The sequence below is a fragment of the Nonomuraea dietziae genome (assembly GCF_014195505.1).
GTDB classification, from domain to species: domain Bacteria; phylum Actinomycetota; class Actinomycetes; order Streptosporangiales; family Streptosporangiaceae; genus Nonomuraea; species Nonomuraea roseola.
Map to the genome: position 1 here is coordinate 7,755,035 of NZ_JACIBV010000001.1, position 55,760 is coordinate 7,810,794.

Sequence of the window (55,760 nt, forward strand, 5' to 3'; positions counted from 1 at the left end):
GGCCTCCGACCTCTACGCCCTCGGCTGCGTCGCCTACGAGTTGCTGTGCGGGCAGCCGCCCTTCTCGGGCGGGGCCGCCGACCTGATGCGCAAGCACATCTTCGAGCCGCCCGTGCCGCCCGCCCAGATCAGGCCCGACGTGCCTGCGGGGCTGGACAGGCTCATCGTCGCCATGCTCGCCAAGGAGCCCGCAGGCCGTCCCGCCAACGCAGAGCAGGTACGGCAGGCCTTCGCGGCCTTCGCCTTCCCCGCCGCGACGGCCCCGAATCCCACGGCCGTCATGCCGGCGCCCGACGCCGCGGCGACGGCGGACCCGCGCAGGGGCGCCACGATGCCGGTGACGGGCGCGTGGGCGGCCGAGCCTCCCGCCCCCTCCGGGCCGAGCCGGCAGAACAGGCGGCTGATCCTGCAGGCGGTGGCCGGTGTGGCGGTGATCGCGGCGGTGGCTCTCGGCGTGACGCTGCTCAACGGCCGCTCGGGCACGCCGTCCCCGACGCCCACGAACGCGCCCGTCTCCACGCCCGCCACGCAGCCCGCGCCTGAGCCGACCCCCTCACCGACCCCGGTGGAGTCGCTGCGGGAGACGGGCTCGCCCGAGCCGGAGGACGACGAAGGCGGCGACGACGGCGAGACCAAGGCCTACACGCCCTCCGGCGGCTGGCAGAAGTGGCTCGGTGAGTTCGACAGGGCTGTCCTGCTGCAGGAGGCCGAGGGCGGCATCGACCCGAAGACCGCCGCCAAGGCGCACGAGCAGATCCGCGAGGCGGCCAGGGCGGCGGTGGCGGGTGACGAGAGCGCGGCTCAGGACAAGGTCCTGGGCCTGACCCGTGACCTGTTCAAGGATCTGCGCAAGGGCAAGCTCAGGAACGGTCCGCTGACGGACTTCCTCAAGGGCGCGGGCCTGCGCTAGCGGCCCCTGGCCCTGCACACCGCCAGCGTGACGGCGTAGGCGAGGGGCGGAAGCACGAGGACGGCGACGCGCAGGCCGTACAGGACGACGGGGTGGGCGGTCCACGTGGCCGCCCAGACCACGGTGAACAACGTGATCACCGTGATCCCGAGGGCGGTGCGGGCGGGGGCGGCGCCCGGTCCCCTCCGAACAGGAACGCCGACAGGTGGGTGCCGACCAGGGGGATCGACAGCAGCGGGCTGCCGGCCTGGCGCAGGCCCGTCCCGCCGAGCTGGTCGGCGGGTAACGAGACGCCGGGGAACGACTCGAACAGCACCAGGGCGAAGAGCGTCACGCCGATCATCCAGGTCAGCTCGCGCGGCCTGCGAGCCGGCGGCCGAGGCCCAGCCGGTCGTCCAGATAGCTCGCCGTGCCTGTCGCCGCGCGCGCGGAGCCCGCCAGGAGCCTTTCGAGCCGGGTGGGGGTGGCCATGACGCGATTGTGCGCCGCATATGGCGAGGTTCAAGAAATTGGTTTACACCAATTGGTATAAACCACTTGAATTTCAGTGGATTAGACCGGTGAATACTGCCTGACCTGGTGAAACGTGGACTTAACCAAGGGGTGCAGTTTCAAGTCGGTCTTTATCGGTAGAGTCCGGGACGGAGGCGTTCACAAAGGAGTTGTGGTGGCCAAGTACGTTTACGACTTCACCGAGGGCAACAAGGATCTCAAGGATCTTCTCGGGGGTAAGGGCGCCAATCTGGCCGAGATGACCAATCTCGGACTGCCCGTCCCCCCTGGATTCACGATCACCTCTCAGGCGTGCCGCCACTACCTGGCGGAGGGCGCGGTGCCTGACGGGCTCGAGGCGGAGGTCGCCGAGCACCTGGCGGCGCTGGAGTCCGCGATGGGCAAGAAGCTCGGTCAGGCCGACGACCCGCTGCTGGTCAGCGTTCGCTCAGGCGCCAAGTTCTCGATGCCGGGCATGATGGAGACGGTGCTGAACATCGGGCTCAACGACGAGTCCGTGCACGGCCTGGCCAAGCAGGCCGGCGGCAACGAGCGCTTCGCCTGGGACTCCTACCGCAGGCTCATCCAGATGTTCGGCAAGACCGTCCTCGGCATCGACGGCGACCTGTTCGAGCACGCCCTCGAGTCGCTCAAGGGCTCCCGCCAGGACACCGACCTGTCGGCGGAGGAGCTGCAGGCGCTGGTCGAGACCTTCAAGGGCATCGTCCGCTCGGAGACGGGCAAGGACTTCCCCTCCGACCCGCGCGACCAGATGCGCCTGGCCGTCATGGCCGTCTTCGACTCGTGGAACGCTCCCCGCGCCATCCTCTACCGCCGCCAGGAGCGCATCCCCGCCGACCTGGGCACCGCGGTGAACATCGTGGCCATGGTCTTCGGCAACCTCGGCGAGGACTCGGGCACGGGCGTGGCCTTCACCCGTGACCCCGGCTCGGGCCGTCAGGGCCTCTACGGCGACTACCTGCAGAACGCCCAGGGCGAGGACGTCGTCGCCGGCATCCGCAACACCATCCCGCTGCAGGAGCTCGAGCGCATCGACAAGCGATCCTACGACGAGCTGCTGCAGATCATGGAGAAGCTCGAGAACCACTACCGCGACCTGTGCGACATCGAGTTCACCATCGAGCGCGGCAAGCTCTGGATGCTGCAGACCAGGGTCGGCAAGCGCACCGCCGCCGCCGCGTTCTGCATCGCCACCCAGCTGGTCGACCAGGGCCTCATCAGCATCGACGAGGCGGTCACCAGGATCACGGGCGACCAGCTCGCCCAGCTGATGTTCCCCCGCTTCTCCTCGGAGGGCGAGCGCAGGCTTCTCACCAAGGGCATGAACGCCTCCCCGGGCGCCGCGGTGGGCAAGGCCGTCTTCACCTCCGAGCGCGCCATCGAGCTGGCAGGGCAGGGCGAGGACGTCATCCTGGTCAGGCGCGAGACCAACCCCGACGACCTGTCCGGCATGATCGCCGCCAGGGGTGTGCTGACCTCGCGCGGCGGCAAGACCTCGCACGCGGCCGTGGTCGCGCGCGGCATGGGCAAGACGTGCGTCTGCGGGGCCGAGGAACTGGAGGTCTCCACCTCCTCGCGCAGCTTCACCGCGCCGGGCGGGGTCACCGTCAACGAGGGCGACGTCATCTCCATCGACGGCTCCACGGGCGAGGTCTTCCTCGGCGAGGTGCCGGTCATGGACTCGGCGGTGGTCGAGTACTTCGAGGGCGCCGCCCCGCAGGACGACCTGGTCCGCGCGGTGGACCGGATCATGAAGCACGCCGACGAGGTGCGCACGCTCGGCGTGCGGGCCAACGCCGACAACGCCGAGGACTCCGCGCGCGCCAGGCGCTTCGGGGCGGCGGGCATCGGGCTGTGCCGCACCGAGCACATGTTCCTCGGCGATCGCCGTCAGCTGGTCGAGGATCTGGTGCTCGCCTCCTCCGAGGAGGAGCGGCAGTCCGCCCTCGACGCGCTCGAACCCCTCCAGAAGAGCGACTTCATCGAGATCTTCCAGGCCATGGACGGCCTGCCGGTGACGATCAGGCTCATCGACCCGCCGCTGCACGAGTTCCTTCCCGACCTGGTGGAGCTGTCGGTGAAGGTGGCCAAGGGCGACGCCTCGGACAAGGAGCGCGCCCTGCTGGTCGCCGTCAAGCGGCTGCACGAGCAGAACCCGATGCTCGGCCTCAGGGGAGTAAGGCTCGGCCTGGTCATCCCCGGCCTGTTCGCCATGCAGGTCAGGGCCATCGCCGAGGCCGCCCGCGAGGTTCGGGGCGCCAGGCCCGAGATCATGATCCCGCTGGTCGCCGCCGTACAGGAGCTGGAGGCGGTACGCGAGGAGGCGGCCGGCATCCTGGCCGAGGTCGGTGTCGACGCGCTCGTCGGCACCATGATCGAGACGCCCAGGGCCGCGCTCACGGCGGGACAGATCGCCGAGGCCGCGCAGTTCTTCTCCTTCGGCACCAACGACCTGACGCAGATGGCGTGGGGCTTCTCCCGCGACGACGTCGAGGCCGCCTTCTTCTCCCGCTACCTGGAGCTGGGCATCTTCGGCGTCTCCCCGTTCGAGACCCTCGACAGGGACGGCGTCGGCCGCCTGGTCAGGATCGCGGCGGAGGAGGGCAGGAAGGCCAGGCCCGACCTCAAGCTCGGCATCTGCGGCGAGCACGGCGGCGATCCCGACTCGGTCCACTTCTGCCACGAGGCCGGGCTCGACTACGTGTCGTGCTCGCCCTTCAGGGTTCCCGTCGCCCGCCTGGAGGCGGCCCGCGCCGCCCTGCAGGAGAGCGCCTCCGACACCCGCTGACCGTCGCGCCCGGACCCCCGGCCTGCCGGGGGTCCGGCGCTTGTCAGGCCGGCACGAAGTCGGGCTTCACGCCCAGGCCCGCCAGCCACGAGCGCATGCCCTGCACACCCGACGGGTCGGCGACGACCTGGGCGGCGTAGTCGGCCACCAGCACCTCCTCGCCGTCCTCGAACAGCAGCCTGGCGGGCCCCGACCACGACAGCGCCCAGCGCGCCTGGTCGTGCTGGATGAGGGTCGCCTCCAGCGCCCTGCCGAGCACCGACGCGAGCAGCTTCTCCGAGGGCTCCCAGCCGAGGCCGCGCAGCTCGCCCTCCAGCGCGGCCCGCTGACCGCGCGCCAGCGCCTCGAAGGCGGCGTCGAGGTACGGCCGCGCGGCCCCCATCACCCGCTGCCCCGCCACGGCCAGGTCGCGCAGCGCCTCCTCGTTCACCGCCGTGTACATCCCGCGCGCCACCAGGTCCTCCCAGGACACCGGCCGCATGGCCAGCGCCTCCTGGGTCCAGAAAGACTGCTCGAGGGCGTGTGCGGCCACCGAGGCGTCGCGCAGCAGCACGGTGGCGGGGCGAGGGTCGGGGACGTGCGGGGGCTCGGGCAGCAGCGCGATCGCGGCCAGGCGCTCGCCCAGGCTCGGGTGCGAGTCGTACGGCGAGCTCTCCTCAGGCTGCTCGGCGAGCCTGGCCAGCTCGGCCTGTCGCACGGGGTCGCCGACCAGGGCGCGGAACCCGCCGAAGACCGAGGCGGGCCTGTTGCCCGCGATGCCGGTCATCGACAGGTAGTCCTCGGTGAACAGCTGCCAGGCCCGCGCCGTGTCGCGGACCTTGGTGAGCGCGTTCGACATCGCCGCCCGCCCGGCGATCGCGACGGCGAAGGAGTCGGCCTCCAGCTCCTGCCGTCGCGACACCGCCTGGGAGACGCGCAGGTAGAGCTTGGTGTAGGCCAGGAACAGCCGCCGGATGAAGGGGTGGTCGCCGAGCCCCTGCACGGTCGCGATCAGCGCGACCCTGCCCCGGTAGACCGGCGCGCCGAGGCGGGTGTGCGCGCCGGAGTAGTGGCCGAGCTCGTGCCCGAGCACCGCCCGCGCCTCGTCCAGCGTGAGGGTCTGGAGCAGCGGCAGCCCGATGTACATGCGCCGCTTCGACGACGACAGGCCGAGGAAGCGGGTGTCCTCAGCGACGGCGGCGTTGACCTCCGCGACCAGCCTGATCTCGTCGGGCGGAGCGGTCTTGACCCGCTGCGCCAGCTCCTCGACCGTCCGCCACAGCTCGGGCTCCTGCTCCCTGCCGACCGCCAGCCCGGGCTCCTCGCCCTGGCGCCTGCGGCTGACCATCCACAGCGCCCGCACCAGCGCGCCCGCCGCGAGCGTGAGCACGATCGCGACCTGGAGGCCCCTGGCGTGGAAGTCGACGAACAGCAGGACGTCGAAGAAGACGGCGGCGGCCAGGATCAGGCCGACGAGCACGTAGAAGCCGGCAAGGAGGGTGAAGGCCAGCACGGCACGGAACGCGGTGGTCACGCCGATGACCTTATAGGGCGAGATGCCGCCTTCTGACCGGCAGGTTGACCGCGGCCCACACCACCAGGGCGACCACGAGCACGCTCGCGGGCACCAGCCACAGCGGGCCCGCGGGCCACGGCCTGCCGAGGAATCCGACGCTCAGCATGACCAGCGGCACGCCCGCGAGCACCAGCCCCGCGGCGCAGGCGGCGAGCGCGATGACCAGCGACTCCCAACGCAGCATCCGCCTGACCTGACCGGGCGTCGCGCCCAGCCGCCGCAGCGCCAGCAGCTCCTCGACCCTGCCCGTGGTCGTGGCCACCAGCCGGTTGGCGACCGACACCAGCACATAGCCGATCAGCACGGCGAGCACCGCGATGTTCACCAGCCCCTGCGTGGCGTCCGCGTCCGCGATCGAGGCGGCCGCCCGCCGCGACACCTCCGCTCCAGGCCAGGTCTTGGCCAAGGAGGAGAGGTCGGCCGCGGCGGGCCGCACCAGGATTTCCGCGTCGAGGCCCGTGGTCGTGTGTCCCGCGGCCAGGTCGCGCGAGAGCACCAGCGCGCCGAAGCCGAGGGCCCGCGAGTACGTCGCGACCACGCGCGCCCGCACCGGCGTGCCGTCTCCCATGAGCAGGTCTAGGCGCTCGCCGACCTCGCCCAGGTCGGCGTCGAGCGCGACGGTGTCGCCCTTGAGCTCGCCCATGCTGCCCTCGACCACGCCGAGGTCGACGACGCCCCCGGCCTCGGGTCCCAGGATCATGGCGGTCCTGGCGTGCAGGCCGGGATCGTCCCCCACGGCCAGCGAGCGGGTCAGCACCGTGGTCGTCGAGGCGGGGGCGGCGGCCATGACGCCCGGAAGGGCGCGCACGTCGTCGAGCAGGCCGTGCGGGACGCCCCCCAGCCTCGGCGCGGAGACCGAGGCGACGTCGGCCAGGCCCGCGTTCACCTCGTCCGCCTTGGCCTGGCTGATCGTGGTCTGGGTCAGCACGACGCTGAGCCCGAGCGTGACCATCATGCCGAGAGCGGCGACGGCGCCCGCCGTCCTGAGCGCGTAGCCGTGGGTGTTGGTGACCGCCAGCCACAGGGGCGCCGACAGCCCGGACGGCAGCCGCCGCGCCAGCGCCCCCATGGCCGCCTGCACCAGCATGGGCCCCGCCAGGGCGAGCCCGACGATCGCGAGCAGGGCGGCGGTGGCGGGGCCGAGCCCGGCGATCTCGCCGCGGACCAGCAGCGGCGTGGCCGACAGCCCCAGCGCGACCAGCATGAGCAGCAGGCCGCCCCCCGTCCGCACCCTGGACGGCACGCGGGGCTCGGCTTTGGACTCGGCGACGGCCGAGACGGGCGGCATCCGCGACGCCTTCAGCGAGGCGGTCCACGCCGCGAGCCTGACCACGCCGAACAGCAGGACGGCGGCGGCCACGGCGGGCAGCGGGCCGTACGTCAGGGGCAGGTCGGGCGGCAGTGCCCCCGTGCCCTCCAGCAGCTCGCCCAGGCGGGCGGCCAGGTAGTAGCCGAGCGCGGCGCCGGGCGGCAGCGCGGCCAGCGCCGCGACGCAGCCCTGGACCGCGACCAGCCGCCTGACCTGGCGGGGAGTGGCGCCCGCCGCGCGCAGCAGCGCGAGGTCGCGGCGCTGCCTGTTGACCGAGAGCGACAGTCCTCCGCCGATCACGAACCCGACCGTGATCAGGCTGATGCCGCCGATCGAGGCGGGTAGCGCGATGAGCATGCCGCGCGCGGCGGCGGTGCCGGGCCGTTCGGCGTCGCCCCTCGCGCCACCGGTGGAGATCACGTAGCGGTCGCCGAGCAGCCGCTCCGCCTCGGCCGCCACGGTCTGCGCGGTGATGCCCCGCCCGGCGCGGAGCGCCACGAGATCGACCCTGCCGCTCCTTCCCGACAGCTCGGCGGCGGTGGAGTCGGCGAAGTACAGGCCGGGCGCGTCGATCACGGCCGTCACCCGGTAGCGGCCAGGACGGCCGCCCGCGACCACCCGTACCTCCTGCCCGACGCGCGCGCCCGCCATGGCCAGCTCGCCGTCCCGCCTCGGCGGGGCGCCCTCGACCGCCTTGCCGCCCGAAAACGCCAGCGACGACCATCCGTGTCCCGCCGCCGCCGGATCGGCGGGGCCGGTACTCCCGCTCGTGCCGGGGGTGACAGCACCGGACGTGCTCGGCTGCCCTGGAACGACGGCGGCGGGGAAGCTCAGGTCGCCCACGGCGGACTCGACGCCGGGCAGCCGCGACAGCCTGTCCACGATCGAGGAGGGGAGCGTGGCGCGTTCGGGGAGCGCCACCGGCAGGTCCTCCTTCCTCGGGACCAGCTGCCGGGCGGAGACCACCACGTCGGCCCCGGTGAGCCGCGTCGAGTTCACCTGCGACCGCAGGCCCGACTCGACGATCACGCCGGTCCCCGTCACCAGCGCCATCCCGCCGAAGACCGCGAAGAAGGCCACGACGAGGCCGCCGAGGCCCGACATGGCCAGCGCCGTCCTGATCACGTCAGCACTCCGTTCAGGCGCGTCAGCCGTACCGCCAGCTCCTCGGGGGCGGGCGCGGACAGCAGGTCCACCACCCTGCCGTCGGCCATCACCAGCGTCTCGTGGGCCCGCGCCGCGGCGGCGGGATCGTGGGTCACCATGATCACCGTCTGGCCCAGCTCGTCGACCAGTTCGCGCAGCAGCCCCAGCACCTCCGCCGCGCTGCGCAGGTCGAGCGCCCCCGTGGGCTCGTCGGCGAAGACGACGTCGGGCCTGGCGGCCAGCGCGCGGACGAGCGCGGCGCGCTGCTGCTGCCCGCCGGACAGCTCGGCGGGCCTGCGGCGCAGCCGCCCCCCGAGCCCCACCCTCTCGACCAGCTCCGACAGCCACGCCCTGTCAGGGCGCACGCCCGCCAGCCGCAGCGGCAGGGTGAGGTTCTCCTCGACGGTGATGGAGGGCAGCAGGTTGTAGGACTGGAAGACGAAGCCGACATGCTTCCTGCGCACCTCCGTGCGCCTGGTCTCGTTCAGCCCGCTGACGGTCACGCCGCCGATCCTGACCGTGCCGGACGTCGGGGTGTCCAGCGCGGCGGCGCACTGCAGCAGCGTGCTCTTGCCCGAGCCCGAAGGGCCCATCACGGCCACGAACCTGCCACGGGGAAAGCCGAGCGAGACGTCGTCGAGCGCGGTGACGCTCCCGTACGACCTGGTGACCCGCTCAAGGGTGACGACGTCGCTCACGAGTGCCGCCTCTTCATCCGAAATCTCATGACCATGACGCTAGAAAAAGGATCAAGAAAGCAGAATCCGGCCACCTGCCGAGACGGTGCTACAGCCAGCTGCAGTGAGCCTTCGGTGCGGATGGGTACACTCACAGCACTTATGGGCCAATACAGCGACCATGACCAGGAACGATGGGTTCCCGAGCCGCTCGGCAACCCCGACAGGGGCGCGTTCGAGCGCGACAGGGCCAGGGTGCTCCACAGCTCCGCCCTGCGCAGGCTGGCGGCCAAGACCCAGGTGGTGGGGCCCGCGGAGACCCTCGGGGTCGGCCAGCACATCCCGCGCACCAGGCTCACCCACTCCCTGGAGTGCGCCCAGGTCGGCAGAGAGATGGGCGCCACGCTCGGCGTCGACCCCGACCTGGTCGAGACCGCCTGCCTGGCCCACGACCTCGGCCACCCGCCCTTCGGCCACAACGGCGAGAGCGCGCTCGACGAGCTGGCCGCCTCGTGCGGCGGCTTCGAGGGCAACGCGCAGAGCCTGCGGCTGCTCACCAGACTCGAGGCCAAGGTGCTGACGAGCGAGGGCGGCAGCGCGGGTCTCAACCTCACCAGGGCCTCGCTCGACGCCTCGGTGAAGTATCCGTGGCCGCGCGCGGGAGCGGGCAAGTTCGGCGTCTACGACGACGACCTGCCCGTCTTCGAGTGGATCAGGGACGGCGCGCCCAGCAAGCGGGTGAGCTTCGAGGCGCAGATCATGGACTGGGCCGACGACGTCGCCTACTCCGTCCACGACCTGGAGGACGCGCTCCACTCGGGCCACGTCACCCCCAACGCGCTGCACTCGCCGACCGAGCGCGAGGCCGTCTGCGAGCTGACCCGCACCTGGTACGTTCCCGACGCCACCTGCGCCGAGCTCGAGCAGGCCTTCGACCGGCTGCTGGACTTCCCGCTCTGGCCCCGCCGCTTCGAGGCCACGCTCGCCGACCTGGCCGGGCTCAAGGCCCTGACCAGCGGCCTCATCGGCCGCTTCTGCCGGTCGGCCGAGGCCGCGACCAAGGAGGCCTTCGGCTACCGCCATCACGCCGACCTCGTCGTGCCGCGGGCGACGCGGCTGGAGTGCGCGCTGCTCAAGGGTGTCACCGCGCACTACGTCATGACCACCGACGACCACCACGCCAACCAGGCCAGGCAGCGCGAGCTGATCTCGGAGCTGGCCTCGCTCATCACGCTCGGCGCGCCCTACACGCTCGAACCCGCCTTCAGGCCCGCCTTCACCGGCGCGGAGAACGACGCCGCCAGGGTGCGCGTGGTGATCGACCAGATCGCCTCGCTCACCGACACCTCTGCCGTCGCCTGGCACCGCCGCCTGTCCCGCTGACCGTCCGGGTCCTTGACGGGTGGTTCCGAGAGTCGGCCCGCTAGCGCGACCGCGAGGGACGATACTCCGAACATGGCAACCTTTGTGATCGTCGGCGCGGGGCTCGCAGGAGCCAAGGCCGCGCAGACGCTGCGGGAAGAGGGCTTCGACGGCGAGGTCGTGCTCATCGGCGCCGAGGAGGAGCGGCCCTACGAGCGGCCCCCGCTCTCCAAGGGCTACCTGCAGGGCAGGAGCGAGCGGGAGAAGATCTTCGTCCATCCGCCCTACTGGTACGCCGACCAGGAGATCGACCTGCGGCTCGGGGTCACCGTCACCGGCATCGCGCTGGACGCGCACGAGGTCGCGCTCGACGACGGCTCACGCATGTCGTACGACAAGCTCCTCATCACCACCGGCGCGAGCCCCCGCACCCTGCCGGGCCAGGCGTACACGCTGCGGACCGTGGCCGACAGCGAGGCGCTCAAGGCGGGCTTCGCCGCGGGCGGCAGAGTGGTGATCATCGGGGCGGGCTGGATCGGGCTGGAGAGCGCCGCGGCGGCGCGGGAGGCGGGCTGCGAGGTCACCGTCGTCGAACCCGCGCCCACCCCGCTGCACAGGGTGCTCGGCCCCGAGCTCGGCGAGGTCTTCGCGCACGTCCACCGCCGCCACGGCGTGGACCTGCGGCTCGGTGTCTCCGCCGAGGAGGTCGAAGCGGACGGCGTACGGCTCGGCACGGGCGAGCGGCTGCCCGCCGACCTGGTCGTCGCGGGCGTCGGCGCCGCCCCCAACGTGAACCTGGCCCGCGAGGCGGGGCTCGAGGTGGGCGACGGCATCCTCACCGACGCCGCGCTGCGCACCTCCCACCCCGACGTCTACGCCGCGGGAGACGTAGCGGAGTCCTACCACCCCCTCTACGGCAGGCGGCTGCGCGTCGAGCACTGGGCCAACGCGCTCAACGGCGGCCCCGCGGCGGCCAGGTCGATGCTCGGGCAGGAGGTGGTCTACGACCGCGTGCCGTACTTCTACACCGACCAGTTCGACCTCGGCATGGAGTTCAGCGGCGACACCAGGGGTTACGACCAGGTCGTCATCAGGGGCGAGGAGCTGGAGTTCATCGCCTACTGGCTGCGCGAGGGCAGGGTGATCGCCGGGATGAACGTCAACGTCTGGGACGTCGTCGACGACATCCAGCGGCTCATCCGCTCAGGCGGGCCGCTGCCCCCGCAGGACTGAGCGCCCTGCTACAGCGTGCCCGTGTCGTTGAGCGGCGGCGGGGTCGGCGTCTGCGTGGGAGTGCTCGGCTTCTTCTTGCGCTCCTTCTCCTTCTCCTCCTCCTGAGGAGGAGAGGAGGCGGACCTGGAGGAGCACAGCGTGGTGCACGCGGGCGTCTCGCCGAGCTTGCGGCGCAGCTTGAACGTCTCCTCCTTGGGGGAGAGCGTGGGGTTGCCCTTCAGCCACGCGTCGAGGTAGTCCCACGGCTCGACCATGCCCCGCCGCACCCACCAGTAGGCGGGGCCGGTCTTCCACGAGATAGCGAAGTAGAGGTTCGGGGCGGTGTCGCGGGCGTTGCCCGTGTTGCCCACCTTGCCGAGCTCCTGCCCCGCCTTCACCTTCGCGCCCGGCGCGAGGCCCTCGGTGACCGAGTCGAGGTGGCCGCCGAGGTAGCGGACGCCGTCCTCGCCGATGATCGAGACGAACCGGCCCTCGCGGTCGGAGCCCACGTCGGTGGAGGGCTTCCAGCGGTTGTTGATGTTCACCTCGTCGATCACCCCGTCGACAGGGGCGACGAACGAGCAGCCCCTGGCGGCCCAGATGGTCGTCTTCGGGATGATGAGCAGCTTGCGCTGGTAGTTCGTCTTGCAGCCCTTCACGGGGAAGGCGTAGTCATACTTGGACACCTTCGGCGGCGGCACCTTGACGGGATCGGCGGCGGCCGGCCGCTGGACGCCCGACTGGTGCTCGGTGCCCGGCGTGCTCGTGGCGCCCGTCGGGGTGCCGCTCGGAGCGGCGCTGGGGTCGCCACTGGGGCCGGCGCTGGGGTCGGCCGCCATGGCGGGGGCCCTCATGCTGACGCCCGCCACACCGGTGGCCTGCCCGCATCCTCCGGCCAACAGGACGGCGCCCACCACGACTGCACTAAGACGCCCCGATCGCATGATCTCCACCTGTGTCAGCGTATCCAACGACAACCTTTACCTTTGTAACCGACCGGGACGGTGGTCACGACCGCTTTGCCGTTATCCGTCGGTGCTTCTCGTCGCCACGGGCGCCGTCGCCGCGCCCGCCGCGCGCGCACGGGGAGCGTCCCCTGAACGGCGGGCCCGCGTGCCGGGCGGAGGCGCGTGGCCGGGCCTGCCGTACGGGCGGGAGGGGACGGCCTCCCGCGGCAGGCGGCGGGCGGAAACTGTCGGGGCGCGCCGTTAGACTCGCGGCGTGGCAGGCAGGATCCGTGACGTCGACATCGCTCTCGTGCGTGAGCGCTCCCCGATCGCCGATGTCATCGGCGAGCACATCCAGCTGCGCAACGCCGGCGGCGGCAACCTCAAGGGCCTGTGCCCCTTCCACGACGAGAAGAGCCCGTCGTTCAACGTCACGCCCGAGCGCGGGATGTACTTCTGCTTCGGCTGCGGCGAGGGCGGCGACGTCATCACCTTCGTCGAGAAGATCGAGCACCTGTCCTTCCACGAGTCCGTCGAGCGGCTGGCCCAGCGTGCGGGCATCCAGCTGCAGTACGAGCAGGGCGGCTACGTCCCCAAGCGCGACCAGGGCGAGCGGGCCAGGCTGCTCGAGGCGCACAGGGTGGCGGCCGAGTTCTACGTCGAGCGGCTGTTCGCCCCCGAGGCGGCCCCCGGCCGCAGGTTCCTGTCCGAGCGCGGCTTCGAGCGGGCCGACGCCGAGCTGTTCGGCGTGGGCTACGCGCCCAACGAGTGGGAGGCGCTGACCCGCCACCTGCTCGGCAAGGGCTTCACCGCGCAGGAGATCGTCAAGGGCGGCCTGGCCAAGGAGGGCAGGCGCGGCCCCATGGACCGCTTCCGCGGGCGGCTGATGTGGCCGATCCGCGACGCGACGGGCGATGTCATCGGGTTCGGCGCGCGCAAGCTCCTCGACACCGACGAGGGCCCGAAATACCTCAACACCCCCGAATCCCCGCTCTACAAGAAGTCGCAGGTCCTCTACGGCATCGACCTGGCCAAGCGCGAGATCTCCAAGCGCTCCCAGGCCGTGATCGTCGAGGGCTACACCGACGTCATGGCCTGCCACCTGGCGGGCGTGCCGACGGCGGTGGCGACCTGCGGCACCTCCTTCGGCGAGGAGCACATCAAGATGCTCCGCCGCTTCCTGCTCGACCAGTCCTCGACGACCGGCGAGGTGATCTTCACCTTCGACGGCGACGCGGCGGGCCAGAAGGCGGCGCTGCGGGCCTTCGCCGACGAGCAGAAGTTCGTCACGCAGACCTACGTCGCCGTCCAGGCCGACGGGCTCGACCCGTGCGACCTGCGCGTCAAGCAGGGTGACGCGGCGGTGCGCGACCTGGTGGCCAGCCGCGAGCCGCTGTTCCAGTTCGCCATCCGCAGCACGATCTCCCGTTACGACCTGCGCACCAACGAGGGCAAGATCGCCGCGCTGGACGCGGCGGCGCCGATCGTGGCCGGCATCAAGGACTCAGGCCTGCGCAAGCGCTACGCGATCGACCTCGACCGCTGGCTCGGCTTCATGGACGAGCGGTTCGTCATCCAGCGCATCGCCGAGGTGGGGGGCGCACAGGCGGGCCGTCCTCGGCGCGCGCCCAAGGCGGCGCCGATCGACCCCCACGTCAGGGTGGAGGGCGAGCTGCTCAAGCTGGCCGTGCAGCGTCCCGCCCTGCTGGGCCCCCGCTTCGACGCGCTGGAGAGCCGGGCCTTCACCACCCCCGACCACGTCACCGTCCACACCGTCATCGCGGCGGCGGGCGGCACCTCCGCCGGTGGCCACGGCGGCAGGCAGTGGGTCGACAGGCTCATCGAGCACGCCCCCGACGAGGTGGCGCGCGGGCTGATCACCAGGTTCGCCGTGGAGCCGATCCAGGCCGACGCCGAGATCGAGCAGCGCTACGGCGCCGCCATGCTGGCCGCCATCGAGGCGGTCTCGGTCGACAGGGCGATCAGTCAGGTCAAGACGCGCATGCAGCGGCTCAACCCGGTGGAGGAGCAGGCCGAGTACAACAAGCTCTTCGGCGAGCTGGTGGCGCTCGAGCAGCAGCGCAGGGTCCTGCGCGACCGCGCGGCGGGAAGTTAGGCGCACCCGAGCGGCAGCGCACCCGAGCGGCAGCGCACGGGTCCTGCGCGAGCGCGCGGCGGGAAGTCAGGCGCAGCGGAAAGGCGCGTTCGGCGTCGTCGCTGACAAACTCGATCGCGTAATTGACTTTTCTTTCCTGATCAAACTCCGGCCAAACACATAAAAGATCTCGGTTTGGTAATGATGCAGGTCTTACCTCAAGTGACAAAAATGGGTCTGCCATTTTATGGAAGCAATACTGCAGACTGTGTCCCGTGGGTGCATCGGTGCTGCCAAGTGGCCCGCCATCCGTTGACCAGGTGGCGGACCTCGTCGCGAAAGGAAGAGAGCGCGGAAGCGTAACCGTCGATGACGTAGCCGCCGCGCTTGACCGCTCCGAGCTGCCGTCCGACGCGCTGGAGCGCGTTGTGCGGATGCTCGCCGAGAACGGGGTGGAGGTTCTCGAGCCGCAGGGCGACGAGGAGCCCGCCCGCCCCGATGAGGAGGACGTAGGCAAACGTGCGCCGACCAGCGATCTGGTCCGCATCTATCTACGCGAGATCGGCCGGGTCCCGCTGCTCACGGCAGAGGAGGAGGTCGAACTCGCCAAGTCCATCGAGGCAGGGCTGTTCGCCGAGGACAAGCTGGCCGCAGGGGTGTCCAGGCTCGCCTTCCCCGAGTTCAGGGAGCTGGTCTGGCAGGGCACCAGGGCCAAGCAGCGCCTGATCGAGGCCAACCTCCGACTGGTGGTCTCGATAGCGAAACGGTATGTCGGGCGCGGCATGCTGTTCCTCGACCTGATCCAGGAGGGCAATCTCGGTCTCATCCGCGCTGTTGAGAAATTCGACTACACCAAGGGTTACAAGTTCTCCACCTATGCCACGTGGTGGATTCGCCAGGCGATCACTCGTGCCATTGCCGACCAGGCGCGCACGATTCGCATTCCCGTGCACATGGTCGAAACGATCAACAAACTGGTCCGGGTGCAGCGCCAGCTCCACCAGGACCTGGGCCGTGAGCCCGCGCCCGAGGAGATCGCGCTCGAGATGGACCTCCCGGTCGACCGCGTGGTGGAGATCCAGCGGATCGCCCAGGAGCCGGTGTCCCTGCAGTCGCCCATCGGCGAGGAGGACTCCGACCTCGGTGACTTCATCGAGGACGCGGACGCGGTGGTGCCCATGGAGGCGGCCGCGTTCATCATGCTGCAGGACCAGCTCGACGACATCCTCGCCACGCTGTCGGAACGGGAGCAGCGCATCATCCAGCTGCGCTTCGGCCTGGCCGACGGGCACCCGCGCACGCTGGAGGAGGTCGGCAGGGAGTTCGGGGTGACGAGGGAGCGGATCAGGCAGATCGAGTCGAAGACGCTCGCCAAGCTGCGTCACCCGACCCGCGCGCAGATGCTGCGCGACTACCTGGACTGACCGGGGACAGGCCCCCTGATGTCGTCAGGGGGCCTGTCCACCCGCCCTCTCAGCGCCGGCCGCCGGATCCTCGAGACCGGCGGGACGGCGCTCCCCCGGATGGGCACTTGTGGCTCAGAGGACGGACGATCCTCGGCACTACGATGTCGAAATGACCCACGCGCTCTTGCCTTCCCCCGAACCCGGCAGCGCTCTCGACGTCGTCCGTGTGTGGGACGCGCGGGCCGATCGCTACCTGGAGCTCTTCCGCCACGAGTTGGACGGCAAGCCGTTCGACCAGGAGGTTCTCGCCGAGTTCGCCGGGCGGGTCGGCGACGGGGGCAGAGTCTGCGACGCCGGCTGCGGACCCTGCGGTCACGTGACGGCGATGCTCGCGGAGCGCGGTCTCGACGTCCTGGGGATCGACCTGTCTCCTCGCTGTGTCGAGCTGGCCGGACGTGAGCAGCCCGGGTGCCGGTTCGAGGTGATGGACCAGCGGGACATCAGGCCGCGCACGCCTGGCGACCTGCTCGACGGGCTGGTCTCGTACTACTCGCTCCACGACCAGCCGAAGAGGGGACTGGCCGGCACCCTCGCATCGTGGGCAGCGGTGATCCGTCCGGGAGGTCAGCTCCTGGTCGTGGCGAAGGAGGGCACCAGCGACGGGGTCATCGACGATCCGCTGGGCAGCGACCTCCGGGTCTACTGGGCGGAATTCACCGAACACGACCTTCGCCAGGCCGTCGAAGCGGCCGGGTTCCATGTCGACGACCTCACCACCCGTGGGGCCTACGACGACGAGATCCCCACGCGGCGGATCTACCTGTCGGCCACGCGCCGCTAGGAGCAGCCCTCGAAGCCAGGAGCGGCCCTGGAAGGAGCGGCACTCGAAGCCAGGAGCGGCCCTCGAAGCTAGGAGCAGCCCTCGAACTGGGGCACGGTCACCTTGCCGAGCGTCAGGCCCGACCTGCCGAACCACTTGCCGAGCAGCCTGGCCGCCGTGCCGTCCTGGTACATGTCGGTGATCGCTCTGTTGACCCGCTCGCACCCCTCCACGTCGCCGCGCCGCATTCCCACCCCCGTGCGCTGCTCATTGAACTGGGTGTTCACCAGGCGCACGCCGCCACGCTCACGCGCGGCCAACCCGGCGAGGATCACGTCGTTGGTGGTGATCGCGTCGATCCGGCCCGACTTCAGCATGGACATGCACTCGTCGTAAGTCGCCACCGGCACCACCGACGCGTCGATCCGCCGCTCGTCGACCACGCGCTGGGCGGCGTTCGACCCCTGCACCTCGCAGATGCGCCGCCCCTTGAGATCGCGCACGTTCGCGATGCCCGAGGTGCCCTCCCGCACCAGGATGTCCTGGTACGACAGGTGGTAGGGGCCAGCGAAGGCCACTCTGGTCTTGCGCTCCTGGGTGATGGAGAAGGTGGCGAGCACGAGGTCGGCCTGCCCCGACAGCAGCAGCTTCTCCCTGTCGGCCGCCAGCGCCGGGACGAACCTGGCCGTGGCGCCGAGCTTGCCCGCCACGTAGGTGGCCACGTCCACATCGAACCCCTCGAACCTGCCGTCCCCCGTGCGAAGCCCGAGGGCGGGCAGGTCCGGCCTGACGCCGATGACCAGCGTCTCCTTGCCGACGATCGAGGAGGCCTCGCCCGCGCCGCACCCACCTGTCGCCAGGAGAGCGGTCAGGCAGGCCACCAGCCCCATCACGAACGGCGCGGCGAACCGGTTGCTCCGCATGCCTGTCACGGGCACTCCTTCCTGGTCGAGCGAGCCCGTCGCCTTAAGACGTCGCGAGAACGCCGGACCGTCTCCTGGAGGTCCTGGCCAGGCGCCTTCCGCGTCCCGGACGCGACACGCCTGTTCGTGAGGGCGCGCCCCGTCATCGGTACTCCTTCAGCCTGGGCCACACACCGGCCAGCACGCCGCCCGTGATGACGACGAGCCCCGCGGGGATCAGCGTCCACAGGCCGCTGAGCCCGCCCTCGCCGGCCGCGATCGCCCTCGCGAACGCGGCCTGGTGCTGCTCGGCCAGCCTCACGAGGGTCGCGTCGTAGGCGTCGAAGGCCGAACGCACGGGACCGGTCAGAGCGGACGTCGCCGACGCGCCGGACTCGGCGCGCAGCGAACGGTCGGCCTCCTGGAAGCGCCGCCAGGCGGCCGCGACGTCCCTTCCCTCCAGCATGCCGAGGAAGCGGTCGTTCTTGAGAGAGGCGACGGCGCGCTGGTAGTCGGACAGGTTCTTGGCGGGCAGATAGACCAGTGACTGCGATTTGTCGAAGAAGGTGTGCTGGTAGGTGTCGGCGCGCACGGGGTCGAGCAGGTAGCGGCTCTGGTCGGCGTGCAGGCTGTTGCTGATCGCCCGCGCCCTGGCCAGGGTGAGCACCGAGTCGAAGCCGTCGCGCTTGGCGGTGGCGAGGGCCGCCGCCTCGCGCTCCATGATGACCGCTCCCGCGATGCCGCACGCCGCGGTGGCGACGCTCGCGCCCAGGAGCGCCAGGCCGAAGACCCTGCGGAAGCTGCGGGCCAGGTAGATCTGCAACCAGATCAGGCAGCCGAGCGCCAGCGCGCCGCAGAGCAGGGCGACCAGCCGTACGGCGATGACCGTGGAGTGGCCCTCCTCGTAGGCGTGCCTGACGATGGTCCCGCTCTCCAGCGTGAGGTTGTAGGCCTGGGGGAGCAGTTCGCGGGTCATGAGATCCGTCGCCTGGCGATAGGACGCCAGCGCCCTGTCGTCCGGCGCGATCGTCGCCGGCGTGGTGGATACGGGGACCACCCCACCTGAAGGGGAGGCGGGGCCAGGGGAGCCGGCGGCGGGCAGGGTGCTGAGCAGCAGGGCTTCGGAGGCCAGGCGTTCGTAGCGGCCAAGCCCCTCCAGGACGGAGGAGATCGTGCGGCGCTCGGCGGCGTCGGAGCCCGCCAGGGTGTGGGCTTGCAGGAGCGCGCTCCCCACCTCGGCGCGTCGCTTCTCGTAGCGGGCCAGCGCGTCCTGCCGCCGGTCGCCGAGCAGCAGGGCGGTGGCGACCTGGGCGTCCATGTCGCTCAGGCCGAGATACAGCCCCGCCGTCGCCACCACCTGTGGTCCCGCGTCGTGTCCGATGACCCGCAGTCCCTCGCGGGCGGCCGCGGTGCCGTACGCGAGGGTGGCGAAGAGCAGGCCGAGGGCGGCGACGGTGACCGAGGAGATCACCTTGATCCGTCCCGGCACCGTACGGCGGGCGAGGAACATCATGGCGCGCTCTCGCGCAGCGTGATGACCGTCCACGCGCCGAGGTGGATGCGGTCGCCCCCACGGACCTGCACGGGGATGTTCACCTGGAGGGGCTTGCCGTTGAGCATGGTCCCGTTGGCCGAGCCCGGGTCGACGAGCGACCACGTGCCGTCCCGCTGCGCCATGAGGACGGCGTGCAGGTGCGAGATCCCCGGGTCGGCGGGCGGTCCGCCCAGGTCGATCTCGGCGTAGGAGTTGCGGGACCTGCTGCTCCTGCCGATGCGCACCTGCCGTCCGACCAGCGGGAAGGAGCGCTCGGGGCAGTAGGGAGGGAAGACCACGGCGCCGGCGTCCGGCCCGTCCTGGGCGATGACCTCGTCGTAGTAGGCGCGATCGGCCTCGACCACGGCTTCCCACAGGGCCGGGGCGACGGGGTCGAGCGGAGGGGCCTCGAAGTCGTGCCCGTCGACCTCGCAGAACCGTCCGGACCGGGGGGTCTGGCAGATCGGGCAGACGTCGGCGGCGGCGTCGGAGCCCGCGGCGGAGCCGGAGGAACCCGCCCCGCCCGAGCCCGACGTTCCGGAGGAGCCGGCCGCGCCGGAGGGGGCGGGCATCCCCGAGGAGCCCGGGGAGCCCGGGGAGCCCGGGGAGCCCGGGGAGTCGGTCGATCCTTCGGGCCCGGGGGAGGGGCCGGAGGTGGCGAGGGGCTGGGGCATGGGGGTGCCGCAGACGTCGCAGTACTCGTCGTCACCCGAGGAGTGCCCCTGAGGGCAGGTCAGCGTCATCTCAGCCCTCCTGCCGCAGCTGGCTCGTCCGGGTCGACCCGGTGTCCAGCTCGATCTCGTCGGCCCTCTCCACGTTCCTGCGCAGCCGCGCCGTGCCCGTGCCCGGGTCGATCTCCACCACCTTCTCCAGCAGCCTGGCGGTGTCCTCGCGCCCCGAGGAGTCCGCCAGCTGCTTGGCCTTGGCCAGGCGGGCGGTCGCCGTCGCGGTGTCTCCCGCCGCCCTCGCGCTCAGCCCCTCCTGGATCAGCTCGTGCAGCTCGGCCTGGCCGGTGTAGTGCGCGACCTTCCTGTTGATGCGCGTCGAGAGGGCGAGGTCCTCGGTCCAGTGCGCCAGGACGTTGCCGCTGGCGTGGACGTCACCGGTGTCCGGCCGTACGAGCTTGACCCACGCCGCTCTGATCTCCTGACCCGGCGCGGCGGTGGGCACCTCGACGCACAGGTGGTACTCCCGCTCCTCCGCGCCCCACGACCCTGTCGGGTAGTCGCCCGTCAGCGGGTTGAACGGGGTGCGCTTGCCGCTCAGGTCGAGCAGCGTGGGGGAGACCTGCCGGATGTACTTCAGCGTGGCGTCCTTCGGGATCCAGACCCGCAGCGCCAGCTCGGCGACGGTCTTGCCCATCGACGCCTCGGTGATCCTGGTGAAGAACTCCGCCAGGTCCTTCTGGTCACGCACGAAGTCGAAGGCGCCTAGCAGCGCGTTGGAGACCTTGCGCAGTTCGTCGGGCACCCAGTCGTCGCCGACGCCGAGGCTGTCACAGACGAACCTGCCCTCGCACTTCTTCAGCGCCCTGGCGAACGCCTCCTCGCCCTCGTTGTTCTGGCCGTCGGTCATGAGCAGCGCGTGCCTGATCGCGCCCGGCCTGCTCTCCAGCAGGTCGCAGGCCAGCAGCAGCCACTGTCCTATCGAGGTGCCGCCGTTGGCGTCGAGGGAGTCGATGGCCTTCTTGGCGTTGTCCCTGGTGCTCTGGCCGGCTTTGGCCAGCTTCCGTCCCCTCGGGTAGACCATGCGCGCCGAGGTGTCGCCCGCGATCACCGCGAACTCCACGCCCTCGCGCAGGGCGTCCACGGCGGCCTTCGCCGCCTGCCTGGCCTCCCTGATCTTGCCGCCGGTCATCGACCCCGAGGTGTCAATGATGATCACTTCGGCGGCCTCCGTGGGCGGCGCCTGCGCCACCGTGCCCGTGACCGTCAGGATGGCGTGCACCTCCCTGCCCCCGAGTGGCAGGTACTTGTGCTGGTCCACCTGCAGGGTGAAATCACTCATCACGCTCTCCTGACCGGTATCAGTACGACAGTGACGTTGTCGCGCCCGCCCGAGGCGAGCGCGTGGTCGACCAGCGCCCGCGTCCCCTCCAGAGGGACGGCGGCGCGGAAGGTGACGGGTTCGTCGAGGTAGCCCCAGAGCCCGTCGGTGCACACCATGAGCAGCCCGGGGGAGTCGGGCACGAAGCCCAGCGCCCTGCAGCCGGTGTCTCTGGCGTCGGCGCCCAGCCAGGCGGTCAGCACGCCGGCCGAGGCGACGTCGTCGTCGGTCAGCAGGACGGCCGGCCCGTCGTCGGGCAGCCAGTAGGCGCGGCTGTCGCCGACCCAGCCGACGGTGACCAGGTCGGGCCCCGCGACCGCCGACACGTAGGTGCAGGCGGGGGCGTCGTCGAGGGAGGTGGCGAGGGAGGCGACGGCCAGGGCGGCGCGCGCGCAGGCGGCCCTGGTGGCGCTCTCCTGGGTGGAGCCCGCCTTGAGCTCCTCGGCCAGGATCGTCACGCCGGTCTGCGCGGCCAGCGTCGAGGCGGACTCGGGGCGAGGCGACTGCGTCACGCCGTCGCAGACCACCGCCAGCTGGAGCCCTTCGGCCTCGCCCAGCGCCATCGCGTCCTGGTTGTGGCTGTGTCGCAGACCCCTGTCGCTGGCCCCCGCCATGCCCGAGTCGAGCACCAGCTCCACGTGGTCGGAGGCGGCGGGCGCGCGACGGCCGCACTGGGCGCAGTAGCCCTCCTCGAAGTCGCCGCCGCAGGCCGTGCAGGCGGGTAAGGCCTCCTCGAGGCGGATGCCGCACTGCTCGCAGAAGGCGTGGCCCTGCAGGGCCGAGGCCCCGCACGCCGGGCACTTCACAGCCACGTCCTCGGCCGGACCGCGTTGGCGCGATCGACGAGCGCGTGCCGTTCCGCTCGGGTGGGCGCGGCTCTGGCCAGCTCCCTGTAGACCGACTCCAGCCTGGTCCGCACGCCGTGGCCGGTGAGCGGCGCCCCGAGCAGGACCGTGGAGGGGGAGGGCGGTGAGGGCGGCGCGGCGATCCAGGCCAGCGCGGCCTCCAGCAGCTCGGCGGCCAGCTCGCCGCGGCGCCTGCCGTCCAGCTGCTTGAGCCGGTCGAGGCGCTCGCCGGCGGCCACCAGCTCCGCCTGCCCGACCTGGGCGGCGGGACGTCTGGCGGTCACCGCGACCAGCGCCGCCTGCGCGGCCACGTACTGGCTCGCGGAGGCGGGCACCTGGCCGAGCGCGGCCGCGGCCCCCTGGTGGTCGCCCGCGCTCAGCCGGGCCCTGGCCAGCCCGAACGCGGCGCTGACGTAGCTGTGGTCGGTCCGCCACACCGTCTCGTACCAGCGGGCGGCGCCCGCGTGGTCGCCCGCGGCCTCGTGCGCGAACCCCAGCGCCACCTTCACCGCGGGTTCGCCGGGCAGCAGGCCGAAACACCTGTCGAACAGCTTCGTGTCGGGCTTGCCCGTGGCCAGCGCGCGCACGCCCTGGTACCAGGTCACCCGCCACTCGCCCGGCAGTTCGCGTTCGGCCTCCTCGAGCGCGCTGTCGCCGAGATCGTGCTCGGCCGCGACCCTCGCCCTGGTCAGCAGCGTCTCGGCGGTGACGGGCAGCGCCGCCGCGCCGGCCAGCAGGTCGTGCGGATCGAGCGCGATCAGTCCTGAGAGCGCGCCCGCCGCGGGATCGGCGGGATCCATGAGCGGGACGGGCAGCGCCGCCACCGCCGCCGCCGGGTTCAGCGGCTCGAAGACCTCCGTGACCCCTTCCCCGACCCGCTCGGGGCCGAAGACGCCCGACTGCCCCGGGTAGGGCATGCCGTCCTCGGCCGCGCGGACCTCCCTCAGCACGCCCGTGAGCTGCTCGGCCATCTCCGCCGCGTCGGCGAAGCGCCGGTCGGGATCGGGATGGGTGGCGCGCAGGAGGAAGCGGTGGAAGGACTCGTTGCCCCACGCCTCGGGTCCGGGCAACGGCGTCTCCACGCCGCCGCGCGCGGGACTGAAGGGATGGCTCAGCACGGCCAGCGTCCGCGCCACGGTGTAGAGGTCGGAGGCGATCGAGGGTCCCCGTGAGGAGATCTCGGGAGCGTGGTAGCCGGCCGTGACGTAGGAGCTGCCCAGGCCGGCTCCGATGCGCTGGACCGCGCCCAGGTCGATGAGCTTGAGCTGCTGCCCGACCTGGATGACGTTGGCAGGCTTGAGGTCGCAGTAGACCAGCCCGCTCTCGTGCAGGTAGTCGAAGGCCTTGAGGATCTCCAGCGCGTAGGCGATCGTCTGGCGCAGCGGCAGCGCGTGCCCGTCGCGCAGGCGCTGCCTGAGCAGGTCCTGCAGGGACGGCCCGCCGACGTACTCCATGACGATGTAGCCGGCGCCCTCGTGCCGCTGGAAGTTGAAGATCTTGACGATGTTGGGGTGGTCGACGGTGGTGAGGAATTTGCGCTCGGCCTCCGCCGCGGCCAGCGCCTCGGCGTCGGCGGCGTTCAGCAGGCCCTTCAGCACCACCCACCGGCCGTCGAGGTTCTCGTCGGAGGCCAGGTAGACCCAGCCGAGGCCGCCGTGCGCCAGGCAGCCGAGCACCTTGTACTGCCCCGCCACCATCGCGCCGGGCGCGAGCTTGGGCGTGAAGCTGTAGGGCGTGCCGTCGTGCGGGCAGAACCCCTCGGTACGGCCCGGCACCCCCTCGCGGCTGCGTCCCACGGGCTTGCCGCAGGAGGAGCAGTACCGCCGGTCCTCGGGGACCTCGGGGTTGTCCATGATCGCGTCGGCGGGGTCGCGGTACGGCGTCGGCGGCACGTCCACCAGGCCGTGGCCGAGCATGCCCCTGGACCGCCTGCCCGACGACGGCCTGGAACCGCTCGGAGCGGTCATCGCGGCGCTCGGCCCGCCCGTCGGCAGGCCCGAGGAGCCGGCGCCCACCGAAGCCGCGACCGGCGGGCTCTCCGGGTGGCCGCACAGGTCGCAGTAGCCGTCCTCGATCGTTCCCGCGCAGCCCTGCTGCGTGCACGTCGTCATCGGGGCCCTCCGTGGATCGCGTCCTGGTAGTGCTCCACCGCTTCCGCCGCCTGGTTGAGGTCGCAGGGGGCGGTCCACAGCAGCTGTCTGGCCCGCGTGAAGCGGCCGGCGGCGTCAGGGTCCTCCGCCAGTCCGACGCGGATCGCCTTGGACTGCGTGGCCATCAGCCTGCCGCGCAGTTCGTCCCTTCGGGCCATCAGGCCGAGCAGGGCCGAGGTCGTGGCGCGCGCCTTTCGCAGCGCGTCATCGGCGGCCCGCTCCACCGTGGCGAGGCGTCTTGCCCGCTCCACCCAGCCGGCCCCTGGCGCCGCGCCCGGCGGGTCGAGGGCGGCGCTGTCACCGGCGAGGCGGTCGGCGGTGGCGCGCGGCGCGGTGGAGGGAGGTAAGAGGATCTTGGCGGCGACCACCGTGTGGGTCCTTCGCGCCTCTGCCTCGGCGTCGCGGACGCTGCCGACCAGCTCGAGGAGGGCGGCGTGCCGCGGGGCGTACGAGCGTCTGAGGGTGTCGGCGCGGGCCAGATCGGCCAGCAGCGAGTCGAGCGTGGCGCAGAGCCTGTCGAGGGCGGACGCCGCCGACGCGGAGTCGAGGGGGTCGGACGTGACGGCCGAGCGGAGGCGGTCGAGCTCGGCCTGGTGCCGTGTCCCCGAGGGGTTCTCCCCGAGGTCGGCGCTAAGTCGTGCGATCTCCCGCTGGGAGGCGGCCGCCGACTCCAGCCGGGGAAGCAGCGCGGTCCAGGCGGTGTCGATCTCCGTCAGCGTGCGGCCGACGGCGCCGAAGGCCTGGTCCATCCTGGCGACGGTCTCGTCCAGGCTGAGCGCCTCGTCCCGCTCGGGGCGTAACGAACGCTGCTCCACCGGCTTGGCCTCGGCCGCCAGCCGTACGGAGGGGCCCGCGAGCAGGAAGGTCAGCTCCTCGAGCTCGGCCTGGCCCGGACGGGGTCTTCGGGCCCTGACCTTCTCGGCCTGGCGCAGCACGGCCCTGTAGGCGTCGTAGAGCGACCACATCAGCGCCATGGCCTGCTGGGCCGAACTCCACGCGGCGAGGGTCCTCCCGCGTAACGCGGCCCCCTTGAGCAGCTGGTAGGAGGTGTGCGACTCGAGGTCGAGCAGGTCGCCGGAGATCCGGTCCCGCTCCTCGACACGCGTGCGCAGCGCGTGGTCGGCGCCTTCACGACTCATCGGCGGTCCGGCTGGTTGCGTCAACGTCTCCCCCGTCGAATGGAAACCCCCGAACCCTCATTTACCGGGTCAACGTCGCACATGTCCAGGGAGGTTCCTGACCCTGAGAGGGTCTCCCTGACTTCTCCCTGATCCAGGGCCGCGGCCATGTCGCGCGGCGCCCCGCGACCCTAGCGTGGGGGACATGGCACGCATCCTCTTCATCGCCGCTCTGGTCGTCGTCGGTCTCATGCTCCTCGGCCCGCTCCTGGGCTTCGCATTCCAGCTCCTGAAGTGGGCGCTCATCATCGGTGGCGTCGCTCTCGCGGTGACGTTCGTCGCCAAGTGGGTCAAGTCCGAGGAGCGCAGGGGTTCATAGTCTGGTCAGATAGGACAGCCCGGCGCATAGTGGGCAGATGGAAGCGCGGCCCGCAGTCGATGACGCCGCGCTCGGGCGCGAGGCCCTGCACGTGCTCGAGGCGAACTGGATGGGGTCGGCCACCGTGCCCGCGCCAGGTCTCTACCCGCACCAGTGGAGCTGGGACTCCGCCTTCGTCGCCATCGGCCTGGCCAGGCACCTGCCGGGCAGGGGGATGGCCGAGCTGGACGGCCTGTTCCAGGGCCAGTGGGCGACGGGGATGATCCCGCACATCGTCTTCCACACCTCCGAGGCGTACTTCCCCGGCCCCTCGGTCTGGCGCTCCTCGGAGCACGCCGACGCCCCTCCTGCCATCCTCACCTCGGGACTGACCACGCCGCCGCTGCACGCCCTGGCCGTGTGGCGGCTGTGGCGTCACACGGCCGACGTGGGGTACGTCCGGCGGGTCTTCCCCGCGCTCGCCGCCCAGCACGCCTACCTCGCCACCGCCCGCGACCTGGGCGGCGGCGGGCTGGCCGCGATCGTCCACCCGTGGGAGTCGGGTATGGACGACAGCCCGGCGTGGGACGAGCCGCTGGCCGCGCTCCCCGAGATCAGGTACGGCTACCGCACCCCCGGCCTCGACGAGCGCCACCCCGCCAGTGACCACGACCGCTACGTGTGGCTCGCCCTGCGCTACCGCGACGCCGGCTACCGCCCGGAGTACCTGCGCGACGAGCACCCCTTCGCCGTCGAGGACCCCCTGTTCAACGGCGTGTGGCTGGCCTCGTGCCAGGCGCTGGCGGCCCTGGCCCCCGTGGCGGGCTTCGACCCCGCGCCGCACGCCGAGCAGGCCGCCGTGATCAGAGCCGCGCTGATGGAGCGGCTGTGGGACGGCTGCTTCCACGCCCGCGACCTGCGCACGAACCGGCTCATCCCGGTCACGACCGTCGCCGCCTTCGGCCCGCTGCTCGACCCCGAGCTGCCCCGCCACGCCGTCACCGCCCTGGTGGAGATCCTGGAGTCGGCCCGCTTCATGGGCGCCACCGGCTACCCCGTGCCCAGCTGCGAGATCAGGGCGCCGCAGTTCGACCGCACCCGCTACTGGCGCGGCCCCTCGTGGGTCAACACCAACTGGCTGCTGCGCCGCGCCGCCGCCGTCCACGACCTGCCCCACCTGGTGCAACTGCTCACCTCGAGCACCCTGAGGCTGGTACGGCAGGCAGGCTTCCGCGAGTGCTTCGACCCCTTCGACGGCAGCGGCAGAGGGTGCAGGGACTTCTCCTGGAGTGCGGCGCTCACCCTGGATCTGCTCGCCGATACCTTGGCTGCATGAGCATCTTCCGCCGCCTGCCCTCCGACGTCCGCAAGGGTCTCGCCACCTCGAGGGGGGAGCGGGTGCTGACCTTCGCCGAGGCCGCCGACGGCTACGTGGTCGCCACCGACCAGGCGCTCTTCCTCCCGGACGGCACGCGCGTGCCGTGGGAGCAGGTGGAGCAGGCCGGATGGGACGACGAGGGGCTCAGACTCACCACCTCGGAGGGGCGGCGCCTGTCGGCCAGGGTCGCCTCGCCCCACCGCCTGCCAGAGGCGGTACGCGAGCGCGTCAACTCCACGATCGTGGTCAACAAGTACGTCGAGCTGCCGGGCAGGGGAGGCGTGCGCCTCGTGGCCCGCAGAGCGCCCGGCGCCGACACCTTCACCTGGAGCTTCCACTTCGACGAGGGCCTCGACCCCGAGGACCCGGGCCTGCGCGCCCAGGCCGAGCAGGCGCTCGAGGGCCTGCGAAGGAGCATGGGCGTGTGAAAGGAGGCCCGGACTCCTCCGGACCCCCTTCCACACACGATCCCGCCTAGTACGGCACGCCGGTGTCGTCGACCCTGGTGGTGTCCTTGTCCTTCTTGGACTCGGGCCAGCCCGTCCCCGTGTCGAGGTGGTCCTCGACACGCCCGTTCTTGCCGAGGAACGGGATTTTGTCGACGAGCGTGTCGCCGACCTTCAGCCTCGCGACCCCGGCCACCTTCGACACCTGCGCCCCCACCAGCCCCGCGGCCTCCTGGACCCTTGGGCTGTCGGCGACCCGGTGCGCCGTGCGCTTGATCTGTTCGTAGCGTTCGCGGCCCGCCCTGCTGCCCAGCACGTAGCCGACAGCCACACCGACAGCGAACATCACCCGATATCGCATATTCCACCTCCGCTGTCTCCGGGCCTACCCCGATGACGATGCGACACGCACTCCAGATGTGCGCTAATCTATTCCTGCGCCGAACGGAAGGGGCCAACAGCCCGGCCCGGAGGTGCGGAAGTCCGATCCCGTGTAGCTCAATCGGCAGAGCAGCCGGCTGTTAACCGGCAGGTTATAGGTTCGAGTCCTATCGCGGGAGCCACACTGACGAGCCCGAGCCATATGGCCCGGGCTCGTGGCTTTTCCGGCCGCGTGGCTTTTCCGGCCGTGACGTGGCCGCGCTCAGGCGTCCATCGTGCGCCTGTCACTGTCGAGGTAGCCGTAGACGGCCCACAGCGCCCCGACGACGATGCCGCCGATAGCCGCGAAGACGCCGATGCCGTCGAGGCCGAGGATCGCCATGATGGCGATGGCGATGCCGTAGAGGAAGCTGATCCCGAGCAACCCGTTCCGCAGAAGGCTCTTGTTCATGAGCAACACGGTCACCGATGATCGAGGCCGGTGGTATCCCCCGATCGGTGGACAGACATGCCTTCCGACAACCTCGCCGCGGCCCGGGCCGAGAACGCGTGGCTGCGTTCGTACCCCTTCTGGGACGCCTACTTCACCGTCGTCCTGATCGCCACGGTCGTCGTCGTCGCGCTCGACACCGGCACCGCGGCCGCCGGTGCGACCGCGATCGGGCTGTTGCTGCTGCTGGCCCTCGCCTACGTGCTCGTGGGTAGAGCCGCCGTCCGCTCGGAGGAGGTGCCCACCAGACAGGCGTGGCAGTACGCGGCGGTCGCGGTCGTGCTGTTCACCGCCGCCGACCTGATCGCGCCCGCCTCGGCCTTCGCGCTGTCGGCGGTCGTCGCGCAGCTGTTCATGTCCTTCAGAACCCACCAGGCCATCGCGCTGCTCGCGGTGCTGTTCGCGATCCCCGCTGTCAACCTGTTCCAGATCGCGGGCATGGAGCCCCTGGTGGCCGCCGTCGTCGCGGTGGTCGCGCTGTCGAGCAGCGCGCTGCTCGGAACCTTCATCCACCGCCTGGCCATGCAGAACATCGACCGCGCCCGCCTGATCGCCGAGCTCGATCGCACCAGGGCCGACCTTGCCGAGATCAGCAGGCAGGCGGGCGTGCTGGCGGAGAGGGAGCGCCTGGCCGGCGACATCCACGACACGCTCGCGCAGGGCTTCACCGGTATCATCACCCTGCTGCAAGCCGCCGAGGCGGAGAGCGGCGGCGGCAGGCACCTGGAGCTGGCCGTGAGAACGGCGCAGGAGAACCTGGCCGAGACCAGGGCGCTCATCGCGGCGCTGGCCCCGCCCGCGCTCGACGGCCGCTCGCTCGACCGGGCGCTGCGCCGCCTGGCTCACGGCTTCGAGCTGCCCGTGGAGGTGGTCGTGCGCGGCCTGCCGTCCCCGCTGCCCCCCGCGGTGGAGGTGGCGCTGCTGCGGGCGGCCCAGGAGGGCCTGGCCAACGTCCGCAAGCACGCCGCCGCCCGCTCGGTCCGCCTGGAGCTGACCTACGACACCGGCGCGGTACGGCTGGCGGTCGCCGACGACGGCGCCGGCCCTGACAGGCGACGCCGAAGGCTACGGCCTCGGCCTCATGAGAAGGCGGGTCGAGCCGCTGGGCGGCACGGTCCGCGTCGAGGGCTCGCGCGGTGAGGGCGCCACGCTCACCGTGGAGGTGCCGTGGTCGGAGTGATGATCGTCGACGACCACCCGATCGTGCGGGAGGGCCTGCGCGGGATGCTCGCCGCCGAGCGGGACATCACGGTGGTCGGCGAGGCCGGCTCGGGCGACGAGGCGGTGGCGGTGGCGGCGCGGATCGCGCCCGACGTCATCCTCATGGACCTGCGGATGCCCGGGGGCGACGGGCTGAGCGCCATCCTGCGGCTCGGCGGGTCCTACAGGGTGATCGTGCTGACCACGTACGAGAACGACGCGGACCTGCGCAGAGCCGTGGCGGCGGGCGCCGTCGGCTGCCTGCTGAAGGACGTGTCGCGCAGGGATCTGGCCGACGCCGTGCGCGCCGTCGCCGAGGGCCGCGGGATCCTCTCGCCTCCCGCGCTCCGCATCGGCGCCGCCCCGGCCGACGGGGACGGAGGCGTCAGGTTGTCGGCGCGGGAGCGGGAGGTGCTGTCACTGGTGGCCGCGGGGCTGACGAACGCCGAGATCGGGCGGCGGCTGTTCATCGGCGAGGCGACGGTGAAGACCCATCTGCTGAGGGTGTTCGCCAAGCTGGGTGTGTCGGACCGGACGTCGGCGGTGTTGCTGGCCATGGAGCTGGGGCTGGTCGGCCGCGCGACGACCTGAGGGGCCGGCGGGGGACGCCGTCCCGCCGGGGCCCGTGCACGCGGCCGTGGAGAGGCCACGGAGAGGCCACGGAGAGACCACCGCGAGGCCGCGCGGAGCGGTCAGGTATGGGGCGGGGAGTAGGTGGGGGTGAGCCGGCGGTTGTCGTAGTAGCGGTGGAAGACGGGGGTGGCCGCGCCGGACAGCGGTGGCACGATCCACGACCAGTCGGCGGGGCAGACCCGCCCCGCGCGCTCCTCCCGCTCCAGGTGGGTCAGGAACCGCCGCGCCTCGGTGTGGTGGTCGGTCATCGTCACCCCCGCCGCCTCGAAGGAGTGCAGCACGGCCACGTTCAGCTCCACCAGCGCGTGGTCGCGCCAGAGGGTGCGCTCGCTGGAGGTGTCGAGCCCGAGCCGCCTGGCGACCTCGGGAAGCTGGTCGTAGCGGTCGTGGTCGGCCAGGTTGCGCGCGCCGATCTCGGTGCCCATGTACCAGCCGTTGAACGGCGCGCACGGATAGCAGACGCCGCCGATCTCCAGGCACATGTTGGAGATCGCGGGTACGGCGTGCCAGCGCAGCCCCAGCTCCTCGAACCACCGGTAGGCCGGATGGACGATCGGCACCTCCATGATCGCGTCACCGGGCACGTTGCACAGCAGGGGGTGGCCCTTGGCGGGCTGGATGACCAGCGGCAGCACGTCGAACCTGGTTCCCGCGCCGCCTCTCCACCCCATGCGCAGCACCTGCTCGGTGAAGGCGGCGTAGCGCCGGTCCCCGACGACAGTGCCGTCCGCCCGCCGGTACCCGGCGTAGCGGATGAGCTGCTCGTTCAGGATCCTCGGCCCGGGGCAGGCGGGGTGGTCGGGAGCGAACACCGTGATCGTCGGCCTGATCCGGCCGTGGCCCGTCGCCTCGCGCAGGTGCTCCACGCACTCGAGGGCGACGCCCTCGGCGCTGGAGACGTCCCTTCTGTCCCTGATCCTCAGCGAGCGCCAGTACAGGCGGCCGATGCAGCGGTTGCTGTTGCGCCAGGCCACCCTGGCGCCGAACTCCAGCTCCTGTGCGGTGTGGGTGTAGGTGCCGAACCTCGCGGCGTCCCTGGCCACCTCCCGCAGCCGCGCCTGCACGTCCCCGGCGCCGGGGTTCTCCGCGTGGAAGAGGCGGATGAACCTCTCCGCCTCGCGGAAGTCGACGGTCTTGTCCATGACGGTGTGCACATCGAACGGACGCAAAGATCTCATCCACGTAAGCACGCAGCAACCAGCGCATTCCGGTTCACGGATCGCGCGACCGATTCCGGGTCGGTGACGCGGTCCTTCGGCGGCGTCCCACCACGCCGCCCTTGTCGAGTCCGCAGCAGATCACATCCTTACCTCCGACAACCCGCTTTGTCCCCCAAACCAGGAAAATCCGTGATCGGAGCACTCCAGAGCGTGACGCCTCCCTCGTGTGGCCAACGGGTGAGGACGTGGTGTAGAACGTTATTCTGTAACGGGTCTCACCGGGAGGGCGCGATGTCGGAGCTGGTGCTGTCGTCGGTCGACGAAGGCGTGCTGACGCTGACGTTCAACCGTCCCGATCGGTTGAACGCGTGGACGGACGCGATGGGACGCCGCTACTTCGACCTGCTCGAACAGGCGGAGAAGGATCCCTCGGTGCGGGCGATCGTGGTGACCGGCGCGGGCAGGGGCTTCTGCTCGGGCGCCGACTTCCAGACGCTGTCGGCGATCCAGACCGGCAGCTACTCCGAGAAGCCCGATCCCAGGCCCAACACCTTCCCCACCACGATCCGCAAGCCGATCATCGCGGCGGTCAACGGGGCGTGCGCGGGCCTCGGCATGGTCCACGCGCTGGTGTGCGACCTGGTGTTCACCGCCGAGGAGGCCAAGTGGACGACCGCCTTCCCCCGCAGGGGCCTGGTCGCCGAGTACGGCCTGTCCTGGGTGCTTCCCCGCCTCATGGGCCAGCAGCGCGCCATGGACGTCCTGCTGTCGGGGCGGGTGTTCACCGGGCGTGAGGCGTTCGAGATGGGCCTGGTGAACAGGGCCGTCGCGGCGCGGTCGCTGCTCCAGGAGGCGCAGGGCTACGCCCGCGAGCTGGCCCTCCACAGCTCGCCCGCCTCCATGGACGTCATCAAGCGCCAGGTGTGGGGCGACTGGGACCACACGCTGGAGGAGTCGGCCGCCAACGCCGTACGCGAGATGATGGCCTCGTTCGGGCGCGCCGACTTCGCGGAGGGCGTGGCCAGCTTCCTCGAGCGCCGCGCCCCCGACTTCCCTGCCCTCTGAGGCTAGATCTTGTGGGCTCCCGCCGCCGGGGTGGCGGGAAGGAAGCGCGGCTCCTTCCAGCCGCGCTCCTCGTACGCCGCGAGCACGGCCTCCTGGACGGCGGGCACCCGCTCCTCGGCCACCAGCGCGATCGCCGAGCCGCCGAACCCGCCGCCGGTCATGCGGGCGCCCCGCGCGCCGCCGCGCAGTGCCGCCTCCACCGCGACGTCCAGCTCGGGTGAGGACACCTCGTACTGGTCGCGCAGCGACAGGTGCGAGGCGTTCAGCAGCGCGCCGATCTCCGCGATCGCGCCCGCGCGCAGCAGGCCGATGACCGCCTCGACGCGGTGGTTCTCGGTCACCACGTGCTGGACGCGCTTGCGCTCGTCGCCCTGGAGCACCGAGAGCGCGCCCGCCAGGTCGGTGACGTCGCGCAGGGCGTCGACGCCGAGCCTGCGGGCCGCCGACTCGCAGTCGGCGCGCCGCTTGGCGTACTGGCCGTCGGCGAGCTCGTGGTGGACGCCCGTGTCGATGATGAGGATGCGCAGCCCGTGCGAGGCGAGGTCGAGCGGGATGTTCCTCGAGCCGAGCGAGCGGCAGTCGAGGAAGAGCGCCCTGCCCTCCTCGCACAGCGCCGAGGCGGCCTGGTCCATGATGCCGCAGGGCATGCCGACGAAGTCGTTCTCCGCCTTCTGGCCGAGGAGGGCGATCTCCATGGGGGTCATGCCCAGGCCGTACACCTCGTTGAGCGCCGAGCCGACGACGACCTCGAGCGCCGCGCTCGAGCTCAGGCCCGCGCCGGCGGGCAGGTCGCCGTCGATGGCGATGTCGGCGCCCTGGACGCGCTCGCCGAGCATGGCGGGGACACCGACGACGTAGCGGGTCCAGCCCTGGGCGGCGTCCCAGTCGGAGATGACCACGGGCTCGCCGGAGGACTGGAGCGAGAGCAGGCGGATCGTGCGGTCCTGCCGCGGGCTGAGCGCGGCGGTGATGCCCCACGGCACCGCGAACGGCAGGACGAAGCCGTCGTTGTAGTCGGTGTGCTCGCCGATGAGGTTGACGCGGCCCGGCGCGCGCCACACGGTCGTCGGCTCGGCGGAGTATGCCTGACGGAAAGCTTCAACAACGCTCATAATCGAACACTCCTCAACAACGGTTCGTCCGTAGACTAGCGCCATGGAGGAGATGTCGGATCCCCGTCTCGGCACGGTGCGGCTCTTCCTCAAGCATGACGACAACAAGGCCCGCAAGCTCAAGTACAACCTCGGCCCCGCCCGCGTGCTGAGCTTCGGCGGCGCCTACTCCGGCCACCTGCGCGCGCTGGCCAGGGCGGGCATGGAGCGGGGCTTCGAGACGATCGGCGTGGTGCGCGGTGAGGAGCACCTGCCGCTCAACCCCTCGCTGGCCTACGCCAGGGCGTGCGGGATGCGCCTGGTCTACCTCGATCGGGCCGCCTACCGCCTCAAGCACACCCCTGAGGTGCTGGAGCGGCTGCGCGCCAGGTTCGGGGACGTGACGATCCTGCCCGAGGGCGGCAGCAACGCGGCAGCCGTGCGCGGCTGCGCGGAGCTGCCGGGAGAGATCGGCCTCGACTACGACGTGATCTGCTGTCCCGTGGGTACAGGCGGCACGCTCGCGGGGATCTCCGCGGGGCTGGCCCCCGGCAGGCGGGCGCTGGGCTTCGCCGTGCTCAAGGGCGCGGGCTTCCTGCGTGAGGAGGTGGCGCGGCTGCAGCGGGAGGCCTACGGCCGCGTCATGACCAACTGGGAGCTCAACCTCGACTACCACTTCGGCGGCTACGCCAAGCCCTCTCCCGCGCTCGACCAGGCCTACGAGCAGGTCTACGTGGCCAAGATGATCTACGGGATCCTCGACCTGGCCGGGCGCGGCGCCTTCGCGCCCAACTCCCGCGTCGTCGCCGTGGTGACGGGTCAGCCCTCGACACCCGTCGCGTCGTGGGGCGAGCCGACCGGCTTCGACTCGGCCGAGCCCCGCTGACGCAGGTAGATCGACAGCGCCACCATCGAGGCCACGGCCAGGAACTCCGACTGCCAGTTCTGCAGCGTCCTGCTCCAGAACTCGGGTCCTGTCACGTAGCCGCCCCAGCTCTCGGGGTCGCGCAGCTCGGCGAGCCGCTCGGCGTTGCCCGCCGCCAGGCCCGCCACCGACTGCGCCAGCCACGACAGCGCGAACACCAGGCCCATGACCCAGCCCAGCGAGTTGCTGATCAGCGCCTTGCGCAGCCCGCCCGCGGTGGCCCACGCGGGCGAGTCGCGGCGGGCGTGCTCGCCGACGAGCTGGTCCTCGTCGGACTCGCCGCCCTCCTTGCCGAGCTCCTTGGACTCGGGGGAGCCCCGCTGCACCAGCCAGACCGTCGCGAGGATGAACAGCAGGAACTGCAGGTACTCCGACTGCCAGTTCTCCGCCACGTCCACCGCGAAGTCGGAGGTGGCGACGTACTCCACCAGCGAGATGGGCTGACCGCCGTCCACGAGCTGCTGGTCGTTGAACTTGGCCTGCCCGGCGAGCGCCTGCCCCACCAGCGCGAGCGCGAAGATCAACAGGAAGAACAGGGAGAGGGAGTTCTCTTTGAGAAATCTCTTCATCGGTGCATCAGCCCCATGGCGAAGAACCAGCTCAGACCTACGACGATGACGACCAAGGTGGTGACGAAGACGGTGCGCATCAGTCGTCCACCTCGCAGTCGTAGGGGAGGTTCTCACCCTTGGGCGTGCATCCCGCGGCCCTGACCCGCCATCCGCCGTCGTAGCGGTGCAGGAAGAGCGTGTCGCCGTTGAGCCTGACCTGCGCCTCGTCACCCCACAGTGACACCGACAGCACAGGACCGCCCGTCAGTCTCAGCTCGTTCAGCGCCTGCCCGCAGGTCTGTCCCCTGTCGGGCAGCCGCGCCGCCGTCCTGGCGGCCAGCAGCGCACAGGCCGCGTCACCCTGTCCCGAGGTCACCGCTGTGGCGAACCGCTCGGCCGTACGGGCAGGGGGTCCCGTGTCAACCGCACATCCTGCGACGAAGGTCAGCGCGAAGAGAAGGAGGACTGCTCTCATAGCCGGGAGCTACCCAAAATGACAGGTGGGAAGCTATGGGAATGAAGAGAACAGATGTTCCCCCCACCTGGGACGAGCGGGCCACCATGCACACGTTCCTCGCCTACGCCAGGGCGACGGCGGTGGCCAAGTGCGAGGGCATGAGCGACGAGGCGGCGCGCAGGGCGCCGCTGCCGGCCTCTCCGCTGATGTCCGTCGCGGGGCTGATCGGCCACCTGCGATGGGTGGAGCACTGGTGGTTCGAGGTCGTCTTCCTCGGGGAGGCGGAGCGCGCGCCGTGGACGGAGGAGAGTCCCGACAAGGACTTCGAGCCCGACCCCTCCTTGAGCCTCGCCGAGGTGGTCGCCGACTACACGCGCGCCTGCGCCGAGATCGACGAGAAGATCGCCGGCCACGACCTCGACGCGCTGTCGGCAGGCAAGGGCCGCCACGGGGACCACTTCACGCTGCGCTGGGTGATCGGCCACCTCATCGAGGAGACCTCCAGGCACAACGGCCACCTCGACATCGTGAGGGAGCTGGTCGACGGGGTGAAGGGCGGCTAGAAGCGGTCGAGAACGGGCGCGAGCAGCGCGTTGAGCTCCTTGACGAGCACCGCGAGCGCCCGGTGCGCCGCCTCCTCCACTCCGTCGTGCGGGCCCTGAGGGGCCGGCGGCAGCTCCTCCAGCGGGATGGGCGCCTGCACCAGGAGGGAGGCGCGCATGAACGGGCCGCGGGTGAGGTCCTCCTGGGTGGGCTCGACGTACTGGCCGAAGATCTCCTGCCAGCCGCGCCAGCCCCTGTCCCTCCACCACTCGCGCGAACTGGTCAGCTGCTCGGGCAGCGGGGAGACCATACGCACCTCCGCGGTGAGCGTGCCGTCCCAGGTGTTGCGCACGCAGCTCGCCTCAAGGACGCGCCGGTCCCATCGGACGTGACCCGGCGAGATCGAGGGCGGCACCGCCATCCGCCAGGCGATGCAGGCGAACGTCACGGGGGCGATGTCGCCGAAGGAGTCGGCGAACTCCTCGACGTGCTTGCGGACGTGGGCGCCGTAACGGCCGTCCCTGTCCCTGTCGAGTTCCTGGTCGATCCAGAACGCCTTTGCCACCCGTCCAAGGTACGCCGCCCCACCGCGCCGCGAGGCAGTAGCAGTTGAATGACCAGATAGGTACATTCCTCGACGCCGCCGAGGAGGTCGCGCAGGCCGAACTGCGCGCCTCGCTCGGCTCCAAGAAGTATCCGACGTGAGGGTTCTTCCTCTCGACGACACCGCGGCCGCACCGGAGACCGTGGGCGGCAAGGGCGCGTCCCTCGCTCGCCTGGCCAGGGCGGGGCTGCCGGTGCCCGACGGCTTCCACATCACCACCGACGCCTACCGAGAGTTCGTCGCCCCCTTCCGCGACCGCATCCTGGCCGCCCTCGACGAGCCCGCGAAGATCGCCGACCTCTTCGCCCGGCACGAGATGCCTGAGCAGAGCGCGAGGGCCGTCATGACGGCCTACCAGGCGCTCGGCGACGACGTGCCCGTCGCGGTCCGCTCGTCGGCCACCGCCGAGGACCTGCCGGGCATGTCCTTCGCGGGGCAGCAGGACACCTACCTGAACGTTCGCGGGGCCGCCCTGCTCGACGCGGTCAGGCGGTGCTGGGCCTCGCTCTGGACCGAGCGCGCGATCGCCTACCGCACACGCAACCGGGTCTCCCACGACGACGTCGCGCTCGCCGTCGTCGTCCAGAAGCTGGTGGCGGCCGACGCCGCGGGCGTCATGTTCACCGCCAACCCGGTCAACGGCGTCAGGGACGAGATCGTCGTCAACGCGGCGTGGGGCCTCGGCGAGGCGGTGGTCGGCGGCCAGGTCACGCCCGACTCTCTCGTGATCAGGCAGGGCAGGGTGGTCGAGGAGCGCGTGGCCGACAAGACGGTCATGACCGTCCGCACCCCCGACGGCACGGCGCAGCGGCCCGTCCCCATGGAAAGGCGCCGGCTGCCCGTGCTCGCCGAGGCTCAGGCCGTACGGCTGGCCGGGCTGGGCGACCGCATCCAGCGCCTGTACGGCACGCCGATGGACGTGGAGTGGGCGGCACTCGACGGCGAGCTGTTCATCCTCCAGGCCCGTCCCGTCACCGGCCTCCAGGAGGAGGTCGAGGAGTGGAACGACAGCCGCAGGGGCGACCACCTGTGGACGGCGGGCAACCTCGGCGAGGCCATCCCCGACGTGATGACCCCCGCCACCTGGTCCTTCGTCCAGCTCTTCATCCACGAGGCGATGTCGGCCTCCACGCTGCCCGGCTTCGACCTGGTCGGCAACATCGGCGGTCGCTTCTACATGAACCTCGGCGTCACCGTCTCCGTCGCCAGGGCCCTCGGCATGGGCTCCAGGCTCAGCGCCGTGGAGCAGGTCTTCGGTAAGATCCCGCCCGGCCTGAACGTGCCCATGGTCAGGGTCTCGCGCTGGAAGATCATCAAGGCTGTGCTGCCGATGGCGCTGCGCATCAGGAAGCGCGTCGCCGCCAACCTCAAGGACATGCAGGGCTTCCTGGCCACGGCGCGGCGGCGCAACGAGGAGCTGCGCGCCCGCATCGAAGCCGTGGAGAGCCCCGCCGAGCTGGCGCGACTGTGGGAGAGGGAGCTCCTGCCCTACTTCGTCACCGCCTGCCGGATGCTGGAGGCGGCAGGACGGCAGGGCGGCGCCACGCTCGTCTGGACCCGCGACAGGCTGCGCAGGATGGCCGGCGAGCTCGACGCCGAGGCCATGCTGACCGGCGTCAACGCCGACGGCGAGCTGGCCAGCATGGGCCCGATCATGGGCCTTGACCGGCTGGCCAGGCGCGAGATCACCCGCGACGAGTTCGCCCGCGCCTACGGGCATCGGGGCCCGCACGAGTTCGAGGTCTCCGCTCCCCGCCCCGGCGAGGACCACGCCTGGATCGACGCGCAGCTGGCGGGGCTGTCCGGCGCCCACGCCGACACCGGGGAGCTGCTGCGCAGGCAGGCCGCCGCGCGCGACGCGGCGTGGGCGAGGTTCGCCAGGCGCCACCCTCGCCAAGTCGTCCCGATGCGGGCGCGGGTGGCCCGATGGAACGCCGTCGTGCGCGATCGGGAGTCCACGCGCTCGGAGGTGATCCGCGCCTTCTGGGCGTTGCGGGCTTTCGTCCTGAAGGCGGGCACGCTGACGGGCCACGGCGACGACCTGTTCTTCCTGCCTGTCGAGGAGATCCTGGACGTCCTGCGCGGCGGCCGGCCGTCCAGGGTCGCGGTGCGGCGAGCCACCTACGAGCGCTACGCGGCGCTTCCGCCGTACCCGGCGCTGATCGTGGGGTACTTCGACCCGGTGCGCTGGGCAGCCTCAGCCGACAGGCGGACCGACATCTACGACGCGCGCGGAGTCACCGTGGAGGCCGGCGGCGAGGTCACCGGCTTCCCCGGCGCGCCCGGTGTGGTCGAGGGCACCGCGAGGGTCATCGCGGGACCCGAGGAAGGCGACCGGCTGAAGCAGGGCGAGGTCCTGGTGACGACGCTGACCAACATCGGCTGGACCCCGATGTTCCCCCGCGCCGCCGCCGTGGTCACCGACATGGGCGCGCCGCTCTCCCACGCCTCCATCGTCGCCCGCGAGCTCGGCATCCCGGCCGTGGTCGGCACCGGCAACGCCACGATGCGGATCAAGGACGGCGACCGCGTCAGGGTCGACGGCGAGCGAGGAACGGTCGAGGTTCTGCCAAGTCGGGGATGACGGCCCCGCTCCTCGGTCAGGATGCCGGGCATGACAGAGGAGGAGCGGGAGCTCGAAGCCAGATGTGAGGCCTACAGGAGAGCTCGGGAGGATCTCGCGAAGGAGACCCCCTTCGAGGTGTGGACGAAATCCCGGCGCTTCCTGGATCCCGTGCGGTGGCAGTCGATGACCTGGAACGCCAGCGACACGGGCTGACCGCCAACGAGAAGACGCCCGTCCGATCAGCAGATCGGACGGGCGTCTTCCACGTGTGCGAACCGGTGTGCGTGTCGCCTCTCGGCGAAGGGCACAACACGGCTCCAGCCGAACGGTATTCCGTGAAGGCAATAGGTGAGGCCCGGGGACACTGGGCACACCGGCCACGAAGGATGTAACCACCTTCGGGCGGCATCCATTCCCACTCATCTCCACCGGATCGTCGCCTCGGCCCGGCCGGGGAAGAGCATGACCAGCGCCTCACGAGAGCGTGTACTCCCACCCGGGTTGCCAGGCGAAGGGCGCGTCCACCAGCTCCTCCAGCGGCGCACCCTCCAGCAGATGCTGCAACGCCCACCGGTTGGCCGAGTGGGAGACGACCAGGACGGTCCGCCCCTCCCACTGCGCCCGCAACTCGCCCAGGAACTCCTCCGTCGCCGCCACGACCTGCTCGTAGCTCTGCCCCTCGGGCCACGGCTGGCGGATGTGCGCCCTCCTCAGCGGCGCCAGCTCCGCGACGGGCCTGCCGTTGCCGAGCCCGTAGTCGCACTCCCGCAGCCGCGCGTCCAACCTGATCTCACGGCCGGGAAAGGCGATCCGCGCGGTCTGCACGGCCCTGCGCAGATCGGAGCTGTAGACCACGTCGACGCCCGAACGCCTGCGCTCGCCCAGCCTGGCCGCCTCCACCCTGCCGGCCTCGGACAGCTCGCCAGGCAGCCAGCCGGTCGCGATGCCGGCCTCGTTGTCGACGGTGATCGAATGGGTCTCGTAGATCAGCTTGATCGCCACTTGGACGACCTTAGAGTGGTTCCTGGGTGACGGGAACGGCCCGCGGTCGGCGTTTCGCGGTGAGTGAAGGCGGTTGGGGACGAGGGCGATCTATGCTGGCAAGCGCGCGAATTTATGGGAGACTGCACTCTCGCAGGGGGCGGTAGCTCAGCTGGTCAGAGCATCGGACTCATAATCCGTGGGTCGTGGGTTCAAGTCCCACCCGCCCTACTCAGATTGACCAGGAATCCCGCGTTTAACTGGGGTTTCTGCCTCATCCAGTGTGCGCCACCCATGCGGCGGCAGCCGCATGCCAGTGGTCGCGGAATATACGCGGAATGAATCTTGGCGCGTTTCCGCAGGTCGGCATCGGCATTCTCGCTGCATGCCAAAGGACCTCGGGGGAGTCCCGAGGTCCTTTGGGCAGGACTGTCATGCGGCGAGAGCCTTGAGTATGCGCCGGTTGGCGACCTCACGTTGACCGTCGATGCACTTGGCGTAGAGGCGCAACAGGACGTCTCCGCCGTGCCCGGCTCGCTCGGCCGCTTCCCAGGGGCCGTAGGTAGCTGAGGTGGGCCTGACGCTCCTATGGGCAAGGGGGCTTGGCTGGGGTGATGCCTCGTCGAGGTTCTCGGGCGTCATGCGGATCGGCCGGTTGCGCTCATCGAGATGTGCGGTCGGCAGGTCTGGCTGCCGCGAAGCATGAGCGCGTCCGGTAACTCTCCCCGCTACCCGGCTTGGCTGGAGCGCGGTGTTCCTTTCCGGCCGCAGCAGGGGTCACTATGGTGTTGTTGCAACTCGGGGGAACTGATGAAACTTATTCGAAGAACGGGCTCGGCACACCGGGCCCGTTAGAGCGATGCGATCGCCACGGGATTGGCCCATTCAGGTCAGGATGTCAGTCACCGCGATGTTGGTGACCGGGTTGCTGGCTGGTGCGCTGTATGCGGTTCTCCTGGTGCTTGTCAGGCAGGATGCGATGGACGTGGCACGGCAGGACGTCAGCAAGATCGCGCACCGTATTATCGTGGACGCTGAGGCCGGCCGTCTGGTCAACCCCCTCAGCACGCCCCGGGCGGAGGAGATCGCCCAGATACTCGATCAGCGGGGCCAGGTGGTCGCTGCCAGTGAAGCGATCGCGGGGCGGAAACCCATACCGGCAAAGCCTCCCCCTCCGCTGGATCTTCGGCAGGAGAGCTCAGTATGCGGTTACCCGGACGCCCGCAGTCCTTGCCTGCTGGCCATGTCCTTTCGCTTCTTCCTCGGCGGGACGCCGTTCGTGGTCATCGCAGCCATGCCGGAACCGGGTCTGCTGCCGCGCCCGGGATGGGCGCTGCTGTTCGGGGTCGCCGCACTGGCGACTGTCGTGCTGCGTGGTGTCACCATGTGGTGGTCGGTGGGCCGGACGCTGGAGCCGGTGAGGGCGATCCGCACCGAGATGGACCAGATCGTCACGGCGACGGACCTGCATCGCCGTGTGCCCGTCCCCACCCCCATTGATGAGATCCAGCGGCTCACCGTGAGCGTCAACGCCACGCTTGACCGCTTGGAACGGGCGGTCGAGCAGCAGCGGAGGTTCGTCTCTGACGTCTCTCACGAGCTACGCAGCCCCATCACCGGCCTGCAAACCGGGTTGGAAGCCGCGGCGATGTGTCCGGAAGATACTGATCCTGCCGCTCTCATCCAAGGCGCGCTGGCGGCTACGGAGCGCCTGCAGAACATCGTCGAAGATCTGCTGGTTCTTGCCCGCCGTGAGGCGAGCATCTCTCTTGAGACCGAGCGGTTCGATCTGGCGGCTGTCCTCCGGCAGGAGGTGGCGCGCCGGCCTCGACGAGTGCCCATCACGGTCAAAGCGGACGACCAGGTGAACGTTCACGCCAACCGTATCGGGATCAGCCGAGTGATCACCAACCTGCTGGACAACGCAGCCCGGCACGCCAGGTCCGCCGTCGAGGTGAGAGTGCTCGGTGACGGTGATGATGCCGTCGTCGTCGAGGTCCAGGACGATGGCGAAGGCGTCCCAGCGGAGAGTCGAGAACGCATTTTCGAGCGGTTCGTCCGGCTGGAGGGGGGCCGACGACGTGATCCCGGTGGGAGCGGTCTCGGCCTGGCCATCTCGCGAGAGATCATTCATGATCACGACGGATCCCTGACCCTCGCCGACAGCCGCGCCGGCGCATGCTTTGTCCTCCGCCTTCCCGGCGGTGCTGCTTGATACGGGGTTGGAAGATGTTCGGCGAACCGCGGCGGACGCGTTCCAGCTCGTGGCGAGCAGAAGACCCTCCGCGGCACCGGTCGCCGACCAGAGGGCCATCGTAAGACGCGGAGTTCGTACGGTTTGCACGGTCGGGGGCATCGGCGGGGCAGTCGCGCGTGCGCAGCGGTGAATAACCCCAGGCCAAACCAGTGTCGGCGGCTCCGAACGCTTAGCGCACGATCTCGTAGAGAGCTTCCTCAACCCTCCTGCTCCGCTCCGGCCTTCTCAGTGTTCTTGGCAACGTAGGCGGCGAGGGCGCCGAGGGTCAGGCAGAGCGGGGAGTACAGCGCCAGGTCCCAGCGGGTGAAGGTGGTGGACTTGGCGGCGAACCCGGAGGTGACCAAGCCCGCGCCACCTCGGAGCAGGAGCACGCCTGCGACGGTTGCCGTGCCCAGGCGTGTGAGCTGACTCGGCAGCAGGCGCGGTGCCAGGTCCGCTTGGGCGGCGACGAGATAGGCCGCCGCCCCGAGGGCCACGGCCACGGAGCCGGTGGCCGCGGCGCTGGGGGCCTCGGCTTCGGACACGCCGGCGATCGTGCGGGTGAAGTCCTCGAGGTCGTCGAACGGCCATGGGGAGAAGACCCAGACGACGTGCAGGGCCGCGGCGGCGCCGAGGCCGAGCATGGCCGCGCCCCCGGCGAGTTTCGTCAGGGGCATGATCGTTCCCCTTCCGCCGCGACCAGCGATCGGAGGGTGCGGCGCTCCAGCAACGCGACGACGACCGGCGATCCAGTCGGCGGCTTTGGCGAGGCGAACGCTCTTCCTGTCAGCAGTGTTTCTCTTCACGGCGAGCAGCCTACGTACATGCACGTATGTAGGTCAAAGTGGGGGAACGAGGAGGGTTCAAGGGCCTGGTTCTCGCACGTATACGGCACGGGCCGACAGCGCGCCCTCGCATCCGGGCGCGACAGCCAGGGGTGGCGGGTGGAGCGGCCTGTTGAGGCGGTGAGCGGCGCGAGTCGCCGATTCTTGGCAGTTAGCGGGAGCGGGGAGAGGAAGGGTTGAGGCGGTCGTGCACCAGGCGCTGTCGTTCCGCCGAAAGGCCGCGAGCGGTCATGGCTCTGTCCAGAAGATCGGCATCGAACCCCTGCGCCGCCATGTGGTCGAGGAGGGGTTCGTAGCGATCGGGCCGATCACGCAGGAGCTCTGTGGCCAACCGTAGTTCCAGACGAACCACAGGAACGCGATACGGGCCACACGTGATCAGGGCGTAGTGCTGCCACGGGCCACGGCCCACGCACTCCATCCCGTCGGAGTCGACCTCCTGCTCGACCGTGCTGATCTCTACAACGACCCCGTTCACCTCGTACCTGGCGAAATACTGCGAAGTCTCGGGGAGCCACGATGCCGCATACAGGCAGGGAAAGGACGAGAGAGCGGCGGCGACAGTGTCCACGTCCTCCCGTCGAGCTGCCAGGAGGTCGACGTCTCCGGCGGGAAGGTGAACACCTTGCAGCAGGGCGGCACTGGTGCCACCCACGCGGTACGGCAGGTCGGCCCCCACAGCCCTCAGGGCGGTGAGGGTCGTCTCCAACGCCGACGTGACGTCTTCGAGCCGCAGAGATGCCTCACCGTCTCCCATGACGAGCAGCGTACCGATCACGAAGCTCCAACGTCATGGCTCTGGCTGCCGGGGGGTGACGGCGGGGACGCAGGCCGCAGGGCCGGGTAGGACCGTCCGCCTCGCAGCCTTTCCCGGACGGAGGCCGATCCGGATCGGTCGTGCTGCGAGGCAGCGGTCTCGGCAGGCCGCGGCCGATGACGACAGGTGCCGCTCGTAGAGAGCGCGGCCGCAGGCTGCCCACTATCCAGCTAAGCAGCCGGAGAGCGCCGCCACCAGCCCTGACGGGTGCTTCCCTCGTGGCTTGACTCACACACCGATAGAGCCTATATCTAGAGTCTCACTTTAGAGACAGACTTTAGTGAATTGAGGTCGAGCAATGAAGAGCATCGCCAACCACCAGCAGGCAGAGGCGTGGAACGACTGGGAGGGCATCCACTGGGCCGAACATCCCGAGCGCTACAACGCCATGCTCGACGCGTTCAACGCGCCCCTGTTCGCCGCCGCGGGCATCACGGCCCACGACCGGGTTCTCGACGTCGGCTGCGGCACCGGCCAGACGACCCGTCTCGCCGCACAGCAGGCCCGCGACGGAAGCGCCGTCGGAATCGACCTGTCGGCCCCCATGTTGGAGCGCGCACGCCGGGACGCCGCCGCGGAAGGCCTTCGCAACGTCACCTTCGAACAGGGCGACGCCCAGGTGCATCCGTTCGCCGACCGGGCGTTCGACGTCGTCCTCAGCCGTGGCGGCGTCATGTTCTTCGCCGACCACATCGCGGCTTTCGCCCACCTCAGGCGGGCGCTCGCGCCGACCGGCCGGCTCGCGTTCCTCGGCCCGCAAGCGGGAGGTCCCGACCGGCCCTACACCCGTGCGACCGCCGCGCTCTCGCCGTTCCTGCGCGAGACATCCCCCACCGCCAGGGGTATGGGGTCGCTCCTCGACCCTGCGCGCATCCGCCAGGTGCTCGCCGCCACAGGGTTCGTGGACATCGACGTGGCCCCCGTCGAGGCTCCCATGACCTTCGGCGCCGACGCGGACGACGCCGTCGACTTCCTCTTCGCCATGGGCCCGACGCGCTACAACCTGCGCGATGTCGATCCGGCGACCGTCGCTCGCCTCCGTGCCGACGTGCACGACGCGCTCACGGAGTTCGAGACCGCCGACGGCGTCCGCATTCCAGGTTCCGTCTGGATCGTCACCGCGTCGCCGGGACATGCCTAGGAGGATCGGCTGGCGATGAGCTGCCCCAGTGTAGAAGGGCCCGTGTCAGGGCCAACAAGCAGCTCCTAACTGGAACCGCCTCCTGGGTCCCTGTCCTGGCCTCCGCCGGTGACGCGCGTCCACACCTCGGTGGGGTCCGCCGCCACGTCGCCGCGCCAGGCGACATGCTGGTCGGGGCGGACCAGGACGAGATCGGCCTCGCAGACCGCGCGCAGGCGGGGAAGACGGCCGAGGTCCACGACGCGCAAGGGGATGCCCGCGGCCGTGGCGGCGGTCACGAGCGGCGTCGGGTCGGCCCGAGACGACAGCCGGAGCAGGGTGAACCAGTCGCCGAGGAGGTCGTACAGCGAGCTGCCGTCGGACAGCCAGACGTGTGGCAGCCGCGCCCCTGGATGAGCCGACGGCCGGTAGCGGGTCAGTTCGGGCTCCGGGCGGCCGCGACCGTCGGGAACGACGACGGGGGAGTCCGCGTAGTCGTAGCCGAGTACCAGCCCGAGGCTGTGGAACTCAGGATCCTTGCCCCGCAGGGCGTCGGCGAGCTGGGCCCGCAGCACCTGGCCGGCCGTCCCGTCGTCGTCGAGCTCGGCTGCCGCGAAGGACGGGGCGAGGAAGGCCTCCTGGCCGCCGGCGGCGGCGATGGTTCGCACGGCGACCGGCCGCCGCTCCAGCTCGTAGCTGTCCAGCAACGACGGAGGCGCCCAGCCCTGCAGCACCGCCGCGAGCTTGTAGCCGATGTTCACCGCGTCGCCGACGCAGGTGTTGAACCCGTGCCCGCCCCACGGCGGGTTGAGGTGCGCGGCGTCGCCGACGAGGAACACCCGCTCGCCGCGGTAGCGGTCGGCCAGCAGCATGCGCGCCGACCACGGGTCCGTGGCGAGCACCTCCACATCGATCTCGGCGCCGGCCAGCGTGCGCACGAGCGCGACGGGGTCGGCCTCCTCGGCCTGTACGTCGATGCCCTGCACGATCGCCCACCAGGTGCCGTCGAGGTCCAGCCGTCCCATGAGCCCGCCACGCTCGGCGCCGATGACCCAGTAGTGCACGCCGAGCGCGCACAGCGGCCGTTCGTCGAGTTCCCTGGAGCGGAAGGTGATGCTCAGGTTGGGCAGCGCGCCTGATGAACCCGCATAGTGGCTGCCGATCGCCGACCGGCTGACGCCGGCGATGCCGTCGCAGCCGAGCAGATACTCCGCATGGACCTCGCGACGTCGCCCGTCGGGCCCGACCAGTTCGGCCCTCACGCCGTCCTGGCCGTCGATGACGGCGTCGACCCGCCAGCCGACCAGCAGGGTCACGGACGGCAGCGCCGCCGCCGCCTCACGCAGGAGCTCTTCGACGATCGGCTGCGCCACCTGCTGCCCTGCTTCGGCGGCGATGTCGCGCGGCTCCGTCCACAGACCGAAGGCCTCGGGGAAGCGAGTGATCTCGTGTCCGAACAGGCCGGTGCAGAAGACGACGTCCTGCGCGTACGCCACCGGCAGCGCCGCACGCGATCGCAGCCGGTCGGCCAGTCCCCAGCGGCGCAGATGCTCCATCGTCCGCACGCTGGTGGTCTTCGCGCGAGGGCGCAGCGGGTCGAGCGTCGTTCGCGGCTCGACCACGCATACCTCGACGCCGCGCCGGCCCAGCTCGATCCCGGCGGCCAGGCCGCTCGGCCCGCCACCGGCGATGAGGACGGGCACCTGGGAAGGGACGATCGTCACGGCCGCGCCTCCGAGGAGACGATCGGGGTGCGCAGCACGCCGAGCCGGTCGATCTCCACCTCGACCACGTCCCCTGGCCGCAGCAGCCACGGCGGCGTCCGGACGTATCCCACGCCCTCCGGCGTCCCTGTGGCGATGACGTCGCCCGGGTTCAGGGTAAAGGTGCGGCTGATCCTGGACAGCAGCTCCCCGATGCCGAAGATCATGTCTCGCGTGTTGCCGTCCTGGACGGTCTGCCCGTTGACGCGGGTTCGCACCCGCAGACCGTCGGCGAGGTCGCCGACCTCGTCGGCCGTGACCAGCGGGCCCATCGGGCCACTGCGGTCCCCGTTCTTCCCGAGCGTCCACTGAGTGGTGAGCTTCTGCGCCGTGCGGGCGGTGAGATCGTTGAACGCCGCGTAGCCGAGGACCGCGCCGGCCGCCGTCTCCGCGTCGACGTCGGTGAGCCTTCGCCCGACGACGGCGGCGACCTCCCCCTCCCAGTCCAGGCCAGGCTCGTTGGCGGGCACCGGCGCCGCCGTCTCACCCACGGTGAGTGAGGCGACCCAGCGGCCGAAGACGGTCGGATGCTCAGGCGGGACGAAACCACCCTCGGCGGCGTGCGCCCGGTAGTTCAGACCGATGCAGATGACCCGGGCCGAGGCAGGCACCGGCGGGGCCAGCTCCACCTCGGCGACCGGAACCTCTCCCGCGGTCGCCTGGCGCGCGACTGCGAGCCATCGCTCCAGGTCGGCGTAGAAATGGCCGACCTCGGCGATCACGGTCACGGCGTCCCCGATCTGGACGGCGACGTCCACCCGCCGCCCGGTGCGGATGCCGACGAGCTTCACGCGATCACCTCGCCGAGCGGCAGCAGCCGGACGTCGAAGACAAAGTCGGCGAACGGGACGTCGACGCCGAAGGCCACGGCGCGCTCGGGATCGGTCTCCCTGACGGGGGCGACGACGAGCTCGTCCTTGACCGCGAAGGCCGCGTCGGCGTCGAGGTACTCGTCACCGGACACGAAGACGTGCGTGGTCACCGGCCGATGCCCGAAAGCCTCCACGCGGTAGTGGATATGGGCCGGGCGCATCGCGTGGCGGCCGAGCGCGGTCAGCAGTTCTCCACCTGGTCCGTCGGTGGGCACCGGATAGCTGGACGGGATGATGCTGCGGAACCAGTAGGCCCCGTCGGCGTCGGTGGTGAACAGGCCGCGCAGGTTTCCAGGTTCCTGCGCCGGGTCCTGGGTGTCGTAGCGCCCGGCGTCGTCGGCCTGCCAGATGTCGACGGTGGCCCGCTCGATCGGCTTGCCACTGGTGTCGGTCACCCTGCCGCGCACGACCATGACATCGCCGCGCTGCCGTTCAGGGCCGGTGGAGATCCATGCCCCGTTCTCCCGCGCGGGCGCGGGGGAGTGGAAAGGACCCTCGACCGAGGACGGCGTGGCGCCGGCAGGGCCGGCGTGGTTGACGTCGTCCACGGCGGTGGTCAGCCCGAGCGTGTCGGCCAGCAGGATGAACTCGTTGCGGTGCTCGGTGCAGGTCTGGCCGGTGCGGACGAGGAAGTCGATCCCGGTCAGCCACTCCGATTCGGTCGGGCGCGTCTCACGAACGAAGGCGTGCAGATGGCGTACCAGCGACTCCATCACGTCGTTGAGCCGCGGGTCTGTGCTGTTCAGCTGATCGATGACGGCGGTCAGCAGAGCGTCGAGCCGCTCCTCCCGCACGTCGCCGGGTGAGGTCACGGGATCCTCCTGGAGGTAGGCCGCCCGAGCCCGCGCGCGAGGTCCAGGCGGATGGACGGCGCGCCACCCGGCGTCGTACCGAGGAGACGCGCCACCAGCATCCACGGCGGCCTTCACCCGCCCCATACCGTTGCCATTCAGCGGCAAGCATGGTCTGCGACCACCCCGCGGGCTTCGTCACCGACGTGCTGACGGCGTTGGGGGGTGCTAGGCGACCTCGCCCGCAGGCGCCTTCCAGGTGTTGCACGAGGCGGGATCGCCTGTGGCGAAGCCGCGAGCGTTCCACAGGCGGATGTTGGCCGTCTTGCCGTACAGCCGCTGCTGACCGGGGACGTCACCCTGCACGATCTGCTGGAGGTACTTCCAGTCGCGCGAGGACCTTCCCTCCAGCGGCCAGACGCTCTTGATGAACGCCGAGGCCAGGCAGGCGGACTGGAGGTGGTAGCGGCGCACCCGCTCGGCGCGCTCGGCCTGGCTGTCGTAGAAGGCCTCGACGTCCACGCTGTGGACGATGTCGACGAGCCGCTGGACATGCTCGCCGTAGCGGGTGGCGGTGTTGTACAGCAGCCACAGGTCGGAGGGGTCCTGGAGCCAGGACGTGCCGAGCTTGTAGACGACCGCGCGGGCGTCGTGGCAGTAGACGCTGTCGGAGTCGAGCCTGCGTTCGGTGCCGCAGTAGTCGCCGGTCACGAATTTCAGGCGGGCGCCCTTGAACTGCACGCCGTTCTCCGACAGGTACTGCTCCCAGGTCGCCTCGAGGCAGTGCATGATGCCGCCGAGGTAGCGCTTGGCCGCCGCGCGGTGACCGGGCGCGACGGGCTGCTCCTCGCACGCCGATCTGGGCAGCCTGCCCATGCCGTACAGGGCGTTGTCGGTCAGGACGCGCTGCTCGACGGGATAGGTCCCCGCGGTTGCCGTTCCGCATAACCACAGGGCCGCGGCGCACGCCAGGGCCATGATCGAACGAAGCTTCATGGGCGGGAGACTAGAGCACGCGTGTCGCGGAGGTCGACCTTGACGGACGAGCAGCCGGTGGGCGCGCGGCCAGCCGTACGGCGGCCTTTCGTCGTCCGGCTGCGCGGACCGGTTCACCTCTCGCCCCGTTGACGGGAGGAGTCAGCGGCCGGCCGAAGCGTCCCCGACCTGGCCGATGGAGCGCCGGGCGCCGAGCCCTCGTGAGATGGCGCGGGCGATCGTGCGGACGGCCGGTCCGAGCATCCGAGGGTCGGCGTCTTCCGATGGGACGAGGACCGACAGCGCCGCTGCGACCCTGTCGTCGGCTCCGAAGACCGGCGCCGCCACCGACACGATCGCGCGCGGGGCGTGCGGCCGATGGAGGTGCGCCAACCCCTCCAGCCGGACCCTGGCGAGGGTGCGTCGCAGGTCGACGGGGGAGACGATCTCCTTCTCCGGTTCGCGCACCATCGGACGGGAGAGCACCTCCTCCTGCACCTCGGGCTCGGCGAAGGCGAGCAGGACCAGGCCCACCCCGGTCGAGTGCAGGGGCAGCCGGCCGCCGACGCGGTACAGCACCGGCATCGCCTGATGTGACGACAGCCGTTCGATCAGCAGGGCCTCGTAACCGTCCCGCACCGCGAGCAGCACGTGCTGTCGGGTGACCTGGGCCAGGTCACCCATGAAGGGCATGGCCACCTGACGCAGCCCTTGCCCGCGAGGGGCGAGAGAGGCCACCTCCCAGAGTCGGAGGCCGATCGTGAACCGGCCGTCCTCGCCACGCTCGAGGGCGCCCCATGCCACCATCCGCTTGGCGAGCCGCAACGCCGAACTGGCGGGGATGCCGCTGCGCCGGCTCAACTCGCCCAGGCTCAGCGACCCGTGGTCGGCGTCGAAGGCGCTCAGAAGCGAGAGAGCCCGGTCGACGACCGGGTCGCCCTGGGGCGGACGGCGGCCGCGGATTCGCGGCGGGGGAGCGGACGCGCTGGTCACAAAGGGGGGCTCCTGTCAGTCCTTCACCGATGAGGCGCGCCTCTGGTTGCACTGGTCGGCATTGTGCCGTACCTCGCGAAGGTTCCCGCGCCTGATGATCGCCCATCACGAGGGCGCGATCGAGATGGCGAAGACCGAACAGAAGCAGGGCGCCAACGACGAGGCCAGGAAGCTCGCCGAGATCATTGTGCCTGGTGCCCCGGTGCGGGTCTGGCCAGCAGCGTCGGTGGGCTCGGGGAGGGATCGCGCGATGCGTCAGTGGCGCTGGAATGTCAGCAGGCTCTCGTTGTCCGCGACCGTGAGGCCGGCGTGGCCGCCGATCGGGACGGTGGCCAAGGGGTAGGTGTGGCCGACGTCGATATTGGCCAGGATCGGGATGCCGGTCAGTGCCGGTTGCGATCCGATGATCTGCTCCAGGAGCGCGCGGGTCATGTTGCTGGCGTTCTGGAACCGTCCGATGGCCAGTCCCCGGATTCCCGCAGCGTCAGGAAGCTGAAGCAGTGATGTCAGGTCCCTGGCGAAGGTGGCAGGGTGTGATTCGAAGTCGTCCTCGACGATCAGTATCGCGCCGTCGAGAGACGGCATGTAGGGCGTGCCCTGCAGCAGGTTGAGGGTGCACAGATTGCCGCCCACGATCCTTCCCTCGGCGGTGCCCGGCTGGATCGGCCACCACCCCTCGTTGGGGATCAGATCGCGCCTGTCCTGGTCGAGGAACCAGAGATCGTCGCTCCAGCGGGCCGCCGGGGTCAGGCCGATCGGGGCGGTGCCGAACATGACCTCGGTGAACCACTCCAGGGTCTGCTCGAAGTGATCGCGCATGCCGAACGTCGACCAGTGCGGCCCCGAGTAGGTGACCAGCCCGGTTCGGGCCAGGACGGCGTTCTGCAGTGCGGTGATGTCGGAGTACCCGCACAGGATCTTCGGATTGGCGCGGATCAGCTCCCAGTCCAGGAACGGCAGCAGTTCGTTGCAGTTGTAGCCGCCGATGACCGTCAGGATCGCCGCCACCGAGGGGTCGGCGAAGGCTTCGTGCAGATCGGCGATCCTGGAGGCGATGCTGGAGGAGTCGAGAGCGTCCCGTTCATCGACATGGCGGCCATAGGACAGCGTCAGGCCCAGTTCGGCGAAGCGAGCCCCGATGATGTCGGTGTGGTCGTGTTCCATCACCATCGCACGGGATCTGGCCGGCGCCACCACCCGTATGACGTCGCCCTGGTTCAGCTTGCGAGGGAAGATCAGCTCCATCGCCGGAGCCTAACGAACGCGGCAGGGATTCTTCGACGCGGGGCTGGTCAACCCGCGGGCGCGCGCCGTGGACGCGCACCAGGGGGATGTGCCGGTGCTGGTGCTCAGGAGAACCTCTCCTCACTGACGATCCGGCCGTCGCGCACCGTGTAGACACCGATCGTGGAGTCGGCGGTGAACCGTACGGCGAAGCGGTCGCCGCCCGCCCGCAGGTACGGCCCCTCGACAGGCCCGCTCACCTGCCCGGCGGCCAGCAGGTGCCGGGTGATCGCGTCGATCTCGCCCTTGTTGGCCAGACTGGCGAAGGCCAGTCCCACCCCTTCGGCCGTCGGCTCCACGAACGCGGGCAGATGGTCGAGTATCCACTCCCGATAGGACGTGGCCGGACGCCCGAGGATCTCCCGGATCGTCGGGACCACCGGCTCGGGCCGTGCGGCGATCTCCTTCATGGTCTCCAGGACGGCGTCCACGTCCTGCGGCGGCACCCACTGCAGGAACCACTCCCTGGCCTGCTCCGGCGGGACCTCCTCCACCTTCGTCACCGGCCTGCCGACCAGCTCGCCCACGATCCTGATCCGTTCGGCCCCTGTCATGAGTTCCTCGCCGGTCAGCATGGGCGTGGCCGTGTTCAGCAGGTCGTCGGTGAGCAGCGCGTGCACTCCCACCGCCGCCAGATCCTTGGGATGGATCTGCGATCGCGCCCAGCTCAGGAACGGCCCGCGGACCACGCCGTCGGCGGGCACCGGAGTCGCCAGGTCGTTGCTCATGTGCCCGCCGGACCGCAGGAACGTCCACTCCTTGGCGTGCTCCCTGATCAGCCGCTCGATCCGGTTGTGGGAGGCGTTGTCAGGATCGGCGTGGGTCTCCGCACCGGCCGCCGACAGATAGACGATTCTGCGCGCCTGTGCCGCCAGCTTGGGGATCACCGCGTTCCGCGAGTGCTCGGTGAACATCGTCGGCCACACCAGGAAGATCTTGTCGACTCCCTCCAGTGCCTCGTCGAGGGAGCCGGGATCGCTCAGGTCGCCCTTGACCGCCCGCACCCCTTCGGGGAACGTCACCCGGCCCGGATCTCTGCTCAGCGCCTTGACCGTCACCCCGCCGCGCTCGTGCAGCTGCCGTACCACCTGGCCACCGGTGTGACCGGTGGCCCCGGTCACCAGAATCGTCTCGTTCATGACGCCGACGCTACGGTCGCGTCCTTGACGCCAGCATCAGTCGATCGACTGGTGCGCGGCGGCCGGGGACGACCAGTCGATCGACTGATGCCGGGGGTCGGGGCCGCTCCTACCGTCGAGGGCATGACTTCACGGATTGAGATGACTCTGGACATCGCGTGCGGCGCCTCCTACCTCGGATGGGATCGGTTGCGCAGGGCGCTGGCCCGGTTGCGCGCCGAGGGCGGCGAGGCGGAGGTGGTCTTCCATCCCTTCCAGATCGCTCCCGACGCGCCGAGCGAGCCGGCGCGGGTCGAGCCCCTCGAAGAGGTGCACAAGCGGTTCTTCGGTCCGTCGGTGGGGGAGTCGACCGCCCGCATGACCGCGCTGGGCGCACGCGAGGGGATGGTCTACGACTACGGCAGGGCGTTGTTCGCCAACACGTTCGAGGCTCACCGGCTGATCAGGGTCGCCGCCGCGCAGGGGCGGGCCGAGGAGATGGCGGACCGGCTGTTCCGCGCCTACTTCGCCGATGGGCTCAACCTCGCCGACGGCGACACGTTGCGGAAGCTGGCCGCCGAGGCCGGGGTGGCGTGGACCGACGACGGCGCGGAGGAGACCAGGGCGGAGCTGGAGTGGGTGCGCAGGTCCGGGGTCAGAGGCGTGCCGATGTTCGAGATCAACGGGCGCGCGCTGTCCGGCGCGCAGTCCGAAGAGACGTTCTACGGGGAGATCTCATGATTCTGGTGACAGGGGCGACCGGCCGGGTCGGTGGTCAGGTCGTCAGGCAGCTGGTGGAAGCAGGGGTGCCCGAGGTGCGAGCGCTGGCCCGCGACGCGGGCCGGGCGCGGCTGCCGGTCGAGGTCGTCGAGGGCGATCTGGCCGTGCCAGGCTCGCTGGACGCGGCGCTGGAGGGCGTGGAGAAGGTCTTCCTCGTCTGGCCGACGCTCCAGGCCGACCACGCCGCACCCGAGACGGTGAAGAGGCTGGCGGGCAGACATGTCGTGTACTTCTCCGCCGCGACGGCGGGGGCGGCCGATCCGATCAACGCCTCCCACGGTGAGATCGAGCGGCTGGTCCGCGAGTCGGGCGCCGACTGGACCTTCCTGCGGATCACCGGGCTGGCGGCCAACGACCTCAAGTGGGCGGAAGGCATCGAACGCGACGGCGTGGTGCGCGAGCCGTTCGCCGGGTGGGCCCGGTCCCACATCCACGAGGCCGACGTGGCGGCGGCAGGCGTGCGCGTGCTGACCGGTGAAGGGCACGAAGGGGCGACCTACGTGCTGACCGGGCCGCAGGCGCTGACCGCGCCGGAGCGGGTGGCCGCAGTCTCCGCGGTGATCGGGCGCGAGGTGCGCTTCCAGGAGGCGTCCCTGGAGGAGGTCAGGCTGCAGTACGAGGCCGTCTTCGGCCCCGAGCTGGCCGCGGGTCTGGTCGGCAGGATGGCGGGCGGGGTCCCTGAGCCCGAGCCGGTCACCGGCACCGTCGAGGAACTCACCGGACGCCCGGCCAGGACCTACAGGCAATGGGCCGCCGATCACTGGCGGTAGCCTTTGAGACATGCTGCGGGGGCGGACGAAGGAGACGGGGACGATCGACGCCCTGCTCGCCGCCGCTCGCCGCGGCACGAGCGGGGCGCTGGTGATCCGTGGCGAGGCGGGTATCGGCAAGACCGCGCTGCTCGACCACACCGCGAGCCGGGCGGACGGCATGCGCGTGCTGCGCACGACCGGTGTCGAGGCGGAGAGCGAGCTGCCCTACGCCGGGCTCAGCATGCTTGTCGGCGGGCTCCTCGACCGCCTCGACGATCTCCCGGTACGGCAGGCCGACGCGCTCAGGGGCGCGCTGGGGCTGGGTGAGGCCGACGGCGACACCTTCCTGATCGGCCTGGCGGTGCTCGGCCTGCTGGCCGAGGAGGCCCCGCTGCTGTGCCTGGTCGACGACGCCCAGTGGCTGGACGCCGCCACGGCCGACGCCCTGCTGTTCGCCGCGCGGCGGCTGCGGGCCGAGGGCGTGGTGATGATGTTCGCGGTCCGCGCGCCGTACGCGCCGGACTTCCCCTCGACGGGCCTGCCCGAGCTGCGCCTGGGCGGCCTGGCCGACGAGGCGGCTGCCGCGCTGGTCGGCGATCTGGCGCCGCACGTGCGCGAGGAGGTGCTGGTCGAGGCGCGCGGCAACCCGCTGGCGTTGCGGGTGCTGGCCGAAGCGCGCCGTGAGCAGGGCACCGGCATGCTCTCGATGGGGCTCCTGCCGGTGCAGAACCGGATCCTGCAGACCTTCGACGACAGGATCCGCGCGTTGCCGGCCGCGACCCGCACCGTGCTGCTGGTCGCGGCAGCCGACGACACCGGTGACCTGAGCACCGTCCTGCGGGCCGCCGAGCGGTTGGGCGCGGGGCTGCAGGACCTGGACCCGGCGGAGGCCGCCGGGCTGCTGCGGGTCGGAGGCGACCGCCTGGTCTTCGGCCATCCGCTGATGAGGAGCGCGGCCTACCAGGGGGCCACGGTGAACCCCAGGATCGAGGCGCACCGCGCGCTCGCGGAGATCCTGGACGGTGACCGGCGTGCCTGGCACCTGGCGGCAGCGGCGACGGGCCCGGACGAGCAGGTCGCGGCAGCTCTGGAACGTACGGCACAGCGGGCCAGAGATCGTGGCGGGTACGCGGCCGTGGCCGCCGCCTACGAACGTGCCGCCGCCCTCACCCCCGACCCTGGCGCGCGCGAGCGCCGCAGGCTCGCCGCGGCGCGCGCGGCGGCCGACGCGGGCCAGTTCGAGCGGGCCG

The 55,760-nt window shown here is 71.0% G+C and carries 54 protein-coding genes and 2 tRNA genes (2 of these 56 running past the window's edge); 25 read left to right on the forward strand and 31 right to left on the reverse strand.

What is annotated here, in order from left to right; translation table 11 throughout:
• A protein-coding gene (locus tag FHR33_RS36935) for a serine/threonine-protein kinase (protein WP_183657962.1) crosses the window boundary here: on the forward strand, positions 1–910 show its 3' portion. The gene continues 560 nt to the left of window position 1, outside the view; only the last 910 of its 1,470 coding nucleotides appear in the window; its start codon lies beyond the left edge, outside the window; the stop codon is at positions 908–910.
• On the opposite strand, the gene FHR33_RS36940 is transcribed toward FHR33_RS36935, so the two are convergent.
• Genes FHR33_RS36940 through FHR33_RS52120 form a run of 3 tightly spaced genes read right to left on the reverse strand, consistent with a single transcriptional unit; the run spans position 907 to position 1,381 of the window.
• Entirely contained in the window at positions 907–1,050 is a 144-nt protein-coding gene (locus FHR33_RS36940; RefSeq protein WP_183657965.1) for a hypothetical protein, read from the reverse strand. The two genes, FHR33_RS36935 and FHR33_RS36940, sit on opposite strands and share 4 nt — an antisense overlap.
• Positions 1,047–1,244: a cytochrome b N-terminal domain-containing protein gene (locus FHR33_RS36945; RefSeq protein WP_312895892.1), complete on the reverse strand. Its 198-nt coding sequence runs from the start codon at positions 1,242–1,244 to the stop codon at positions 1,047–1,049. Before FHR33_RS36945 ends, FHR33_RS36940 begins: the two co-directional genes overlap by 4 nt.
• A 14-nt stretch (positions 1,245–1,258) precedes the next feature.
• Complete coding sequence (locus FHR33_RS52120; protein WP_281388217.1) at positions 1,259–1,381, reverse strand: hypothetical protein; 123 nt, start codon at positions 1,379–1,381, stop codon at positions 1,259–1,261.
• Positions 1,382–1,577: 196 nt separating this feature from the next.
• Here FHR33_RS52120 and ppdK point away from each other — a divergent pair, with 196 nt between their 5' ends.
• Complete coding sequence (ppdK, locus tag FHR33_RS36950; protein WP_183657971.1) at positions 1,578–4,211, forward strand: pyruvate, phosphate dikinase; 2,634 nt, start codon at positions 1,578–1,580, stop codon at positions 4,209–4,211.
• Positions 4,212–4,254: 43 nt separating this feature from the next.
• On the opposite strand, the gene FHR33_RS36955 is transcribed toward ppdK, so the two are convergent.
• The 3 genes from FHR33_RS36955 to FHR33_RS36965 are packed head-to-tail and all read right to left on the reverse strand — an operon-like array spanning position 4,255 to position 8,919.
• A complete protein-coding gene (locus FHR33_RS36955; protein ID WP_183657973.1) occupies positions 4,255–5,724 on the reverse strand; it encodes a M48 family metallopeptidase in 1,470 nt (489 codons plus the stop codon).
• 10 nt (positions 5,725–5,734) lie between these two features.
• A complete protein-coding gene (locus FHR33_RS36960) occupies positions 5,735–8,200 on the reverse strand; it encodes an ABC transporter permease (protein ID WP_183657975.1) in 2,466 nt (821 codons plus the stop codon).
• Positions 8,197–8,919 carry an ABC transporter ATP-binding protein gene (locus tag FHR33_RS36965; RefSeq protein WP_183657977.1) on the reverse strand — a complete coding sequence of 241 codons (723 nt, stop codon included), beginning with the start codon at positions 8,917–8,919 and terminating at the stop codon, positions 8,197–8,199. Before FHR33_RS36965 ends, FHR33_RS36960 begins: the two co-directional genes overlap by 4 nt.
• A 141-nt stretch (positions 8,920–9,060) precedes the next feature.
• On the opposite strand from FHR33_RS36965, the gene FHR33_RS36970 reads away from it, so the two are divergent.
• Both FHR33_RS36970 and FHR33_RS36975 read left to right on the forward strand, forming a co-directional pair.
• Complete coding sequence (locus FHR33_RS36970; protein ID WP_183657979.1) at positions 9,061–10,281, forward strand: deoxyguanosinetriphosphate triphosphohydrolase; 1,221 nt, start codon at positions 9,061–9,063, stop codon at positions 10,279–10,281.
• 72 nt (positions 10,282–10,353) lie between these two features.
• Positions 10,354–11,493: an NAD(P)/FAD-dependent oxidoreductase gene (locus FHR33_RS36975; RefSeq protein ID WP_183657981.1), complete on the forward strand. Its 1,140-nt coding sequence runs from the start codon at positions 10,354–10,356 to the stop codon at positions 11,491–11,493.
• Positions 11,494–11,501: 8 nt separating this feature from the next.
• On the opposite strand, the gene FHR33_RS36980 is transcribed toward FHR33_RS36975, so the two are convergent.
• A complete protein-coding gene (locus tag FHR33_RS36980) occupies positions 11,502–12,416 on the reverse strand; it encodes a M23 family metallopeptidase (RefSeq protein ID WP_183660519.1) in 915 nt (304 codons plus the stop codon).
• Positions 12,417–12,693: 277 nt separating this feature from the next.
• Between FHR33_RS36980 and dnaG the strand changes: the two genes are divergently transcribed.
• The 3 genes from dnaG to FHR33_RS36995 all read left to right on the forward strand — a co-directional run bounded on the left by dnaG (position 12,694) and on the right by FHR33_RS36995 (position 16,761).
• A complete protein-coding gene (gene dnaG, locus FHR33_RS36985) occupies positions 12,694–14,535 on the forward strand; it encodes a DNA primase (protein ID WP_183657983.1) in 1,842 nt (613 codons plus the stop codon).
• A 299-nt stretch (positions 14,536–14,834) separates the two neighbouring features.
• Positions 14,835–15,938: an RNA polymerase sigma factor RpoD gene (gene rpoD, locus FHR33_RS36990; RefSeq protein WP_376773264.1), complete on the forward strand. Its 1,104-nt coding sequence runs from the start codon at positions 14,835–14,837 to the stop codon at positions 15,936–15,938.
• A gap of 151 nt (positions 15,939–16,089) precedes the next feature.
• Positions 16,090–16,761: a class I SAM-dependent methyltransferase gene (locus FHR33_RS36995; RefSeq protein ID WP_183657985.1), complete on the forward strand. Its 672-nt coding sequence runs from the start codon at positions 16,090–16,092 to the stop codon at positions 16,759–16,761.
• A gap of 68 nt (positions 16,762–16,829) precedes the next feature.
• Here FHR33_RS36995 and FHR33_RS37000 read toward each other — a convergent pair whose 3' ends face one another.
• The 7 genes from FHR33_RS37000 to FHR33_RS37030 form a co-directional block, all read right to left on the reverse strand.
• Positions 16,830–17,663 carry a transporter substrate-binding domain-containing protein gene (locus tag FHR33_RS37000; RefSeq protein ID WP_183660521.1) on the reverse strand — a complete coding sequence of 278 codons (834 nt, stop codon included), beginning with the start codon at positions 17,661–17,663 and terminating at the stop codon, positions 16,830–16,832.
• Positions 17,664–17,805: 142 nt separating this feature from the next.
• On the reverse strand, positions 17,806–19,155 hold the full coding sequence (locus FHR33_RS37005; RefSeq protein WP_183657988.1) for a GlnX family signal transduction membrane protein: 1,350 nt from the start codon (positions 19,153–19,155) through the stop codon (positions 17,806–17,808).
• Positions 19,152–19,919, reverse strand: coding sequence for an FHA domain-containing protein (locus FHR33_RS37010; RefSeq protein ID WP_183657991.1), 768 nt, complete (start codon positions 19,917–19,919; stop codon positions 19,152–19,154). Before FHR33_RS37010 ends, FHR33_RS37005 begins: the two co-directional genes overlap by 4 nt.
• Before the next feature lies 1 nt (position 19,920).
• Positions 19,921–21,183: a vWA domain-containing protein gene (locus tag FHR33_RS37015; protein WP_183657993.1), complete on the reverse strand. Its 1,263-nt coding sequence runs from the start codon at positions 21,181–21,183 to the stop codon at positions 19,921–19,923.
• The gene (locus FHR33_RS37020) at positions 21,183–22,028 is read right to left on the reverse strand and encodes a protein phosphatase 2C domain-containing protein (RefSeq protein WP_183657995.1); all 846 of its coding nucleotides are present in this window, start codon (positions 22,026–22,028) and stop codon (positions 21,183–21,185) included. Before FHR33_RS37020 ends, FHR33_RS37015 begins: the two co-directional genes overlap by 1 nt.
• Positions 22,025–24,178 carry a serine/threonine-protein kinase gene (locus tag FHR33_RS37025; RefSeq protein ID WP_183657997.1) on the reverse strand — a complete coding sequence of 718 codons (2,154 nt, stop codon included), beginning with the start codon at positions 24,176–24,178 and terminating at the stop codon, positions 22,025–22,027. Before FHR33_RS37025 ends, FHR33_RS37020 begins: the two co-directional genes overlap by 4 nt.
• Positions 24,175–25,356, reverse strand: a complete 1,182-nt coding sequence (locus tag FHR33_RS37030; protein ID WP_183657999.1) for a serine/threonine-protein kinase — start codon at positions 25,354–25,356, stop codon at positions 24,175–24,177. Before FHR33_RS37030 ends, FHR33_RS37025 begins: the two co-directional genes overlap by 4 nt.
• Positions 25,357–25,540: 184 nt before the next feature.
• Between FHR33_RS37030 and FHR33_RS37035 the strand changes: the two genes are divergently transcribed.
• Genes FHR33_RS37035 through FHR33_RS37045 form a run of 3 tightly spaced genes read left to right on the forward strand, consistent with a single transcriptional unit; the run spans position 25,541 to position 27,499 of the window.
• Positions 25,541–25,714: a hypothetical protein gene (locus FHR33_RS37035; RefSeq protein ID WP_183658001.1), complete on the forward strand. Its 174-nt coding sequence runs from the start codon at positions 25,541–25,543 to the stop codon at positions 25,712–25,714.
• A 37-nt stretch (positions 25,715–25,751) separates the two neighbouring features.
• Complete coding sequence (locus FHR33_RS37040; RefSeq protein ID WP_183658004.1) at positions 25,752–27,029, forward strand: amylo-alpha-1,6-glucosidase; 1,278 nt, start codon at positions 25,752–25,754, stop codon at positions 27,027–27,029.
• The gene (locus tag FHR33_RS37045) at positions 27,026–27,499 is read left to right on the forward strand and encodes a hypothetical protein (RefSeq protein ID WP_183658005.1); all 474 of its coding nucleotides are present in this window, start codon (positions 27,026–27,028) and stop codon (positions 27,497–27,499) included. The genes FHR33_RS37040 and FHR33_RS37045 overlap by 4 nt, the downstream gene beginning before the upstream one ends.
• 46 nt (positions 27,500–27,545) lie before the next feature.
• On the opposite strand, the gene FHR33_RS37050 is transcribed toward FHR33_RS37045, so the two are convergent.
• Positions 27,546–27,878 carry a YtxH domain-containing protein gene (locus tag FHR33_RS37050; RefSeq protein ID WP_183658007.1) on the reverse strand — a complete coding sequence of 111 codons (333 nt, stop codon included), beginning with the start codon at positions 27,876–27,878 and terminating at the stop codon, positions 27,546–27,548.
• Between the two features lie 126 nt (positions 27,879–28,004).
• Between FHR33_RS37050 and FHR33_RS37055 the strand changes: the two genes are divergently transcribed.
• Positions 28,005–28,080 (forward strand) — tRNA-Asn (locus tag FHR33_RS37055).
• Positions 28,081–28,160: 80 nt separating this feature from the next.
• Here FHR33_RS37055 and FHR33_RS37060 read toward each other — a convergent pair.
• Complete coding sequence (locus tag FHR33_RS37060) at positions 28,161–28,349, reverse strand: hypothetical protein (protein ID WP_183658009.1); 189 nt, start codon at positions 28,347–28,349, stop codon at positions 28,161–28,163.
• 57 nt (positions 28,350–28,406) lie between these two features.
• On the opposite strand from FHR33_RS37060, the gene FHR33_RS37065 reads away from it, so the two are divergent.
• Both FHR33_RS37065 and FHR33_RS37070 read left to right on the forward strand, forming a co-directional pair.
• Positions 28,407–29,528, forward strand: a complete 1,122-nt coding sequence (locus tag FHR33_RS37065) for a sensor histidine kinase (RefSeq protein WP_183658011.1) — start codon at positions 28,407–28,409, stop codon at positions 29,526–29,528.
• A gap of 27 nt (positions 29,529–29,555) precedes the next feature.
• A complete protein-coding gene (locus tag FHR33_RS37070; protein WP_183658013.1) occupies positions 29,556–30,179 on the forward strand; it encodes a response regulator in 624 nt (207 codons plus the stop codon).
• A gap of 101 nt (positions 30,180–30,280) precedes the next feature.
• Here FHR33_RS37070 and FHR33_RS37075 read toward each other — a convergent pair whose 3' ends face one another.
• Complete coding sequence (locus tag FHR33_RS37075) at positions 30,281–31,399, reverse strand: nitric oxide synthase oxygenase (RefSeq protein ID WP_246452299.1); 1,119 nt, start codon at positions 31,397–31,399, stop codon at positions 30,281–30,283.
• Between the two features lie 273 nt (positions 31,400–31,672).
• Between FHR33_RS37075 and FHR33_RS37080 the strand changes: the two genes are divergently transcribed.
• Positions 31,673–32,446 carry an enoyl-CoA hydratase-related protein gene (locus tag FHR33_RS37080; RefSeq protein WP_183658015.1) on the forward strand — a complete coding sequence of 258 codons (774 nt, stop codon included), beginning with the start codon at positions 31,673–31,675 and terminating at the stop codon, positions 32,444–32,446.
• Positions 32,447–32,448: 2 nt separating this feature from the next.
• On the opposite strand, the gene galK is transcribed toward FHR33_RS37080, so the two are convergent.
• Positions 32,449–33,558: a galactokinase gene (gene galK, locus FHR33_RS37085; RefSeq protein ID WP_183658016.1), complete on the reverse strand. Its 1,110-nt coding sequence runs from the start codon at positions 33,556–33,558 to the stop codon at positions 32,449–32,451.
• A gap of 43 nt (positions 33,559–33,601) precedes the next feature.
• Between galK and FHR33_RS37090 the strand changes: the two genes are divergently transcribed.
• Positions 33,602–34,423 (forward strand): 1-aminocyclopropane-1-carboxylate deaminase/D-cysteine desulfhydrase, encoded by an 822-nt coding sequence (locus FHR33_RS37090; protein WP_183658019.1) that lies wholly within the window; start codon positions 33,602–33,604, stop codon positions 34,421–34,423.
• Here FHR33_RS37090 and FHR33_RS37095 read toward each other — a convergent pair.
• The gene (locus FHR33_RS37095; RefSeq protein WP_183658022.1) at positions 34,357–35,031 is read right to left on the reverse strand and encodes a DUF6766 family protein; all 675 of its coding nucleotides are present in this window, start codon (positions 35,029–35,031) and stop codon (positions 34,357–34,359) included. The two genes, FHR33_RS37090 and FHR33_RS37095, sit on opposite strands and share 67 nt — an antisense overlap.
• A gap of 79 nt (positions 35,032–35,110) precedes the next feature.
• Positions 35,111–35,488, reverse strand: coding sequence for a hypothetical protein (locus FHR33_RS37100; protein WP_183658025.1), 378 nt, complete (start codon positions 35,486–35,488; stop codon positions 35,111–35,113).
• 41 nt (positions 35,489–35,529) lie between these two features.
• Between FHR33_RS37100 and FHR33_RS37105 the strand changes: the two genes are divergently transcribed.
• Positions 35,530–36,033 (forward strand): DinB family protein, encoded by a 504-nt coding sequence (locus FHR33_RS37105; RefSeq protein ID WP_183658028.1) that lies wholly within the window; start codon positions 35,530–35,532, stop codon positions 36,031–36,033.
• Here FHR33_RS37105 and FHR33_RS37110 read toward each other — a convergent pair.
• A complete protein-coding gene (locus tag FHR33_RS37110) occupies positions 36,030–36,578 on the reverse strand; it encodes a hypothetical protein (protein ID WP_312895893.1) in 549 nt (182 codons plus the stop codon). The two genes, FHR33_RS37105 and FHR33_RS37110, sit on opposite strands and share 4 nt — an antisense overlap.
• Positions 36,579–36,714: 136 nt before the next feature.
• Between FHR33_RS37110 and FHR33_RS52945 the strand changes: the two genes are divergently transcribed.
• Positions 36,715–39,201, forward strand: a complete 2,487-nt coding sequence (locus tag FHR33_RS52945) for a PEP/pyruvate-binding domain-containing protein (RefSeq protein ID WP_183658035.1) — start codon at positions 36,715–36,717, stop codon at positions 39,199–39,201.
• A 30-nt stretch (positions 39,202–39,231) separates the two neighbouring features.
• Positions 39,232–39,396: a hypothetical protein gene (locus FHR33_RS37120; protein WP_183658038.1), complete on the forward strand. Its 165-nt coding sequence runs from the start codon at positions 39,232–39,234 to the stop codon at positions 39,394–39,396.
• A gap of 261 nt (positions 39,397–39,657) precedes the next feature.
• On the opposite strand, the gene FHR33_RS37125 is transcribed toward FHR33_RS37120, so the two are convergent.
• On the reverse strand, positions 39,658–40,185 hold the full coding sequence (locus FHR33_RS37125; RefSeq protein WP_183658040.1) for a histidine phosphatase family protein: 528 nt from the start codon (positions 40,183–40,185) through the stop codon (positions 39,658–39,660).
• Positions 40,186–40,321: 136 nt separating this feature from the next.
• Here FHR33_RS37125 and FHR33_RS37130 point away from each other — a divergent pair.
• Positions 40,322–40,395: transfer RNA gene (locus tag FHR33_RS37130), tRNA-Ile, on the forward strand.
• 664 nt (positions 40,396–41,059) lie between these two features.
• The gene (locus FHR33_RS37135; protein WP_183658043.1) at positions 41,060–42,379 is read left to right on the forward strand and encodes a sensor histidine kinase; all 1,320 of its coding nucleotides are present in this window, start codon (positions 41,060–41,062) and stop codon (positions 42,377–42,379) included.
• Between the two features lie 239 nt (positions 42,380–42,618).
• On the opposite strand, the gene FHR33_RS37140 is transcribed toward FHR33_RS37135, so the two are convergent.
• Both FHR33_RS37140 and FHR33_RS37145 read right to left on the reverse strand, forming a co-directional pair.
• Positions 42,619–43,077 carry a DUF3995 domain-containing protein gene (locus FHR33_RS37140; protein ID WP_183658046.1) on the reverse strand — a complete coding sequence of 153 codons (459 nt, stop codon included), beginning with the start codon at positions 43,075–43,077 and terminating at the stop codon, positions 42,619–42,621.
• Positions 43,078–43,396: 319 nt separating this feature from the next.
• The gene (locus FHR33_RS37145) at positions 43,397–44,023 is read right to left on the reverse strand and encodes a hypothetical protein (protein ID WP_183658049.1); all 627 of its coding nucleotides are present in this window, start codon (positions 44,021–44,023) and stop codon (positions 43,397–43,399) included.
• A 337-nt stretch (positions 44,024–44,360) separates the two neighbouring features.
• On the opposite strand from FHR33_RS37145, the gene FHR33_RS37150 reads away from it, so the two are divergent.
• Entirely contained in the window at positions 44,361–45,203 is an 843-nt protein-coding gene (locus FHR33_RS37150) for a class I SAM-dependent methyltransferase (protein WP_183658052.1), read from the forward strand.
• Positions 45,204–45,268: 65 nt separating this feature from the next.
• On the opposite strand, the gene FHR33_RS37155 is transcribed toward FHR33_RS37150, so the two are convergent.
• The 5 genes from FHR33_RS37155 to FHR33_RS52950 form a co-directional block, all read right to left on the reverse strand.
• On the reverse strand, positions 45,269–46,906 hold the full coding sequence (locus FHR33_RS37155; protein WP_183658055.1) for an FAD-dependent monooxygenase: 1,638 nt from the start codon (positions 46,904–46,906) through the stop codon (positions 45,269–45,271).
• The gene (locus FHR33_RS37160; RefSeq protein ID WP_183658058.1) at positions 46,903–47,736 is read right to left on the reverse strand and encodes a fumarylacetoacetate hydrolase family protein; all 834 of its coding nucleotides are present in this window, start codon (positions 47,734–47,736) and stop codon (positions 46,903–46,905) included. The genes FHR33_RS37155 and FHR33_RS37160 overlap by 4 nt, the downstream gene beginning before the upstream one ends.
• Positions 47,733–48,629, reverse strand: a complete 897-nt coding sequence (locus FHR33_RS37165) for a dioxygenase family protein (RefSeq protein WP_221241402.1) — start codon at positions 48,627–48,629, stop codon at positions 47,733–47,735. Before FHR33_RS37165 ends, FHR33_RS37160 begins: the two co-directional genes overlap by 4 nt.
• 207 nt (positions 48,630–48,836) lie before the next feature.
• Positions 48,837–49,604 carry a neutral zinc metallopeptidase gene (locus FHR33_RS37170; protein ID WP_183658064.1) on the reverse strand — a complete coding sequence of 256 codons (768 nt, stop codon included), beginning with the start codon at positions 49,602–49,604 and terminating at the stop codon, positions 48,837–48,839.
• Between the two features lie 141 nt (positions 49,605–49,745).
• Entirely contained in the window at positions 49,746–50,576 is an 831-nt protein-coding gene (locus FHR33_RS52950) for an IclR family transcriptional regulator (RefSeq protein ID WP_183658067.1), read from the reverse strand.
• A 61-nt stretch (positions 50,577–50,637) separates the two neighbouring features.
• Between FHR33_RS52950 and FHR33_RS50950 the strand changes: the two genes are divergently transcribed.
• A complete protein-coding gene (locus FHR33_RS50950) occupies positions 50,638–50,919 on the forward strand; it encodes a DUF305 domain-containing protein (RefSeq protein WP_281388507.1) in 282 nt (93 codons plus the stop codon).
• On the opposite strand, the gene FHR33_RS37185 is transcribed toward FHR33_RS50950, so the two are convergent.
• The gene (locus tag FHR33_RS37185; protein WP_221241404.1) at positions 50,832–51,821 is read right to left on the reverse strand and encodes a S66 family peptidase; all 990 of its coding nucleotides are present in this window, start codon (positions 51,819–51,821) and stop codon (positions 50,832–50,834) included. The genes FHR33_RS50950 and FHR33_RS37185 overlap by 88 nt on opposite strands.
• A 104-nt stretch (positions 51,822–51,925) precedes the next feature.
• Positions 51,926–52,999: an NAD(P)H-binding protein gene (locus FHR33_RS37190; RefSeq protein ID WP_183658073.1), complete on the reverse strand. Its 1,074-nt coding sequence runs from the start codon at positions 52,997–52,999 to the stop codon at positions 51,926–51,928.
• Between the two features lie 123 nt (positions 53,000–53,122).
• Here FHR33_RS37190 and FHR33_RS37195 point away from each other — a divergent pair, with 123 nt between their 5' ends.
• The 3 genes in view from FHR33_RS37195 to FHR33_RS37205 are tightly spaced (at most 10 nt apart) and all read left to right on the forward strand, a layout consistent with a single transcriptional unit that may run on beyond the window.
• A complete protein-coding gene (locus tag FHR33_RS37195) occupies positions 53,123–53,719 on the forward strand; it encodes a DsbA family oxidoreductase (protein ID WP_183658076.1) in 597 nt (198 codons plus the stop codon).
• Positions 53,716–54,528, forward strand: a complete 813-nt coding sequence (locus FHR33_RS37200; RefSeq protein ID WP_183658079.1) for an NAD(P)H-binding protein — start codon at positions 53,716–53,718, stop codon at positions 54,526–54,528. The genes FHR33_RS37195 and FHR33_RS37200 overlap by 4 nt, the downstream gene beginning before the upstream one ends.
• Positions 54,529–54,538: 10 nt before the next feature.
• Positions 54,539–55,760, forward strand: partial view of a helix-turn-helix transcriptional regulator gene (locus tag FHR33_RS37205; RefSeq protein WP_183658082.1) — the beginning only. Its footprint extends 1,367 nt past the window's final position; the window shows 1,222 of its 2,589 coding nt (coding positions 1–1,222); its start codon is at positions 54,539–54,541; its stop codon lies beyond the right edge, outside the window.

Coding starts and splice junctions, on each gene's coding strand:
- FHR33_RS52120 (WP_281388217.1), bottom strand. CDS start 1,381: ATGGCCACCCCCACCCGGCTCGAAAGGCTCCTGGCGGGCTCCGCGCGC.
- FHR33_RS36970 (WP_183657979.1), top strand. CDS start 9,061: ATGGGCCAATACAGCGACCATGACCAGGAACGATGGGTTCCCGAGCCG.
- FHR33_RS36975 (WP_183657981.1), top strand. CDS start 10,354: ATGGCAACCTTTGTGATCGTCGGCGCGGGGCTCGCAGGAGCCAAGGCC.
- FHR33_RS36980 (WP_183660519.1), bottom strand. CDS start 12,416: ATGCGATCGGGGCGTCTTAGTGCAGTCGTGGTGGGCGCCGTCCTGTTG.
- FHR33_RS36995 (WP_183657985.1), top strand. CDS start 16,090: ATGACCCACGCGCTCTTGCCTTCCCCCGAACCCGGCAGCGCTCTCGAC.
- FHR33_RS37000 (WP_183660521.1), bottom strand. CDS start 17,663: ATGCGGAGCAACCGGTTCGCCGCGCCGTTCGTGATGGGGCTGGTGGCC.
- FHR33_RS37005 (WP_183657988.1), bottom strand. CDS start 19,155: ATGATGTTCCTCGCCCGCCGTACGGTGCCGGGACGGATCAAGGTGATC.
- FHR33_RS37010 (WP_183657991.1), bottom strand. CDS start 19,919: ATGACGCTGACCTGCCCTCAGGGGCACTCCTCGGGTGACGACGAGTAC.
- FHR33_RS37015 (WP_183657993.1), bottom strand. CDS start 21,183: ATGAGTGATTTCACCCTGCAGGTGGACCAGCACAAGTACCTGCCACTC.
- FHR33_RS37025 (WP_183657997.1), bottom strand. CDS start 24,178: ATGACGACGTGCACGCAGCAGGGCTGCGCGGGAACGATCGAGGACGGC.
- FHR33_RS37030 (WP_183657999.1), bottom strand. CDS start 25,356: ATGAGTCGTGAAGGCGCCGACCACGCGCTGCGCACGCGTGTCGAGGAG.
- FHR33_RS37035 (WP_183658001.1), top strand. CDS start 25,541: ATGGCACGCATCCTCTTCATCGCCGCTCTGGTCGTCGTCGGTCTCATG.
- FHR33_RS37040 (WP_183658004.1), top strand. CDS start 25,752: ATGGAAGCGCGGCCCGCAGTCGATGACGCCGCGCTCGGGCGCGAGGCC.
- FHR33_RS37045 (WP_183658005.1), top strand. CDS start 27,026: ATGAGCATCTTCCGCCGCCTGCCCTCCGACGTCCGCAAGGGTCTCGCC.
- FHR33_RS37050 (WP_183658007.1), bottom strand. CDS start 27,878: ATGCGATATCGGGTGATGTTCGCTGTCGGTGTGGCTGTCGGCTACGTG.
- FHR33_RS37060 (WP_183658009.1), bottom strand. CDS start 28,349: ATGAACAAGAGCCTTCTGCGGAACGGGTTGCTCGGGATCAGCTTCCTC.
- FHR33_RS37065 (WP_183658011.1), top strand. CDS start 28,407: ATGCCTTCCGACAACCTCGCCGCGGCCCGGGCCGAGAACGCGTGGCTG.
- FHR33_RS37075 (WP_246452299.1), bottom strand. CDS start 31,399: ATGAGATCTTTGCGTCCGTTCGATGTGCACACCGTCATGGACAAGACC.
- FHR33_RS37080 (WP_183658015.1), top strand. CDS start 31,673: ATGTCGGAGCTGGTGCTGTCGTCGGTCGACGAAGGCGTGCTGACGCTG.
- galK (WP_183658016.1), bottom strand. CDS start 33,558: ATGAGCGTTGTTGAAGCTTTCCGTCAGGCATACTCCGCCGAGCCGACG.
- FHR33_RS37090 (WP_183658019.1), top strand. CDS start 33,602: ATGGAGGAGATGTCGGATCCCCGTCTCGGCACGGTGCGGCTCTTCCTC.
- FHR33_RS37095 (WP_183658022.1), bottom strand. CDS start 35,031: ATGAAGAGATTTCTCAAAGAGAACTCCCTCTCCCTGTTCTTCCTGTTG.
- FHR33_RS37100 (WP_183658025.1), bottom strand. CDS start 35,488: ATGAGAGCAGTCCTCCTTCTCTTCGCGCTGACCTTCGTCGCAGGATGT.
- FHR33_RS37105 (WP_183658028.1), top strand. CDS start 35,530: ATGAAGAGAACAGATGTTCCCCCCACCTGGGACGAGCGGGCCACCATG.
- FHR33_RS37120 (WP_183658038.1), top strand. CDS start 39,232: ATGACAGAGGAGGAGCGGGAGCTCGAAGCCAGATGTGAGGCCTACAGG.
- FHR33_RS37135 (WP_183658043.1), top strand. CDS start 41,060: ATGTCAGTCACCGCGATGTTGGTGACCGGGTTGCTGGCTGGTGCGCTG.
- FHR33_RS37140 (WP_183658046.1), bottom strand. CDS start 43,077: ATGCCCCTGACGAAACTCGCCGGGGGCGCGGCCATGCTCGGCCTCGGC.
- FHR33_RS37150 (WP_183658052.1), top strand. CDS start 44,361: ATGAAGAGCATCGCCAACCACCAGCAGGCAGAGGCGTGGAACGACTGG.
- FHR33_RS37170 (WP_183658064.1), bottom strand. CDS start 49,604: ATGAAGCTTCGTTCGATCATGGCCCTGGCGTGCGCCGCGGCCCTGTGG.
- FHR33_RS37185 (WP_221241404.1), bottom strand. CDS start 51,821: ATGGAGCTGATCTTCCCTCGCAAGCTGAACCAGGGCGACGTCATACGG.
- FHR33_RS37190 (WP_183658073.1), bottom strand. CDS start 52,999: ATGAACGAGACGATTCTGGTGACCGGGGCCACCGGTCACACCGGTGGC.
- FHR33_RS37195 (WP_183658076.1), top strand. CDS start 53,123: ATGACTTCACGGATTGAGATGACTCTGGACATCGCGTGCGGCGCCTCC.
- FHR33_RS37200 (WP_183658079.1), top strand. CDS start 53,716: ATGATTCTGGTGACAGGGGCGACCGGCCGGGTCGGTGGTCAGGTCGTC.